This window comes from Pseudoxanthomonas sp. X-1, from assembly GCF_020042665.1.
Classification (GTDB): Bacteria; Pseudomonadota; Gammaproteobacteria; order Xanthomonadales; family Xanthomonadaceae; genus Pseudoxanthomonas_A; species Pseudoxanthomonas_A spadix_A.
Map to the genome: position 1 here is coordinate 395,041 of NZ_CP083376.1, position 55,412 is coordinate 450,452.

Annotated in this window: 52 protein-coding genes (2 of these 52 only partly in view); 23 read left to right on the forward strand and 29 right to left on the reverse strand. The window is 69.8% G+C overall.

What is annotated here, in order from left to right:
- A protein-coding gene (locus tag LAJ50_RS01715; protein WP_138652678.1) for a glutamate--cysteine ligase crosses the window boundary here: on the forward strand, positions 1-193 show its end. 1,172 nt of this gene lie to the left of the window's left edge; only the last 193 of its 1,365 coding nucleotides appear in the window; its start codon lies beyond the left edge, outside the window; the stop codon is at positions 191-193.
- A 69-nt stretch (positions 194-262) separates the two neighbouring features.
- Here the strand turns inward: LAJ50_RS01715 and LAJ50_RS01720 are convergent, their stop codons facing one another.
- The 4 genes from LAJ50_RS01720 to LAJ50_RS01735 all read right to left on the reverse strand — a co-directional run bounded on the left by LAJ50_RS01720 (position 263) and on the right by LAJ50_RS01735 (position 5,176).
- Positions 263-769, reverse strand: coding sequence for a hypothetical protein (locus LAJ50_RS01720; RefSeq protein WP_171044578.1), 507 nt, complete (start codon positions 767-769; stop codon positions 263-265).
- Between the two features lie 108 nt (positions 770-877).
- On the reverse strand, positions 878-2,587 hold the full coding sequence (locus LAJ50_RS01725; RefSeq protein ID WP_138652674.1) for a hypothetical protein: 1,710 nt from the start codon (positions 2,585-2,587) through the stop codon (positions 878-880).
- 343 nt (positions 2,588-2,930) lie between these two features.
- Positions 2,931-4,466: an ATP-binding protein gene (locus LAJ50_RS01730; protein WP_138652672.1), complete on the reverse strand. Its 1,536-nt coding sequence runs from the start codon at positions 4,464-4,466 to the stop codon at positions 2,931-2,933.
- Positions 4,463-5,176: a response regulator gene (locus tag LAJ50_RS01735; protein WP_130521739.1), complete on the reverse strand. Its 714-nt coding sequence runs from the start codon at positions 5,174-5,176 to the stop codon at positions 4,463-4,465. Before LAJ50_RS01735 ends, LAJ50_RS01730 begins: the two co-directional genes overlap by 4 nt.
- 293 nt (positions 5,177-5,469) lie before the next feature.
- On the opposite strand from LAJ50_RS01735, the gene LAJ50_RS01740 reads away from it, so the two are divergent.
- The 3 genes from LAJ50_RS01740 to fghA are packed head-to-tail and all read left to right on the forward strand — an operon-like array spanning position 5,470 to position 7,753.
- On the forward strand, positions 5,470-5,745 hold the full coding sequence (locus LAJ50_RS01740) for a metal/formaldehyde-sensitive transcriptional repressor (RefSeq protein ID WP_138652670.1): 276 nt from the start codon (positions 5,470-5,472) through the stop codon (positions 5,743-5,745).
- Positions 5,746-5,799: 54 nt separating this feature from the next.
- Positions 5,800-6,909 carry an S-(hydroxymethyl)glutathione dehydrogenase/class III alcohol dehydrogenase gene (locus LAJ50_RS01745; protein WP_138652668.1) on the forward strand — a complete coding sequence of 370 codons (1,110 nt, stop codon included), beginning with the start codon at positions 5,800-5,802 and terminating at the stop codon, positions 6,907-6,909.
- Between the two features lie 10 nt (positions 6,910-6,919).
- The gene (fghA, locus tag LAJ50_RS01750; RefSeq protein WP_138652666.1) at positions 6,920-7,753 is read left to right on the forward strand and encodes an S-formylglutathione hydrolase; all 834 of its coding nucleotides are present in this window, start codon (positions 6,920-6,922) and stop codon (positions 7,751-7,753) included.
- Between the two features lie 22 nt (positions 7,754-7,775).
- On the opposite strand, the gene LAJ50_RS01755 is transcribed toward fghA, so the two are convergent.
- From LAJ50_RS01755 to LAJ50_RS01765, 3 genes are all read right to left on the reverse strand, one after another.
- Positions 7,776-8,951, reverse strand: coding sequence for an arabinose transporter (locus tag LAJ50_RS01755; protein ID WP_138652664.1), 1,176 nt, complete (start codon positions 8,949-8,951; stop codon positions 7,776-7,778).
- 189 nt (positions 8,952-9,140) lie between these two features.
- Entirely contained in the window at positions 9,141-10,286 is a 1,146-nt protein-coding gene (gene cfa, locus LAJ50_RS01760; protein ID WP_138652662.1) for a cyclopropane fatty acyl phospholipid synthase, read from the reverse strand.
- A 346-nt stretch (positions 10,287-10,632) separates the two neighbouring features.
- Complete coding sequence (locus LAJ50_RS01765; RefSeq protein WP_130551110.1) at positions 10,633-12,048, reverse strand: PLP-dependent aminotransferase family protein; 1,416 nt, start codon at positions 12,046-12,048, stop codon at positions 10,633-10,635.
- Between the two features lie 102 nt (positions 12,049-12,150).
- Here LAJ50_RS01765 and LAJ50_RS01770 point away from each other — a divergent pair, with 102 nt between their 5' ends.
- Positions 12,151-13,068 carry a DMT family transporter gene (locus LAJ50_RS01770; RefSeq protein WP_130551109.1) on the forward strand — a complete coding sequence of 306 codons (918 nt, stop codon included), beginning with the start codon at positions 12,151-12,153 and terminating at the stop codon, positions 13,066-13,068.
- 220 nt (positions 13,069-13,288) lie between these two features.
- On the opposite strand, the gene LAJ50_RS01775 is transcribed toward LAJ50_RS01770, so the two are convergent.
- Complete coding sequence (locus LAJ50_RS01775) at positions 13,289-13,624, reverse strand: hypothetical protein (RefSeq protein ID WP_130551108.1); 336 nt, start codon at positions 13,622-13,624, stop codon at positions 13,289-13,291.
- Positions 13,625-13,688: 64 nt separating this feature from the next.
- Complete coding sequence (locus LAJ50_RS01780) at positions 13,689-14,633, reverse strand: DegV family protein (protein WP_130551107.1); 945 nt, start codon at positions 14,631-14,633, stop codon at positions 13,689-13,691.
- Between the two features lie 329 nt (positions 14,634-14,962).
- On the opposite strand from LAJ50_RS01780, the gene LAJ50_RS01785 reads away from it, so the two are divergent.
- Positions 14,963-15,523, forward strand: a complete 561-nt coding sequence (locus LAJ50_RS01785; RefSeq protein WP_138652660.1) for a DUF924 family protein — start codon at positions 14,963-14,965, stop codon at positions 15,521-15,523.
- A 239-nt stretch (positions 15,524-15,762) separates the two neighbouring features.
- Here LAJ50_RS01785 and grxD read toward each other — a convergent pair whose 3' ends face one another.
- A complete protein-coding gene (gene grxD / locus LAJ50_RS01790) occupies positions 15,763-16,692 on the reverse strand; it encodes a Grx4 family monothiol glutaredoxin (protein WP_130551105.1) in 930 nt (309 codons plus the stop codon).
- 65 nt (positions 16,693-16,757) lie between these two features.
- Between grxD and LAJ50_RS01795 the strand changes: the two genes are divergently transcribed.
- Complete coding sequence (locus LAJ50_RS01795) at positions 16,758-17,531, forward strand: polysaccharide deacetylase family protein (RefSeq protein WP_138652658.1); 774 nt, start codon at positions 16,758-16,760, stop codon at positions 17,529-17,531.
- 1 nt (position 17,532) lies between these two features.
- Here the strand turns inward: LAJ50_RS01795 and LAJ50_RS01800 are convergent, their stop codons facing one another.
- Genes LAJ50_RS01800 through LAJ50_RS01815 form a run of 4 tightly spaced genes read right to left on the reverse strand, consistent with a single transcriptional unit; the run spans position 17,533 to position 20,599 of the window.
- The gene (locus LAJ50_RS01800) at positions 17,533-17,946 is read right to left on the reverse strand and encodes a hypothetical protein (protein WP_138652656.1); all 414 of its coding nucleotides are present in this window, start codon (positions 17,944-17,946) and stop codon (positions 17,533-17,535) included.
- Positions 17,943-18,614, reverse strand: a complete 672-nt coding sequence (locus LAJ50_RS01805) for a class I SAM-dependent methyltransferase (RefSeq protein ID WP_130551102.1) — start codon at positions 18,612-18,614, stop codon at positions 17,943-17,945. The genes LAJ50_RS01800 and LAJ50_RS01805 overlap by 4 nt, the downstream gene beginning before the upstream one ends.
- Positions 18,615-18,665: 51 nt before the next feature.
- Positions 18,666-19,313 (reverse strand): SGNH/GDSL hydrolase family protein, encoded by a 648-nt coding sequence (locus tag LAJ50_RS01810; RefSeq protein ID WP_138652654.1) that lies wholly within the window; start codon positions 19,311-19,313, stop codon positions 18,666-18,668.
- A 5-nt stretch (positions 19,314-19,318) separates the two neighbouring features.
- Positions 19,319-20,599, reverse strand: coding sequence for a pyridoxal phosphate-dependent aminotransferase (locus LAJ50_RS01815; protein WP_130551100.1), 1,281 nt, complete (start codon positions 20,597-20,599; stop codon positions 19,319-19,321).
- A gap of 140 nt (positions 20,600-20,739) precedes the next feature.
- On the opposite strand from LAJ50_RS01815, the gene rsgA reads away from it, so the two are divergent.
- Complete coding sequence (gene rsgA, locus LAJ50_RS01820; RefSeq protein WP_130551099.1) at positions 20,740-21,828, forward strand: ribosome small subunit-dependent GTPase A; 1,089 nt, start codon at positions 20,740-20,742, stop codon at positions 21,826-21,828.
- On the opposite strand, the gene LAJ50_RS01825 is transcribed toward rsgA, so the two are convergent.
- The gene (locus LAJ50_RS01825; RefSeq protein WP_130532317.1) at positions 21,825-22,217 is read right to left on the reverse strand and encodes a MerR family transcriptional regulator; all 393 of its coding nucleotides are present in this window, start codon (positions 22,215-22,217) and stop codon (positions 21,825-21,827) included. The two genes, rsgA and LAJ50_RS01825, sit on opposite strands and share 4 nt — an antisense overlap.
- An 89-nt stretch (positions 22,218-22,306) precedes the next feature.
- Between LAJ50_RS01825 and LAJ50_RS01830 the strand changes: the two genes are divergently transcribed.
- Positions 22,307-23,230 (forward strand): alpha/beta hydrolase, encoded by a 924-nt coding sequence (locus LAJ50_RS01830; protein WP_130551098.1) that lies wholly within the window; start codon positions 22,307-22,309, stop codon positions 23,228-23,230.
- Positions 23,231-23,335: 105 nt separating this feature from the next.
- Positions 23,336-24,160: a hypothetical protein gene (locus LAJ50_RS01835; protein ID WP_138652652.1), complete on the forward strand. Its 825-nt coding sequence runs from the start codon at positions 23,336-23,338 to the stop codon at positions 24,158-24,160.
- Here LAJ50_RS01835 and LAJ50_RS01840 read toward each other — a convergent pair.
- Positions 24,090-25,052: a LysR family transcriptional regulator gene (locus LAJ50_RS01840; RefSeq protein WP_130521732.1), complete on the reverse strand. Its 963-nt coding sequence runs from the start codon at positions 25,050-25,052 to the stop codon at positions 24,090-24,092. The two genes, LAJ50_RS01835 and LAJ50_RS01840, sit on opposite strands and share 71 nt — an antisense overlap.
- Positions 25,053-25,168: 116 nt before the next feature.
- Between LAJ50_RS01840 and aceB the strand changes: the two genes are divergently transcribed.
- The 4 genes from aceB (at position 25,169) to LAJ50_RS01860 (ending at position 30,053) form a co-directional block, all read left to right on the forward strand.
- Positions 25,169-26,803, forward strand: a complete 1,635-nt coding sequence (aceB, locus tag LAJ50_RS01845; RefSeq protein WP_138652650.1) for a malate synthase A — start codon at positions 25,169-25,171, stop codon at positions 26,801-26,803.
- Between the two features lie 102 nt (positions 26,804-26,905).
- Positions 26,906-28,237: an isocitrate lyase gene (gene aceA / locus LAJ50_RS01850; RefSeq protein WP_138652648.1), complete on the forward strand. Its 1,332-nt coding sequence runs from the start codon at positions 26,906-26,908 to the stop codon at positions 28,235-28,237.
- Positions 28,238-28,490: 253 nt separating this feature from the next.
- Entirely contained in the window at positions 28,491-28,862 is a 372-nt protein-coding gene (locus LAJ50_RS01855) for a hypothetical protein (protein WP_130551094.1), read from the forward strand.
- Positions 28,863-29,078: 216 nt separating this feature from the next.
- Positions 29,079-30,053: a DUF2884 family protein gene (locus LAJ50_RS01860; protein ID WP_224096434.1), complete on the forward strand. Its 975-nt coding sequence runs from the start codon at positions 29,079-29,081 to the stop codon at positions 30,051-30,053.
- A gap of 169 nt (positions 30,054-30,222) precedes the next feature.
- On the opposite strand, the gene LAJ50_RS01865 is transcribed toward LAJ50_RS01860, so the two are convergent.
- The 4 genes from LAJ50_RS01865 to LAJ50_RS01880 all read right to left on the reverse strand — a co-directional run bounded on the left by LAJ50_RS01865 (position 30,223) and on the right by LAJ50_RS01880 (position 34,259).
- Positions 30,223-31,737, reverse strand: coding sequence for a YifB family Mg chelatase-like AAA ATPase (locus LAJ50_RS01865; RefSeq protein ID WP_130551093.1), 1,515 nt, complete (start codon positions 31,735-31,737; stop codon positions 30,223-30,225).
- A 35-nt stretch (positions 31,738-31,772) separates the two neighbouring features.
- The gene (locus LAJ50_RS01870) at positions 31,773-32,027 is read right to left on the reverse strand and encodes an accessory factor UbiK family protein (RefSeq protein WP_130535466.1); all 255 of its coding nucleotides are present in this window, start codon (positions 32,025-32,027) and stop codon (positions 31,773-31,775) included.
- Positions 32,028-32,372: 345 nt separating this feature from the next.
- Positions 32,373-33,089 (reverse strand): DUF998 domain-containing protein, encoded by a 717-nt coding sequence (locus LAJ50_RS01875; protein ID WP_205961524.1) that lies wholly within the window; start codon positions 33,087-33,089, stop codon positions 32,373-32,375.
- Positions 33,090-33,182: 93 nt separating this feature from the next.
- Positions 33,183-34,259 carry an AraC family transcriptional regulator gene (locus LAJ50_RS01880; RefSeq protein ID WP_171044577.1) on the reverse strand — a complete coding sequence of 359 codons (1,077 nt, stop codon included), beginning with the start codon at positions 34,257-34,259 and terminating at the stop codon, positions 33,183-33,185.
- Between the two features lie 96 nt (positions 34,260-34,355).
- Between LAJ50_RS01880 and LAJ50_RS01885 the strand changes: the two genes are divergently transcribed.
- Together LAJ50_RS01885 and LAJ50_RS01890 are read left to right on the forward strand one after the other, a co-directional pair.
- Positions 34,356-35,837 carry an NAD(P)/FAD-dependent oxidoreductase gene (locus LAJ50_RS01885; RefSeq protein ID WP_138652644.1) on the forward strand — a complete coding sequence of 494 codons (1,482 nt, stop codon included), beginning with the start codon at positions 34,356-34,358 and terminating at the stop codon, positions 35,835-35,837.
- An 11-nt stretch (positions 35,838-35,848) separates the two neighbouring features.
- Entirely contained in the window at positions 35,849-36,607 is a 759-nt protein-coding gene (locus tag LAJ50_RS01890) for an alpha/beta fold hydrolase (RefSeq protein ID WP_171044576.1), read from the forward strand.
- Positions 36,608-36,652: 45 nt separating this feature from the next.
- Here the strand turns inward: LAJ50_RS01890 and LAJ50_RS01895 are convergent, their stop codons facing one another.
- The 4 genes from LAJ50_RS01895 to speE form a co-directional block, all read right to left on the reverse strand.
- Positions 36,653-37,312: a kinase gene (locus LAJ50_RS01895; RefSeq protein WP_138652640.1), complete on the reverse strand. Its 660-nt coding sequence runs from the start codon at positions 37,310-37,312 to the stop codon at positions 36,653-36,655.
- 377 nt (positions 37,313-37,689) lie between these two features.
- A complete protein-coding gene (locus LAJ50_RS01900) occupies positions 37,690-39,984 on the reverse strand; it encodes a TonB-dependent receptor (protein WP_138652638.1) in 2,295 nt (764 codons plus the stop codon).
- A gap of 156 nt (positions 39,985-40,140) precedes the next feature.
- A complete protein-coding gene (locus tag LAJ50_RS01905) occupies positions 40,141-41,256 on the reverse strand; it encodes a glycerophosphodiester phosphodiesterase (protein ID WP_138652636.1) in 1,116 nt (371 codons plus the stop codon).
- Between the two features lie 565 nt (positions 41,257-41,821).
- Positions 41,822-42,682 (reverse strand): polyamine aminopropyltransferase, encoded by an 861-nt coding sequence (gene speE / locus LAJ50_RS01910; RefSeq protein ID WP_130551088.1) that lies wholly within the window; start codon positions 42,680-42,682, stop codon positions 41,822-41,824.
- Positions 42,683-42,796: 114 nt separating this feature from the next.
- On the opposite strand from speE, the gene LAJ50_RS01915 reads away from it, so the two are divergent.
- Both LAJ50_RS01915 and speA read left to right on the forward strand, forming a co-directional pair.
- Entirely contained in the window at positions 42,797-44,650 is a 1,854-nt protein-coding gene (locus LAJ50_RS01915; RefSeq protein WP_138652634.1) for a M48 family metallopeptidase, read from the forward strand.
- A 61-nt stretch (positions 44,651-44,711) separates the two neighbouring features.
- Entirely contained in the window at positions 44,712-46,601 is a 1,890-nt protein-coding gene (speA, locus tag LAJ50_RS01920; RefSeq protein ID WP_138652632.1) for an arginine decarboxylase, read from the forward strand.
- Positions 46,602-46,895: 294 nt separating this feature from the next.
- On the opposite strand, the gene LAJ50_RS01925 is transcribed toward speA, so the two are convergent.
- Complete coding sequence (locus tag LAJ50_RS01925) at positions 46,896-47,906, reverse strand: pyridoxamine 5'-phosphate oxidase family protein (RefSeq protein ID WP_138652630.1); 1,011 nt, start codon at positions 47,904-47,906, stop codon at positions 46,896-46,898.
- 236 nt (positions 47,907-48,142) lie between these two features.
- Between LAJ50_RS01925 and LAJ50_RS01930 the strand changes: the two genes are divergently transcribed.
- The 5 genes from LAJ50_RS01930 to LAJ50_RS01950 all read left to right on the forward strand — a co-directional run bounded on the left by LAJ50_RS01930 (position 48,143) and on the right by LAJ50_RS01950 (position 52,591).
- Complete coding sequence (locus LAJ50_RS01930) at positions 48,143-48,745, forward strand: aspartate/glutamate racemase family protein (RefSeq protein WP_224096435.1); 603 nt, start codon at positions 48,143-48,145, stop codon at positions 48,743-48,745.
- A 224-nt stretch (positions 48,746-48,969) separates the two neighbouring features.
- On the forward strand, positions 48,970-49,527 hold the full coding sequence (locus LAJ50_RS01935) for a nuclear transport factor 2 family protein (protein WP_224096436.1): 558 nt from the start codon (positions 48,970-48,972) through the stop codon (positions 49,525-49,527).
- A gap of 10 nt (positions 49,528-49,537) precedes the next feature.
- Positions 49,538-50,608, forward strand: coding sequence for a histidine kinase (locus LAJ50_RS01940; RefSeq protein ID WP_138652628.1), 1,071 nt, complete (start codon positions 49,538-49,540; stop codon positions 50,606-50,608).
- Entirely contained in the window at positions 50,605-51,351 is a 747-nt protein-coding gene (locus tag LAJ50_RS01945) for a LytTR family DNA-binding domain-containing protein (protein ID WP_138652626.1), read from the forward strand. Before LAJ50_RS01940 ends, LAJ50_RS01945 begins: the two co-directional genes overlap by 4 nt.
- Before the next feature lie 103 nt (positions 51,352-51,454).
- Positions 51,455-52,591, forward strand: a complete 1,137-nt coding sequence (locus LAJ50_RS01950) for an acyltransferase (RefSeq protein WP_138652624.1) — start codon at positions 51,455-51,457, stop codon at positions 52,589-52,591.
- Here the strand turns inward: LAJ50_RS01950 and LAJ50_RS01955 are convergent.
- The 4 genes from LAJ50_RS01955 to LAJ50_RS01970 form a co-directional block, all read right to left on the reverse strand.
- Entirely contained in the window at positions 52,548-53,099 is a 552-nt protein-coding gene (locus tag LAJ50_RS01955) for a nuclear transport factor 2 family protein (protein ID WP_171044575.1), read from the reverse strand. The two genes, LAJ50_RS01950 and LAJ50_RS01955, sit on opposite strands and share 44 nt — an antisense overlap.
- Before the next feature lie 99 nt (positions 53,100-53,198).
- Positions 53,199-53,948, reverse strand: coding sequence for an SDR family NAD(P)-dependent oxidoreductase (locus tag LAJ50_RS01960; protein ID WP_130551080.1), 750 nt, complete (start codon positions 53,946-53,948; stop codon positions 53,199-53,201).
- An 87-nt stretch (positions 53,949-54,035) separates the two neighbouring features.
- On the reverse strand, positions 54,036-55,238 hold the full coding sequence (locus LAJ50_RS01965) for a dienelactone hydrolase (protein WP_138652620.1): 1,203 nt from the start codon (positions 55,236-55,238) through the stop codon (positions 54,036-54,038).
- Positions 55,235-55,412, reverse strand: the end of a protein-coding gene (locus tag LAJ50_RS01970; RefSeq protein ID WP_130551078.1) for a hypothetical protein. The gene runs 272 nt beyond the window's last position; only the last 178 of its 450 coding nucleotides appear in the window; its start codon lies beyond the right edge, outside the window; its stop codon occupies positions 55,235-55,237. The genes LAJ50_RS01965 and LAJ50_RS01970 overlap by 4 nt, the downstream gene beginning before the upstream one ends.

Genomic DNA, 55,412 nt, shown 5'->3' on the forward strand with positions numbered 1-55,412 from the left:
GCTGGAGATCGCCCACGCCGGCCTGGCCCGGCGCGCCCGCCTGCACCAAGGTCGCGACGAGACCGGCTTCCTCGATCCGCTGCACGCCATCGTCGATTCGGGCGTGAGCGCGGCCGACGCCAAGCTGGCGTTGTACGAGGGCGCATGGGGCCGCAGCGTGGACCCGGTCTTCGGCGAATTCGCCTACCGCTGAGCGCTTCGCGCGCCGGGCCGCAAGCCTGCGCGCTGGCTTGCGAACCCCTGATGGCTGCGTGGGCGTGCTTCAGCGCGGGAGCCTGTCGGTCAGCGCCTTCAACAGTCGCTTGGCCTTGTCGACCTTCTGCTCGGGTGCGGGCGGGGTGTCGGCGTCACGCGCGGGCTCGACCGCCGCGGCCGGCTGCGCCCGGGCGGCACGCGCTTCCTCCTCCAGCCGGGCCCGCTCGGCCCTGCCGGCCTCCAGGTCCGCGCGGCTGGGCTGCCAGGGCACCATGACGGTCGGCCCGGTGTTGCCACCCTCCATCGTATTGTTGCGGTCGTCGTTGCCCTTGCCGCATTCGACGTTGCCGCCCATGACCCATTTGACACGGCCAGGCTGTGCTGCCACCCGGTCCAGGTGAGCCTGGTAGGCCATCTCGATTTCCTGGGTCGACATGCCAGCGGTGTCCTTGAAGTGCGCAACGAGGCGCGTGTTGTCTATCTTCTTGCCCAGGCACCAGCCTTCGGCGTGGGCGGCGGCGGGCAGGCCGGCGGCGAGCGGCAATAGGACCAGCATCAGGTGTCGAGGTCGCATGGGCATTTCTCCGATGGTGTTGAAGCTCGAGTGAGCGGCGGGTCCGGCCGCTGCGGGTGAAGTCGGCGTGGCGAGGCCGCGTGCCGGGCAAGCGTGGGCACGGCCTGTTCAACCGCTCGAAGCGGCGGCGCATTGCGGTTCGCGCACCATCGGGATGCCGGGGCTGGCGCCGCCACAGGCCTTGCCGCCCGGGCCGGTGGCGCAGCCGGCGGCCTGGGTCTGGATCACCGCGGTATCGCCTTCGGTTTCGATGGTGTAGCTGCCGCCGTAGTCGGCCTTGATCGGGCCGATGGTCGTCAGCCAGCGATAGCGGCCGTGGCGGTCGTCGGTGGGCGTGAACTGCATCGAGACATTCGCCCGGCTGCAGTCGCCACCGGTGCCACGGATCGCGAACGGCTTGGTCAGGTCGCAGACCCGCGCATCGCCCTGGATGGCGGGGCAGCCCGGCAGCATGGTGATCCGCCAGCCGCCCTGCAGGGTGTCGAAGTTCAGCGTGGCCTTGCCCACGCCGCGCTTGCTGCGGGCCTCGAAGACGATGCTGGCGCGCTGGTCGCGCTGGTCCGGGTTGGCATAGTCGAACTGCGCATCGGCCTTGACCTTGCCGGTGGGGTTGAGCGTGCTGCCACCGCTCAGCGTGGCGGCGACGGTGCCGCGCGCGGGTGCGCCGTCGGCCTTGGCGCGTGGCATGGCCCTGAGGGTGTAGGCGGTGTTGGGTCGCGCGCCGGTGCGCTTGGCCGGGTCGCTGGTGACCTCGAGTTTCACACAGCGCCCGGACTCCCACGGCGCGCTGCGCAACGCCATCTCAGACATCAGGTGCATGAAGAGCTGTGCGCCCTGCAGCAGATCCTGTGCCCGTGCGACCTCTTCCGGATGGAAGAGGCTGAAGCCCTGCTCACCATGGTTGGCGAAGGTTTCCTTTCCGTCGCGTCCCAGGCCCAGACTGACGTCGGCCGACTGGGTGGCGCCGTGCTCGCTGCCGCTCATGCGGATGTCCAGATGCGTGGCGCCGCCGTCCTGGGCGTCGATCAGGTGGGCATCGTCGTCCAGCCAGCGTTCCAGGATGAAGTGCGCGGTGACGGCGCCGCCGATGTCCGGCTTGCCGGTGAGCGCCATCTTCGAGTCCACGTCCATGGTCATGCTCACCCTGCCCTCGCGGTCCGGACAGGTGTCCATGCGCGTGCGCACTTTCAGCGCGCCGCTGACGCCGTGTTCGTTCACGGCGTACTCGATGGTCTGTTCGACGGCCGTGTCGGTCACGGTCACCCCCATGCCGCCCTGGTCGTTCCTGCCCAGCTCGATGGGGCCCGCCTTGACCAGTTCGGCCAGGCGCTCGTCGGAGGTCCCACTGACCAGTTCGGCGGACATGCTGCTGACCAGGCTGCCGCCGAACACGCCCATGCCCAATCCCACGAAGCCGGAGGACATGCCTTCTCCGGTGAAGGCGACCGGCTGCAGCCCCGGTGGATGCGCGGCCAGCGCTTCGGCGCGCTGCTGGTAGGCGTGGCCCAGCGCCTGCAGGGCTTCCAGCGCCTGCGGCTGCCCGCCCAGCGCATCGACCATGCCGGTGGCCTGCATCAGCCGGTAGTGCAGCACGTAGTCGATCGGTGCCACCCGGCGCGCGTTGGCCACCGGTCCCTCGGCCTTGAGGCGATCCAGCTGCGCCTGGTCGATCCTGGCGGCAGGCTTGGGCTGCGCTCCATCCTGCCTGCCGTCCGCCGGCGCGCGGCCGCACCCCAGCGGGAGCAGGAGCAGCGCCAGCAGGCCGAGCGCATGCAGCGCTTGCCGGAGCGGTCGGTGCGGCGGGGCAGCGAAGGACATGGCGCTGTCGCAGATCGGGACGGTTCCCTGGCAATGCGCAGGATCCGCCCGGGACAGGACATCGGGGCGTCTTCCCACCCCTGGCGTCGGACGACGGGAAGGTGCCTCGTTTCCGCCAACGGGATCCGTCGTTCCCGCGGGCGCGGGAATCCCTGGACGTTGGAACCGATGGCGAAAGCCCCTGGGTTCCCGCTTCCGCAGGAACGACGATGGGCTCAGGGGCGCATCAGCGCGCTGGCGCCCGGGCGCGACGCGTCAGGCTGTATCGGCGCTGCCCGCCGCTTCGACATCCAGGCCGGCACGATGGGCGCGGCCCCGCACGCCCGCCGCGTCCCTCGTCACGCTACGCGTCGTCGCGCGCACGCGGCAGCGTCACCCAGGCCTGCAGGCCGCCCTGGTCCAGGTTGGCCAGGCCGATCTCGCCGCCATGGCGCAGCACGATCGCGCGGGCGGCGGCCAGGCCCAGGCCGATGCCGCCGGTTTCCTTGTTGCGCGAGTTCTCGCCGCGGAAGAAGGGCATGAACAGCTTGTCGCCCAGCTCCATGTCGATCCCGGGCCCGTCGTCCTCGATCTCCAACAGGGCGTGGCCGTCGATGGCGCGGACCTTGACCCGCGCGCGCGTGCCGTACTTGACTGCGTTGCCGATCAGGTTGCCGACCACCCGCCGCAGCGCCAGCGGATCGGCATCGATCATCACGCTCTGGCTGTCGGGCGTCAGGGACACGTCCTGGCCGATGTCGGCCGCGTCGTCGACCACGCTCTCGACCAGGTCGCGGAAGTCCAGCCGTTCGCGCGGCCCGCGGAAGGACTGGTCGCGCAGGAACTCCAGCGCGACGGTGATCATGTGCTTCATCTCGTCGATGTCGGCCGCGGCGCGTTCGCGCAGCGGCGAGTCGATGTCGTCCAGGCGGAAGGCCAGGCGCGCCAGCGGCGTGCGCAGGTCGTGCGCGATCGCGCCGACCATGTGCGTGCGCTCGGCGACCATGCGGTTCAGGCGCGCCTGCATGGCGTTGAACGAATCGGTGGCCTGCAGGATCTCGGCCGGGCCGCGCCGCTCCAGCGGGGGCGCGTCCGGATCGCGGCCCAGGCGGTCGGCCGCGGCGGCGAAGTCGCGGATCGGCTTGGACAACGCGCGCGAGAACCACCACGCCAGCGGCAGCATGAGCAGCAGTCCCAGCGAGAACAGCGCCAGCAGCTGCAGCTTGAAGGCGGTGGACAGGGTGCGCCCGGCATAGCGCACCACGCGCCAGTGGCCGTCGTCCTGCTGGGCCGCGGCGATGAAGCCGTTCTCCAGCCCGGCGCCGAAGCGCAGCACCAGCGGCCCTTCGCGCTCGCGCGTCAGGCCCGTGCTCTGGGTGGGCTGGCCGGACGCCGGCGCGATGTCGTCCTGGGAGACGGCCTCCGGCGGCAGCGAGGCGACGAACGGTCCGGCGGTCATGCCCGGGATCGTGGCCACGCCGCGCCGGCGCATCCACGCCGGCTCCTGGCCCATCGACAGCGGCACCATGCCGTCGTTCAAGCGCTCCTGTTCGCCGCGGGCCACGTCGTGGTGCGGGCGATAGACGCGGATCTGGCCCAGGTCCTGGCGCAGCCAGCCCGCCAGCACGCGGCGCATGAAGGGGTCTTCGCGGTTCATGCCGGCCGAAGGCGCCGGCGCCTCGCGCTCGTCGGTGACCGAGACGTTGGGACTGCTGGCCGGCATGCGCGTGGACAGCAGCGCGACCAGCTCGGGCAGCTGCACCGGCGGGTTGTAGACGGGGGTGCGCAGGAACAGCACCGCCAGGCCGATGCACTGGGCCAGCACCAGCGCTGCCGCAAGCAGCAGGAAGGTCCGGGAAAAGATCGAGCGGCCGGAGCGGCCTCCGGCCGCTGACCTCACAGGCGCGTGACCGCCGGCAGCAGCATGTAGCCTTCGTTGCGCACCGTGCGGATCAGCTCGGCGTGGCCGCGGCCGTTGATCTTGCGACGCAGGCGGCTGACCTGGCTGTCGATGGCGCGGTCGAACACCTCGGTGCCGCGGCCGCGCGCCATGTCCAGCAGCTGGTCGCGGCTGAGCACGCGCTGGGGATGTTCGACGAAGGTGCGCAGCAGCGAGAACTCGCCGTCGGACAGGGTGATGTAGGTGCCGCTGGGATCGCGCAGGTCGCGGCGCACCGCGTCCAGGCGCCAGCCGCCGAACTCGTACTGACTGCCGCGCGTTTCCGGTGCCGAGCCGAAGGCCTTCTGCCGGCGCAGCAGGGCGCGGACGCGGGCCAGCAGTTCGCGCGGGTTGCAGGGCTTGGCCAGGTAGTCGTCGGCGCCGACCTCCAGCCCGACGATGCGGTCGGTGTCGTTGCCCAGCGCGCTGAGCATCAGCACCGCCGGGCCGTTGCCGGTGTTGAGCCGGCGCGCCACGCTCAGGCCATCCTCGCCGGGCATCATCACGTCCAGGATGATCAGGTCGGGGCGCCCGGATTCCAGCGTCTCCCACATCTCCTTGGCGCTGTCGGCCTCGTCCACCAGATAACCGTGGCCGATCAGGAAATCGACAGTGAGACGGCGCAGGTCCGGATCGTCGTCGACAACCAGGATGCGGAATTCGGGGTCCATATCGGCAAGGATGGCGTTCATGAGCGCTTGAATACTGCGCCAGTTTAGGTCGCGTTTGTCAGTCGTGCCATCCGCCGCCACGTCCCAGGTTGCGTTCAGCCGGCGGTGGCGCAGCGCCCGCTGTCCGGGCTTTCGGGTGGGTTTTTCGGCCTGCCGCGATCCTTGAAAGCCCGCCCTCCCGCGCTGTCATCACCCGGCATGTGTCGCGCACATGGCGGGTCGTGCGCGAGCTCGGGCTTGCAGCATCGGGCGCGGGTCTGGATACTATCCCCCAGTATCCGCGAGAGGCTGCCATGCCGCATTCGGTGACGGAAAAGAAGCGTGTGCTCAGCCGCCTGCGCCGCATCCGCGGCCAGACCGAGGCGCTGGAGCGCGCGCTGGAAGCCGGCGCCGACTGCGGCCCGGTGCTGCAGCAGATCGCGGCCATCCGCGGCGCGGTCAACGGCCTGATGTCCGAGGTCATGGAGGCCCACATCCGCGAGACCTTCGGCCAGCCGGCCGGTGACGACACCCAGCGCGAGGCGCGCGTGGCCGAGATGACCGGCCTGGTGCGCTCGTACCTCAAGTAAACCGGGTGCGCCACGCTCCGCTTTTTTTTCTTAGTGCTTAAGGAGACTTCCGCCATGAAATCCCGTGCCGCCGTCGCATTCGGTCCCGGCCAGCCGCTGAAGATCGTCGAGATCGACGTCGCCCCGCCCAAGGCCGGCGAGGTGCTGGTGAAGATCACCCACACCGGCGTGTGCCACACCGATGCCTTCACCCTGAGCGGCGATGACCCGGAAGGCCTGTTCCCGGCGGTGCTGGGCCACGAGGGTGCCGGCATCGTGGTCGAGGTCGGCGAGGGCGTGACCAGCGTGGCGCCGGGCGACCACGTGATCCCGCTGTACACCGCCGAGTGCGGCCAGTGCCTGTTCTGCAAGAGCGGCAAGACCAACCTGTGCGTGTCCGTGCGCGCCACCCAGGGCAAGGGCGTGATGCCCGACGGCACCAGCCGCTTCAGCTACGAGGGGCAGCCGATCTATCACTACATGGGTTGCTCGACCTTCAGCGAGTACACCGTGGTGGCCGAGGTCTCGCTGGCCAAGGTCAACCCCGAGGCCAACCCGGAGCATGTGTGCCTGCTCGGCTGCGGTGTCACCACCGGCATCGGCGCCGTGCACAACACGGCCAAGGTGGCCGAGGGCGATTCGGTCGCGGTGTTCGGGCTGGGCGGCATCGGCCTGGCGGTCATCCAGGGCGCGCGCCAGGCCAAGGCCGGTCGCATCATCGCGGTGGACACCAACCCGTCCAAGTTCGAACTGGCGCGCGAGTTCGGCGCCACCGACTGCGTCAACCCGAAGGACTACGACAAGCCGATCCAGCAGGTGATCGTGGAGATGACCGGCTGGGGCGTGGACCATTCCTTCGAGTGCATCGGCAACGTCAACGTGATGCGCGCGGCGCTGGAATGCGCGCACCGCGGCTGGGGCCAGAGCGTGATCATCGGCGTGGCCGGCGCGGGCCAGGAGATCAGCACGCGGCCGTTCCAGCTGGTCACCGGACGCAAGTGGCTGGGCACCGCCTTCGGCGGGGTCAAGGGCCGCACGCAGCTGCCGGGCATGGTCGAGGATGCGATGAAGGGCGAGATCCAGCTGGCCCCGTTCGTGACCCACACCATGCCGCTGGAGGACATCAACGAGGCCTTCCACCTGATGCACGAAGGCAAGTCGATCCGCTCGGTCATCCATTACTGAAGCCGCCGCCATGGAACGCATCGAACACCGCGCCTGCTTCGGCGGCTGGCAGGACGTCTACCGGCACAGTTCGCAGGTGCTGGGTTGCCAGATGAACTTCGCCGTCTACCTGCCGCCGCGGGCGCAGGCCGGCGCGAAGCTGCCGGTGCTGTACTGGCTCTCGGGCCTGACCTGCACCGAACAGAACTTCATCACCAAGGCCGGCGCGCAGCGCTACGCGGCCGAACATGGGGTGATCGTCGTCGCGCCGGACACCAGTCCGCGCGGCGACGAGGTGGCCGATGCCGAGGGCTACGACCTGGGCAAGGGCGCGGGCTTCTACGTCAACGCCACCCAGCAGCCGTGGGCGACGCATTACCGCATGGACGACTACATCGTGGAGGAGTTGCCGGCGCTGATCGAGGCGAACTTCCCCGTGAGCGACGCGCGTTCGATCTTCGGGCATTCGATGGGCGGCCACGGCGCGCTGGCGATCGCCCTGCGCAATCCGCAGCGCTATCGCAGCGTGTCGGCGTTCTCGCCGATCGTCGCGCCGACGCAGGTGCCATGGGGGCAGAAGGCCTTCGCCGCCTACCTGGGCGATGACCGCGAGGCTTGGAAGGCCTACGACGCCACCGAGCTGGTGAAGAGCTCGGCGCCGCGGTTGCCGCTGCTGATCGACCAGGGTGATGCCGACGAGTTCCTGGAGGGCCAGCTCAAGCCGCAGCTGTTCGCACAGGCCGCGGCCGAGGTCGGCTACCCGATCACGCTGCGGATGCAGCCCGGCTACGACCACAGCTACTACTTCATGGCCAGCTTCATCGGCGAGCACATCGCCTTCCACGCCGCCGCGCTGCGCGCCTGAGGCCGCACGAGCACGCGCGGCCTCAGGTCTGCGCCCTCCGCGTGCGGAGGGCCAGGCCGATCGCCACGCCCGCGCCGCACGCCGCAGACAATGTGGCCAGCGCGAAGATCGCCGCATAGCCCAGGTACGTGGCCACGATGCCGGCCAGCGGCCCGGTGATCGCATAGGCGATGTCCTGGAACGCCGCATAGCCGCCCAGCGCGGTGGCGCGCATCTGCGCCGGCACGCGCTGCACCACCACCACGCCCAGCGCCGGGAACACCAGCGAACAGCCCATGCCGGCGACGAAGGCGCCCGCCAAGGCGAGCGCAGGCGAGGTCGCCAGCGCAAGCAGTGCCAGTCCGACGCCCTCGCCAATCATCGAGACCGCCGCCACGCGCGCGCCGCCGAAGCGGTCGATGCTGCGCGCCAGGACCAGCCGCGACAGGACGAATCCGCCGCCGAAGGCGCTCAACGCCCACGCGGCCCCGCGCCAGTGCTGGTCATTGAAGTACAGCACGGCGAAGGTGCTGATGGAGGCGAAGCCCACGCCCTGCAGCGCCAGTCCCACCGCCGGCAATGCGATGCGGCCCAGCACGTCGCGCAGCGGCAGGCGCGCGCCGGCGACCGGCTGCGGCGCGGGCACCCTGGCGGTCATCGCCCACGCCAGCAGCGGCACCAGCAGGCAGGCGCTGGCCACGGCGGTGAAACCCCACGATTGCGCCATCGCCACGCCGATCGGCGCGCCGACGGCCAGCGAGGCGAAGATCGCCAGCCCGACCCAGGTCATGACCCGTCCGGCGCGCGGCTGGCCGACCGTGCCGATGCCCCAGGCCAGCATGCCGGTGACCAGCAGGCTCTCGCCCATGCCGGTCGCCAGCCTGCCGAGGATCAGCAGGGACAAGGCGGCGCCGGGTAGCGCGGCGGCCAGCAGGTAGGTAGCGCCCGACGCGGCCAGCAGCACGCAACCGCGGCGCATGGCCCGGGCCGGGCCGCGGGTGTCGGCGATGCGGCCGGCGAGGCCGCGCGTCAGCACGGTGGCGACGAACTGCACACCGATCACGCAGCCGACCACCAGGTTGGACTGCTGCAGCGTGTCGCGGACGAACACCGGCAGCACCGGCAGCGGGACGGCGATGCTCAGATAGGCGATGAAGGTCGCCAGGCACAGGCGTGTCAGGCGCCAGGTGGCCGTGCGGTCGGAAGGAAGTGCATTCATGGACAGGTCTCGGGATGTAAGCCGGTGGCCGGTCGTGCCCGAGAACGAACCCGCGCGCGACCTGCGTCCGGAGAGAAGGACGGGGTGCGCGTTGGTTGACGTGAACGCTTACGCGGCAGGCGTCAGCCTGTCGAAAATCGCGCGCTAGCCTAGCGCAGCCCGTCTGGCTTGGGCAACGCACAAGGCTGCCTACGGCCGCCGGTAGCCGCCCTCCAGGCCGCGCGCGGACAGCACCAGCTGCCACAGCTGCAGGTCGCGCGCGCGGAAGGCGCCGGCGCAGGACAGCAGGTAGTAGCGCCACATGCGACCGAAGCGCTCGCCCAGCGCCTCGGCGAACCGCGGCCAGGCGCGGGCGAAGTTGGCGTGCCAGGCCATCAGCGTGCGGTCGTAATCGGCGCCGAAGTTGTGCACGTCCTCGATCACGAACCGCCCCTCGCAGGCGGTGCCGATCTGCTGCAGCGTCGGGATCTCGCCGTTGGGGAAGATGTAGCGATGCGTCCACGGATCGGTCGCGCCGGCCACGGTCTTGCCGATGGTGTGCAGCAGGAACAGGCCATCGGGCGCCAGGCAGCGCGCCGCCACGTCCATGAAGGTGGCGTAGTTGCGGTGGCCGACATGCTCGAACATGCCGATGCTGGCGATACGGTCGAAGCGTCCGTCCAGGTCGCGATAGTCCTGCAGCCGCACTTCGATCGGCAGGTCCGGATAGCGCTGCTGGACCCAGGCCGCCTGCTCGCGCGAGATGGTCACCCCGACGCATTCCACGCCGTAATGCCGCGCGGCATAGGCCATGAAGCTGCCCCAGCCGCAGCCGATGTCGAGCACGCGCATGCCCGGCTGCAGGCCCAGCTTGCGGCAGACCAGATCCAGCTTGGCTTCTTGCGCCTCATCCAGCGTCTGCGCGTGCTCCCAGTAGCCGCAGGTGTAGGTCATGCGCGCATCGAGCATGGCCGCGTAGAAGTCGTTGCCCAGGTCGTAGTGCGCCTCGCCGACGTGCCAGGCGCGACGCGCGGTCTGCAGGTTGATCAGACGGGCACGCAGGTGATGGCCCAGCAGCTGCAGCGGCCGGACCTGGCGGGGCAGGTCGGCGCGCAGCACGCGGTGGAAGAGTTCGTCCAGCCGGTCGCATTCCCAGTGCCCGTCCATGTAGGCCTCGCCCAGGCCCAGGTTGCCCTGGGCGAATACGCGCGCCGGCACGTCGGGATGCAGCAGGCGCAGGTCCCAGGGGCGATGGCCATCCAGCCTGACGTCCGCCGCTTGCAGCAGCGCGGCCAGCTTGTCGTAGAGCGCGTCGTGGCGCTGGACGGGGGCCTGACCGCTATCGAAGGTGAGCATGCACGCATCTCCACGGAAACTTCGGGTTCGCGCGTGGCAGGCGTGGACGTCGGGCCGCGGGGCCCTGGCGATCCCGCGTCGTCAGGACACGGACCGAATGGCGCGGTGGCGGGCGCAGGCGCCGGCAGCGCCGGCGCCCGGCGCGCGCGTCGCGTCAGGAACGCCTAGCTTGCGCCTGACGGCGTGGTCATGTCGTGGACAGTTCGGCGCGGCCGGTTCAACGCTGCGTTCCGGGGGGCGGGCTGCCGTCGGGTGTGTGCGAGGACCCAGCGTTCGGGGTCCCGCGTGGCTCCATGCGTTCGCGTTGCGACCGATCTGGGGGAGGAACGCCTTGCGGCCCCCTGTTTCAACGCGCCGATCCGCTCTGCCTGGCCGCCAGCTTGCCGAGCTGGCGCATCGCCTGATCCAGGCGCGCATCCCATGGCATGCCGCAGCTCAGGCGCACGCAGTCGCCGTAGTCGCCGCGGCTGGAGAACAGCACGCCCGGTGAGACGCCGATGCCCGCAGCCAATGCAGCATCGAACAGCGCCAGGCCGTCGCCGCCGGCGGGCAGCTGCAGCCACAGCGACAGCCCGCCGGCCGGCGCGCTGCAGCGCGTGCCGGCGGGCCAGTGGCGGGCCACGGCATCGCGCATGCGCTGGCCGTTATCGGCCACGGCGCGCCGCAGGCGCCGCAGGTGGCGTTCCAGCCCGTGGCGCGCCAGGTAGTCGGCCACCGCCAGCTGCGGCAGGCTGGCATTGCTGGAGCTGGAAAAGTACTTGGCCCGGCCCAGCGCCTCGGTCCAGGCGGCGCCGGCCAGCCAGCCCACGCGCAGCCCCGGCGCCAGCGTCTTGGAGAACGAGCCGCAGGTGATGACGTTGCCGCCCGTGTCCCAGTGGCGCAGCGGCAGCGGGCGCTGGCCCGACCACGCCAGCTCGCCGTACACGTCGTCCTCGATCACCACGGTGCCGTGCCGCGCGCAGCTGGCCAGCAGCGCCTGCTTGTCGGCATCGCAGGTCAGGCTGCCGCTGGGGTTGCTGAAGTTGGGCACCAGGATCGCCGCGCGCACCGCGGTCTGCTGCAACAGGCGGTCCAGCCGCGCCACATCGATGCCCTGGCCGAGCCGGTTGGGTACTTCCAGCACCTTCAGTCCCAGTGCGGCAACCGTCTGCAGGATGCCGTAGTAGGTCGGCGTCTCGACCAGGACCACGTCGCCGGGCGAGGTGGCCACGCGCAGGGCCAGGCTGAGCGCCTCGGTCGCCCCGGCGGTCACCACGACCTCATCGGCCTGCATCGGCGTGCCGGTCTGCTCATAGCGCAGCGCGATCTGCCGGCGCAGCGCCGGGTCACCCTGGGGCGGGGCGTACTCCAGCGCCGCCGCGGGCCGCCGCCGCGTGGTGCGGGCGAGGGCGGCGCTCAGGGCCGCCTGCGGCAGCAGGGAAGGGTCGGCCACCGCCGCGTGCAAGGGGAACAGTCCAGGGCGCTGCGGGAGTTCCAGCAGCCGCTGGAGCGCCGGGTTCGCCACCTCGCCCGGCGCGCGCCGGCGCGGCGTCGGCAGCGCGGGAAGGACGGAGGGCGCGGCATGGACGAAATAGCCCGAACGCGGGCGCGCCTGCACCAGGCCTTCGCGCTCCAGCTGCAGGCAGGCCTGGACGGCAGTGGCCGCGCTGATCTGGTGCGCCTGGGCGAGCTGCCGCACCGACGGCAGGCGTTCCCCCGCGCGCAGCGTGCCCTGGGCGATCTGCCGGCGCAGGCCGTCGGCGATGGTTTCGTAGAGCAGCATGGGCGGCATCTGTACTGGTCAACTTCGAGGTTATCTGAATCTGTATTGCCGTGCGCGGCCGGCCTAGCCTGTCCCTTCTCCTCCTGCCGCGAAGCCGCCGTCATGTCGCCTGCCTCTCCTCCCGCCGCATCGCGTACCGCGCTGTGGCAGCTGCTGATCGCCGAGGTGCTGATCGGCTCGGTCGGCGTGTTCGTGCACGAGAGCGGGCAGGACCCGGTGACGGCCGTGTTCTACCGCTGTCTGTTCGGCGCGCTGTTCCTGCTGGCCTGGGGCCTGGCGCGCGGTCACCTGCGCGGCGTGCTGCGCGACCGCGCGCTGCTGCGCGGCGCGGTGGTCTCCGGGGTGCTGCTGGTGCTCAACTGGGTGGCGCTGTTCGCCGGCATGGCGCGCTCGTCGATCGGCGTGGCCACGCTGGTCTATCACTTCTTCCCGTTCGTGATGCTGATCCTGGCTGCCCTGTTGCTGGGCGAACGCACGCGGCCGGCGGACTGGGGCTGGACCGCATTGGCGTTCGTCGGCGTGGTCTGCTCGGCCGATCCACTGCGGCTGTTGCAGCATGTCGATGCCGGATACCTGACCGGCATCGGGCTGACCCTGTTGGGCGCGGTGCTGTGCGGCGCGTCGCTGCTGATGTCACGCAGCGTCGGGCGCCAGCGGCCGTTCGCGGTGGTCACCGTGCAGTGCTGCGTCGGCTCGGTGATGCTGGCCGGCTTCTCCTCCGGCACCGTACTGCACTTCGGCACGCACTGGGCCTGGCTGGTCGGCCTCGGCGTGATCCACAGCGGCATCGTCTACGTGCTGTTCTATTCGGCCTACCGGCACCTGTCGGTGGCGACCATCGCGGTGATCGCCTTCGTCTATCCGCTGGTGACGCTGGTGCTGGACTACGCGCTCTACGGGCATCGCCTGGATGCCGTGCAGCTGCTCGGCGTGGCGCTGATCATCCTCGGCACGCTGGGCGTCAACCTGAAGTGGCGGCTGCCGTCGCGGCGCGCGGCGCCTCTGGATGCGGTCCACTAAACACCGTCCGAAATGCTTCGACCGTCGTTCCCGCGGACGCGGGAAGTGCTTTTCGGCAGACGCATGACGGACGCTCCAGCGCCTTCCGCCTGAAGCTTCAAAGGCACTGGGTTCCCGCGTTCGCGGGAACGACGGCTTCTCGTTGGCGGTGCCAGTGGCGCCCGCCTCACAAAGAAAGGCCGCGCATGGCGCGGCCTTTCGCAGCCCTGGCGTTGCGCCGTCAGCGCACGTCGTGCAGGCGCCAGCCGCTGCCGGCCAGCAGGCCCAGGCGGTGCTTGAGGACTTCGCTGGGCAGGCTGGTGTCCACCACCAGATCGATATGCAGATCGTCGATCTTGCCGCGCACGTGCGCGGCCGGATCGACCGCACCCAGCGAGGGCGGCACCTGGTCCGGCTCGTCCTGCGCGTTGCGCCAGCGGGCGAACAGGACGTCGGTGCGCAGCGCATCCTGCAGCTGCTGCGCATAGCCTTCGGCGCTGCTGGAGGTGAAGCTGAAATCCGGCTCGGGCCCGCGTGCCTTGTCGGGGTCTGGCAGGGCGATGTAGTAGGTCGTCATGGGTGGTCCCTCCACGGTGGCGTTGAGGCGCAAGCCTAGGCGGGCGCGCGTCAGCGCCCCGTGTTCAGGCCGCGAAGGTGTGCGGCGGCGCGGCGAAGCCCACGCCCAGCGCGCCCTTGCCCACATTGACCATGCCGGTCAGGCTCATCACCGATTCGTACAGCTGGACGCCGTGTTCCGCGCAGGTCTCGCGCAGCCGCGCGTAGCCGGGCAGGGCGTGCAGTTCGGCCAGCTCGCCGCCGTAGCCCAGGTTGACCACCGGTGTCAGCAGGCCCTCGCGCACCTTCTGCCCGGTGAACTCGAACAGCTTCTGCGCCGAGGGTTCGAAGCCCTTGAGCTTGGCCACCGGCTCGGTCACGCCACGATAGGCGCGCAGCACCGGCTTGATGTCCAGCGCGCTGCCCAGCGCCGCGCTGAGCAGGCCCACGCTGCGGTCGCCCTTGGTGCGGGCGCGGGCGCGCAGGTAGTAGAGGTCGCGCGGGATCATGTAGCCGTAGGTGTTCTCGGCCAGCGCCTCCAGCGTGGTGCGGATCCTGGCGACCCCTTCGCCCGCCTCGCGCAGGCGCACGGCCTCGATCGCGGCGACGCCCTGGCCGGCGAACACGTTGAGCGTGTCGATCACGCGCAGCGCGAAGGGCGAGGTATGCCCGGCCGCGTGGCGGATGGCCTTGTAGTCGTTGAGGATCGCGAAGCTCGCCTGCATCGCGTTGTCGTGGATCTGGCTGCGCTGGCGCGAGATGGTCAGGCAGAACACGTGGTCGTAGTCGATCACCAGCTGCTGCAGGAACAGGTCGCGGATCTGCGCCACCGAGAACGGCGTGGTCTCCGCTTCGTGGCCACGCTCGGCCACGTGCGCACGCAGGAACGCCAGCGTGGCCTCCTCGTCACGATGGTCGGCCAGCACGGCGTCGCCGATGCGCACGGTGATCGGCAGGACGATGAGGTTGTGCTGGCGAATGAAGTCGGCAGGCAGGTCGCACGCCGAGTCCACCACGATCCCGATCCGCATGGGTCTTTCCCCTTCCAGATGATGGCGCGGGCCTGGTCGGCCCGTCTCGTCTTGATGTTGCGGCGCGTCATGGCCGATGCCTGACGACGCCCTCTCCCGGGGCGCATTGTGGACGATTCGGTCACGGCGAAAATGCTGAGGATTTCGCAGTTGTCGCACGCGATCGCCGCCCCGCGCCGCATGACCGCCTTGTCATCCGCCAGCGCGCCCGCACCCGCTTGCACGCCTCGTTCATTCCATCTGCTTATGCTCGCCGGTCCATCCACCCCAGGGGCAGGCGGCATGTCCAGGCGCAACCAGGCAGGCGGCGTAGGCGCGAGGCGCATGGCATGGCGGTAAAGCGCAAGCCCAAGCCGAGCCGGCAGCAGGAGGTGGTCGAGTTCTGGCGCCAGGCGGGGCCGGAGCGCTGGTTCGCGAAGAACGAATCGTTCGACGCCAACTTCCGCACCCAGTTCCTCGCCGACCACCATGCCGCCGCCCGCGGCGAGCACCAGGACTGGCTGCACAGCGCCGAAGGCGCGTTGGCGCTGCTGGTCCTGCTGGACCAGTTCCCGCGCAACGCCTGGCGCGACAGCGGCCACGCCTTTGCCACCGATGGCCTGGCGCTGGCCTACGCCGCGCGTGCCCTGGACGCCGGCCATGATCAGGCCACCGAGCCGGCGCTGCGGCCGTTCTTCTATCTGCCCTTCAACCATGCCGAGGATGCCGCGCTGCAAGCGCGCGCGGTGGCGCTGTTCGAGTCGCTGGGCGATGGCCAGCACCTGGCGTTCGCGCGGCAGCATCAGGCCGTGATCGCGCGCTTCGGCCGGTTCCCGCATCGCAATGCCGCGCTGGGCCGCACCAGCACCCCCGAGGAGCAGGCCTGGCTGGACGCGGGCGGCGGCTTCTAGCTGTCCGGTGGCAAGGCGCGGTGGGAGCCGCCGGGCGGCGATGGCGCTGTCCCGATGGCTGTTCAAGCCCTAGCCGTCCAAGCCAAGAATCTCTGATGAAGCAGTGCAGGGAAAGCCTCATCGCCGCCATGGCGGCTCCACACGCAGGGATGGCCAGAAAGGCCGCTTATCCAACTTCAATCACCCAAAGGACAACACGCCCCAGGCGGGGCGTGTTGTGTGGACGATGTGCGTTCGGATCAGTAGCGCGGCACGCTCGGATCGACTTCGTTGGACCAGGCCTCGATGCCGCCGGCCACGTTGTGCACGTTGGAGAACCCGAGCACGCGGAACTGCTCGGCAGCCTGGTGGCTGCGTCCGCCGGCATGGCACAGGAACGCGATCTGCGTGTCCTTGGGCAGGGCCTCCAGCTCGGCGCGGCCGTTGCCGTCGAAGGTCTTGAACGGCACGTTGACCGAGGCGATGGCGCGCTCGTCGGCCGGCCGCACATCCACCAGCAGCAGCTCGCCGGCGGCGACCTTGGCGGCCGCCTCGGTCACCGACAACTGATTGACTGGGCGCGGTGCGTTCGGGTTGTCGATGGCCAGGCCCTTGCCGCGGATGTCGTCGACCCAGTCGATGGTGATGCCCTCGGCGCGGCGCGCGCTGGCCAGGTCGAACTGGATGCGCACGCCGTTGGACTCGGCAGCGATGGCGTTGGCGTCGAACGGCCCCAGCTGGAAGTTGGGCTGGAACTGCGCATCGATGGCCAGCACCAGCGCGGCGCTGCCGCCGGCGTCGGCCACGGCATTGGCCAGCATCTCGGCCGCGGCCGGGGTCACGGTGATCGACGGCGGCGTGCGGTCGGGCGCGGCCACGCCCAGCAGCGCGGCCAGTTCGCCGGAGTTGGTCATCTGCTCGATGATGTCGCTGCCGCCGACCAGTTCGCCATCGACGTACAGCTGCGGGATCGTCGGCCAGTCGCCGTAGACCTTGATGCCCTCGCGGATCTCCTGGTCGGCCAGCACATTGACGTGGGCGTAGTCCACGCCCAGCGTGGACAGCGCGCCGACCGCCTTGGCCGAGAAACCGCACTGCGGCATGGTCGGCTGGCCCTTCATGAACAGCACCACGCGGTTGGACTGCAGCAGGGAATCGATGCGCGAACGCAGGGCGGGATCGAGGGACATGGCGGCTACCGGCGGCTGACGACGAGAAAGAGGGGGAATTTTACCCGCGTGGCATGATGCGCGGGATGGAGCCCGAAGCAACGCAGCATCGCGCCACGACCAGGCCCTACTTCAGGTTGGGGCTGCTGGCGCTGTCACAAGTGGCCGCGCTGGCGCTGTGGTGGCTGGTCGGCTGGCCGCTGGGCCTGGCCGTGCTGCTGTTCACCCATGGCGCCGTGCTGTGGTCCACCTTCCACCCGCGCTCGCAGCTGTTCTGCACGGCGCTGGTGCGCCTGCCAGGCGCGCAGCCCAGGGTCTGGCTGACCATCGACGACGGCCCCTCCGACGACACGCGGCCGATGCTGGACCTGCTCGATGCCCACGGCGCCAAGGCCACCTTCTTCGTGGTCGGCGAGCGCGCCCGCGCGCGACCGGAGCTGGTGCGCGAGATCGTCCGCCGCGGTCACGGTCTGGGCAACCACAGCGACAGCCATCCGCAGGCCGCGTTCTGGCGGCTGGGGCCGGTCACGCTCGAGCGCGAGATCGCCGCCAACCAGCGCAGCCTGGCCGAACTGGCCGGCGCACCACCGCGCTGGTTCCGCTCGGTGGTCGGCCACACCAATCCCTTCATCGCGCCGGTGCTCGCCCGCCACGGCCTGACCCGCGTGGCCTGGAGCGCGCGCGGCTTCGACGGCGTGCGCTGCACGCCAGACCAGGTGCTGGCGCGCATCGTCCCCGACCTCAAGCCCGGCGCCATCGTCCTGCTGCACGAGGGCGCCGCGCATGGCCACAACGTGGAGATCCTGCGGCGTGTGCTGACCGGGCTGGAAGCGCGCGGCCTGAGCGCGACGTTACCCTGATCTACGGCTGTTCAGCGCCGCCTGGCCGGTCGGCGGCGCTGGCTTTCCCCTGTGCTGATGCGATCGTCCTGGTTTCTTCGACCAGCGCATCGACATCTTCCACGGAGAACTTCGCAAGTTCCTCCGCCGCGCGTGAGGTCGCCTGCTTGTCGCCGTTTCCTTCGCCGTAGAGGCGCAGGCCCTGCGCGTCGCGAAAGAACATGAAGTGGAAAGGCGCGGCGGGCGAGCCTGCCACGGAATAGAAAATGACGGTCCTGCTGTCGGTGCAGCTGTAGATTCCCCACTCGCTGCCGCCATACGACTTCTTCAACGGTCCGACATCGCATGCCAAGGGTGCGGGCTGCGTCTGCGCCGCCGCGTTGGCGATGCAAGCCAGGATGAGCGCCGTTGCGAAGATCGTCCTGGCCAGGCTCACGCGCGCTGGGCCACGATCAGCCAGTTGTTGAACGGCGTGTTGCCGTACAGGGGGGCGAAGGTGGCGGTCAGGCCGGCGTTGGCGAGGTGGTGTTCGAGGCTCTCACGGGTGGGATAGCGCTTGGGCACTTCCTGCATCCAACCGGTGAAGTGCGCCATCAGGTCGGTGACCCTGGAGGTGCGGCCGCGGCCGCTGTCATCGCCCAGCGCGCTGCGGATCACCAGCTTGCTGTCCGGCGCGAGCATGCGCGCGGCATGCTCCAGCATGCCGCCCTGCACGTGCGCGGGCAGGTACTGCAGCATGTCCAGGATGCAGACGTTGCCGCGATGCTCGGGCCAGCGCGCGGCCAGGTCGACCACTTCGAAGCGGGTGTCGTGCAGCCCGTTGCGGCGCGCGATCAGGCCGGCGCGCGCGATCTTGTCCGCGTCGATGTCCACGCCGTGGTAGCGGCGCGGCTGGCCATCGGCGCGCAGCGCGTGCGCCAGCAGCCCCAGGCCGCAGCCCAGATCGAGCACCGGGCCGGGCGCATCGCGCAGCGCGGCCAGCACGCCGGGATAGAGCGGGTCGGTGCGCAGCTTGATGCGCGTGTAGTAGTAGTCGTGCCGGTTGCCCCAGGGCCGGCGCGGCAGAAAGGCGCGGGCGATGGCCAGCGCTTGCTGGGGGGGCATGGGACGGGTGGCTTCGCTCACGTCGGTCCTTCGGCGCTTGGGCGGGGCGCGTTAGGCTAGCGCATCGCGGGCTGCGGGAAACGCGCGCTGCATCCACAGCCGATACATGGCGCCGGAGGGATGCAGGCCGTCGGCCACCAGCATCGCAGCTTCGGCCCCGTGCTGGCGACTGACGGTGGTGACATCCACGAACGCCACCTGCAGGCGCTGGCAGGCGATGCGCGCCTCGCGGTTGAACGCGTCGATCTCCGTCGCGATCCGCGCCGTATCGCGTCCGGAAGCGGCCGCGAACGGGGTCACGCCCCAGTCCGGAATCGACAGCACCACCACGCGCCGCGCGCGCCCGCCGGCCAGCGCGATGGCGTGCTCCAGCAGGCTCTGGAACTGCTGCAGGTACTCCTCCAGCGGCCGGCCGCGGTACTGGTTGTTGACCCCGATCAGCAGCGTGACCAGGTCGAAGCCGGGCGCTGGCGCGGCCTGGTCGATCGCGGCCTGCAGTTCGTCGGTCGTCCAGCCGGTGGTGGCGATGATCCGCGGATCGTCCACGCCCAGCCCGTCGGCGCGCAGCGCATGGGCGAGCTGCACCGGCCAGCGTTCGCTGGCAGCCACGCCTTCGCCGATGGTGTAGGAATCGCCCAGCGCCAGATAGCGCAGGCCGTGCGGGGCGATGGTGCCCGCCGCCGGGTGCACGCCGGCCATGACGGTCAGGCCGCGGCCGGGCGCGACCTGGGCTTGAGCGGCACCACCTTGTTGGCCGCCTCCGCGCGCTTGGCCAGCGCACGGTCGATGCGTGTGAACACCTCGCGCATGGCCACCGCATCGGGCAGCAGGGTGACGCGGAAATGGTTGCGGTAGGGCACGTTGAAGCTCGAACCCGGCACCACCAGCACGCCCTCGTCCTCCATCAGTTCCAGCGCGAAGGCGTAGTCGTCGAAGCCCTTGGCCGCATCGCCCACCACCGCGGGGAACGCATACAGCGCGCCGGCCGGCGCGCACAGCTTGAGGTGCTCGCTGGCCGTGCAGGCCTCGACCACCGCGCGGCGGGTCTCGTACAGGCGGCCGCCCGGCGCGGTGAGCGCGCTGATGGTGTCCGGACCGTTGATGGCCGCTTCCACCGCGTACTGGCCCGGCACGTTGGCGCACAGGCGCAGCGCACCCAGCAGGTCCATGGCGTGCTGCAGCGGGGTGATGCGCTGCGCGTCGCCGGACAGCAGCGCCCAGCCCACGCGCCAGCCGCAGGCACGGTGCACCTTGGACAGGCCGGAGAAGGTGATGCACGGCACCTCGCCGGCCAGCGGCGCCAGCGGTTCGAACGTCGCCCCGTCGTAGAGGATCTGGTCGTAGATCTCGTCGACCATCAGCAGCAGCTGGTGCTTGGCGGCGATGGCGACGATGCGCTTGAGCAGCTCGCGCGGATAGGTGGCGCCGGTGGGATTGTTGGGGTTGATCAGCACGATGGCGCGGGTGCGGCTGGACACCAGCGTCTCGATCTCCGACGGATCGGGCAGGAAGCCGTTGGCCGCATCGCACTGGTAGTACACCGGGCGGCCGTCGTTGAGGATGGTGGCGGCCGACCACAGCGGGTAGTCGGGCGAGGGCACCAGCACTTCGTCGCCCGGGTTGAGCAGCGCGCGCAGCGACAGGTCGATCAGCTCGGACACGCCGTTGCCGATGAACACCCGGTCAGGATGCGCGTCGGGCGTGTTGCGGCGCGCGTAGTAGGCGGCCACCGCCTCGCGCGCTGCCGGCAGGCCCTGCTGGTGGGTGTAGGGGTCGGTGCGGCCCATGTCGTCGGCGATCGCGTGCTGCAGATGCTCGGGCGCGCGGAAACCGAACGCGCCGGGGTTGCCGATGTTGAGCTTGATCAGCTTGCGACCCTGGGCCTCCAGCTCGCGGGCTCGCCGGGCCAGCTCGCCACGGATCTCGTAGCGGACTTCGGACAGGCGTTCACGGATGGCGAGGGGCTTGAGGGGAGCGGAGGACATGGCACGGGCGCGTGGAGGTGAAAAAACGGCCAAAGCATACGCCTGATGGCCCGTGCTGCGGGCGTTTCAGCGGAAACCATGGGTCGCGGGCCATGCCGCCCGCCTGCGGCGCCGACGGGCCAGCCCGTAGAATCGCCGCCATGACCGATGCTGTCTTCGACGATGCCGACCTGCGGCGGATTGGCTGGCCCTGGCCCGGCGCGCCCGAGGACCCGGCGTGGCAGGCGCTGACCCGGGCCCATCCCGGCGCCCGCCCGGCGCGGGTGATCGAGCAGCATCGCTCGGGCTACGTGGTCGCCGGCGGGCCGCGGGCCGAGCAGACGCTGCGGCCCGAGTCCCTGCCGGACTGGCAGCGACCGCGCTTTCCCGCGCACGAGCGCCCCGCCGTGGGCGACTGGGTCCTGGTGGAGGAAGACAAGCGCATCGTCGCCCTGCTGCCGCGGCGCACGGCGATCAAGCGTGCCGCCGCCGGCGAGCACTACCACCAGCAGGTGATCGCGGCCAACATCGATGTGGTCTTCATCGTCTGCGGGCTGGACGCCGACTTCAATCCGCGCCGGATCGAGCGCTATCTGATGCTGGTCGGCGGCGGTGGCGTGCAGCCGGTGGTGGTGCTGACCAAGGCCGACCGCACCGAGTACGCCGACGACGCGCTCGAGGTGCTCGCCGATCTGGCCGCGCAGGAGGTGCCGCTGCGCACGGTCAACGCCAAGGATCCCGCCAGCGTCGCGCAGCTGCATGGCTGGCTGGGGCCCGGCCGCACGGCGGTGCTGGTGGGCTCTTCCGGCGCGGGCAAGTCCACGCTCACCAACACGCTGCTGGGCGTGGAGAAGATGAAGACCAGCGCGGTGCGCGAGACCGATTCGCGCGGCCGCCACACCACCACGCATCGCGCGTTGATCCCGCTGCCTTCCGGCGCCTGCCTGATCGACACCCCCGGCATGCGCGAGCTCAAGCCCACCGGCGAGGAAGACCTGGCCGAAAGCGGCTTCGCCGACATCGAGGCGCTGGCCGCGCAGTGCCGGTTCCGCAACTGCGCCCATCAGGGCGAACCGGGCTGCGCGGTGCAGGCGGCGATCGAGGCCGGCGAGCTCGATCCCGGCCGGCTGGCCAATTACCTGAAGCTGCAGGAAGAGGTGACCACCGCCGCGGCCAAGCTGGCCAAGCGCGTGGCCGAGCAGCAGGGCAAGACAGGGCGGCGCCCCACCGGGAAGCCGCCCCGCCGCTAGACCGGGTCGCGATCCGCCTGCTGTCCCTTTTCCAGCATCTGGCGCAGCCGGCTGCGTCGCTGTTCGAGTTCGGCGATCTGCCGCTCGATCGAGGCCAGCCGCCGGCGCTGCACTTCGGTCGTCTCGGAGCAGGCTGCCGCGCCTTCGATCATCCGCATGCAATCGGGAAACTCGCGGATCTCGGCCAGGCTGAAGCCTGCGCCGATCAGCCGCTGGATCTGCCTGACCTGGGTCACGGCCAGGGCGGAGAACACGCGATAGCCGTTCTCGGCACGGACCGACGACAGCAGCCGATGGGCGTCGTAGTGCCGGATCGAACGCAGGCTGGCGCCCGTTTCGCGGGCCAGTTCGCCGATGGACAGGGCAGCTTGGGGACGAGCCTTGGGCATGGGCGAACGCTAGCACAGGCGGTGCTTGACTCTCACATCAGTGTGAGGCTCGAGACTGCGCGCATCCCAGGCATCGATGAGGATTCGCCATGCTTTCGTCCAGGCTTCACCGCGCGCTCGGCGCGCTGATCGTCGGGCTCGCGCTGCTGACTGGCGCGCCGGCCGCGCTCGCCGTCACCAGGCAGTACACCGTCTCCGCGCCGGATGGCGTCGCGTTGGCCGTGCAGGAGTCGGGCGATCCCGACGGCGCCCCGGTCATCCTCATCCACGGCCTGCTGGGCAGCCGGCTGAACTGGGACAAGCAACTGCTCGATCCCCAACTGCAGCACCATCGACTGATCACCTACGACCTGCGGGGACACGGCCTGTCCGGCAAGCCCAACGACGCCGCGGCCTACACGGACGGGCGCCGGTGGGCCGACGACCTGGCGGCGGTCATCGCGTCCACGCAGGCGCGCAGGCCGGTGCTCGTCGGCTGGTCGCTGGGCGGTGCCGTGATCTCGAACTACCTCGCCGCCTACGGCGACGGCGCCATCGCCGGCGCGGTCTATGTCGATGGCGTGATCGAGCTCAAGCCCGAGCAGCTCGTGGCGCATCCGGAGGTCTATCGCGACATGGTCGCCCCGGACCTGAAGACCCATCTGCAGGGCGAACGCGCCTTCCTGCGGCTGTGCTTCCACCGCCAGCCGGATGCGGACACCTTCTCGCTGCTGCTCGCCAATGCGGCGCTGGCGTCGTGGGAGATGCAAGCGGCCGTGCCGTCGATGACCGTCGACGCGGCCACCGGATTGAGCCGGGCCAAGATCCCGGTGCTGCTGCTCTACGGCGCGCGCGACGCGCTGGTGAAGGCCGAGCCGAGCATCGCGCGCGCCAAAGGGCTCAATCCGCGGATCCGCAGCGTGCTTTACGCCGAGTCCGGCCATGCGCCTTTCCTGGAAGAGCCGGACCGCTTCAATCGTGACCTGCTCGCGTTCATCCGCTCGGCCGCGTCCGCCTCGGCCGGTCGAGACTGAGGAGGGGTTGAGCTCGGCGACCGCTGGCCCACGGCGTGAGGTGCGACCGAAATCCGACAGCGCGGCTGCGACCGTGTCGGCCCTACTCGAGGCCGAGGGCTGGACATGTCGGAACACGGCACGCCGCCGGCGGTCGCCAACAAGGTCGCCGCGGTCACCCTGGGCTTCTGGATCCTCAAGATCCTGGCGACGACGCTGGGCGAGACCGGCGGCGACTGGCTCACCATGACGCTCGGGCTGGGCTACGGGCCCGGGGCCTTGCTGCTGCTTGGCCTGTTCGCGCTGACCCTGCTGGCGCAGCTGCGGGCGCGCGGCTTCCATCGCGGGCTGTACTGGTCGGTGATCCTGTCCACCAGTACCGCGGGCACGGCGATGTCGGACTTCCTGGATCGCACGCTGGGGCTGGGCTATCTGCGCGGCGCGCTGCTGCTGGTGGCGCTGCTGGGCGGGGTGCTGGCCGCCTGGTACCACAGCGAGGGGCATCTGTCGGTGCAGCGCATCGCCAGCCGCCGGGCCGAGGGCTTCTACTGGATGGCGATCCTGGTCAGCAACACGCTGGGTACGGCGCTGGGCGATTTCCTGGCCGATTCCTCCGGCCTGGGCTTCGCCGCCAGCGCCGGGCTGATCGCGGCGGTGATCGCCGCCACAGCGCTGGCCTACCGCTTCACGTCCGCCGGCCGGGTGCTGCTGTTCTGGATCGCGTTCGTGATGACCCGGCCGTTCGGCGCGACCTTCGGCGACCTGCTGACCAACCCGGCCGCGCATGGCGGCCTGGAGCTGGGCACCGGCGGCGCCTCGCTGGTGCTGGCGGTGCTGCTGATCGCAGGGCTGCTGGTGCAGGGGCGTGGCCGCCGGACGCTCAGCGCTCCGAATGCCCGCTCTCGTCGTGGTCGCGCGGGTGGAACAGGTCCGGCCGGATCAGCGCGATGAAGGCCCGCGCCTGCGGCGAGAGGTACTTGCCCTTGCGCACCACCACGCCATAGCTGCGCGAGGGGAAGTACGCGCTCAGCGAGCGCGCGGTGATGCGGCCGCGGTCGGCCTCGCCCAGGCAGATCGAGCTGACGATCGACAGGCCCATGCCCATGGCCACGTACTGCTTGATGACCTCCCAGCCGCCCACCTCCAGTGCCACGGTGTACGGCACGCGCGCCTGCTGGAAGGTCAGGTCCACCAGCCGGTAGGTGATCTGCCGGCGCGGCGGCAGGATCAGGCCGTAGGGCGAGATGTCCTCCAGGGTCACCTTGTCCTTCTTCGCCAGCGGGTGGTCGTGCGGGGTGATCAGCATCGGCTCAAAGCGGTAGACCGGCTCGTAGCTGAGGTCGGCCGCGACGTCGACCATCGAGCCCACCGCCAGGTCCACCGCGTCCTGGCGCAGCAGGTCGGTGCCGTCGGCGCTGATGGCGTTGTGCAGGGTCAGGCGCACCTCGGGGTGCTCGCGGCGGAAGGCGTCCACGATCCGCGGCAGCAGGTAGAGGATGGTCGAGCTGTTGGCGGCGATGTTCAGCTCGCCCGCGTCCAGCCCGCTGACCTTGTGGCGGAAATCCGAGGCCAGCGAATCCACCCCTTCGACCAGCGGCTGGGCCATCTCGTACAGCAGCTGGCCCTCGCGGGTGGGGGTCAGGCGCCGTCCGCTGCGCTCGAACAGCCGCGTCCCGTACTCCCGTTCCAATGCCTGCAGCTGCAGCGAAATGGCCGGCTGGCTGACGAACAAGGCCTCCGCCGCCCGCGAAACCGAGCCCAATCGCACCACCTGGCAGAACGCGCGCAGCGGTTTGAGCCGATCGGATTTGTAGGAAAAACGAGGGGTTACGTTCGCTGGCATGGGTCTGAATCCGCTCTCATGAGCAGAACTTATGAATTGAATTGATAAAACTAAGTTGTCAAATACTAACCCCCGGAGCACGGTGGCGGCCCAGCTGAAAGACCAGGAGCACCGCCATGTCCGCCACCGCCTTCGCCCTGTCGCCCACTGCCCGCGCCGCCACCCCCGGCCTGGCGCTGACCGCCCAGGCGCCCGGCCAGGACGCGCTGCTGCCGGCCGGCCTGCTGGGCCTGCTGACCTCGCTGCACCGGGCGATCGAGCCCGAGCGCCAGGCCCGCCTGGCCGCCCGTGTCGCCCGCCAGGCCGCGTTCGACGGCGGCGCCTTGCCGGACTTCCGCGCCGACACCGCGCAGATCCGCGAGGGCGACTGGACCGTGGCGCCGATCCCCGCCGCACTGGCCGACCGCCGCGTGGAGATCACCGGCCCGACCGACCCGAAGATGGTCATCAACGCGCTGAACTCCGGCGCCAGGGTGTTCATGGCCGACTTCGAGGATTCGACCTCGCCGACCTGGGCCAACCTGCTGACCGGCCAGCGCGCGCTGATCGGCGCGGTCGACGGCGATCTGACCTTCCAGGCGCCGGCGGCCGGCGACAAGCCGGGCAAGCGCTACACGCTCAAGCCCGCCGACGAACAGGCGGTGCTGATCGTGCGTCCGCGCGGCTGGCACCTGGACGAGAAGCACGTGCTGGTCGACGGCGCGCCGATCGCCGGTGGCCTGTTCGACGTGGCCACCTTCGCCTTCCACAACGCCCGCGCGCTGCAGGCCAGGGACCGCGGCCCGTATTTCTACCTGCCCAAGCTGCAGTCGATGGAGGAGGCGGCGCTGTGGGAGACCGCGCTGTCGCACATCGAGGCGACCCTGGGCCTGCCGCAGGGGCAGATGAAGGTCACCGTGCTGATCGAGACGCTGCCGGCGGCCTTCGAGATGCACGAGATCCTGTACGCGCTGCGCGGCCGCATCGTCGGCCTGAACTGCGGCCGCTGGGACTACATCTTTTCCTACATCAAGACCTTCCGCGCCCACCCCGACCGCGTGCTGCCCGAGCGCGGCCAAGTCACCATGACCCAGCCGTTCCTGAAGGCCTATTCCGAGCTGCTGATCCAGACCTGCCACCGGCGCGGCGCGCATGCGATGGGCGGCATGGCCGCGCAGATCCCGATCAACAACGACCCGGCGGCCAACGAGCAGGCCATGGCCCGCGTGCGCGCCGACAAGCTGCGCGAGGTCACCGCCGGCCACGACGGCACCTGGGTCGCGCACCCGGCGCTGATCCCGGTGGCGATGGAAATCTTCGATGCGCACATGCCCGGCGCCAACCAGCACGGCGTGGCCCGCGCCGACGTGCACGTCGGCCGCGACGACCTGATCCGCCCGTCCACCGGCACCATCACCCGCGCCGGGTTCGAGGGCAACGTCGAGGTCTGCGTGCGCTACCTGGCCGCCTGGCTGGATGGCAACGGCTGCGTGCCGATCCACTGGCTGATGGAGGACGCGGCCACCGCCGAGATCTCGCGCACCCAGATCTGGCAGTGGCTGCACACCGACGGCCTGCACCTGGACGATGGCACCGCCATCGACCTGGCGCTGCTGGAGACCACGCTCAAGCGCCTGCCCACCCGCCTGGGCGATGCCGCGCTGCCCGGCGCGGCCAAGGTGCCGCAGGCCATCGCCCTGCTGGATCAGCTCTCGCGCAGCGACACGCTGGCCGAGTTCCTGACCCTGCCGGCCTACGCGCAGATCGATTGAAGCCGGGTTCGGGCTTCGGATCGAAGAAGCCTGCCCAGCCCTTCCCCGTATCCCGCTTGTACCCCCATTCGACGGGCATCCGTCAACGACCGGAGAAGCACCATGAGCACTCGCCAGGAACAGATCGACGCCCTGCAGAAGGACTGGAGCACCAACCCGCGCTGGAGCGGCGTCAAGCGCAACTACAGCGCCGCCGACGTCGTGCGCCTGCGCGGCAGCGTGCAGCCCGAGCATACCCTGGCCAAGCGCGGCGCCGAGAAGCTGTGGAAGCTGGTCAACGGCGAGGCCAGGAAGGGCTACGTCAACGCCTTCGGCGCCATCAGCGCCGGCCAGGCGATGCAGCAGGCCAAGGCCGGCCTGGAGGCGGTCTACCTGTCCGGCTGGCAGGTGGCCGCCGACGGCAACACCTCCGAGACCATGTATCCGGACCAGTCGCTGTACGCCTACGACTCGGTGCCGACCATGGTCCGCCGCATCAACAACACCTTCCAGCGCGCCGACGAGATCCAGTGGAAGAACCTCTGCGACGGCAAGCTGGAGGAGAAGGACGCGATCGACTTCTTCCTGCCCATCGTCGCCGACGGCGAGGCTGGCTTCGGCGGCGTGCTCAACGCCTACGAGCTGATGAAGAACATGATCATCGCCGGCGCGGCGGGCGTGCACTTCGAGGACCAGCTGGCGGCGGTGAAGAAGTGCGGCCACATGGGCGGCAAGGTGCTGGTGCCCACCCAGGAGGCCATCCAGAAGCTGCAGGCCGCGCGCCTGGCCGCCGACGTGCTGGGCGTGCCGACCATCGTGCTGGCCCGCACCGATGCCGAGGCCGCCAACTTGCTGACCTCCGACTTCGATCCCAACGACAAGCCCTTCGTCAACGGCGAGCGCACCAGCGAGGGCTTCTACCGCGTCAGGAACGGCCTGGAACAGGCCATCAGCCGCGGCGTGGCCTATGCGCCGCATGCCGACCTGGTGTGGTGCGAGACCGGTACCCCGGACCTGGGCTTCGCCCGCGAGTTCGCCCAGGCCGTGCATGCGGCCAGCCCGGGCAAGCTGCTGAGCTACAACTGCTCGCCCTCGTTCAACTGGAAGAAGAACCTGGACGACGCCACCATCGCCCGCTTCCAGGACGAACTGTCGGCGCTGGGCTACAAGTACCAGTTCATCACCCTGGCCGGCATCCACATCAACTGGTTCAACACCTTCAAGTTCGCCCACGACTACGCGCGCGGCCAGGGCATGAAGCACTACGTCGAGCAGGTGCAGCAGCCGGAATTCGAGGCCCGCGAGCAGGGCTACACCTTCGTCAGCCACCAGCAGGAAGTCGGCGCCGGCTACTTCGACGACGTCACCACCGTCATCCAGGGCGGCAGCTCCAGCGTGACCGCGCTGACCGGCTCGACCGAGGAGGAGCAGTTCTACGAACACAAGGCGGCCTGAGCCTCGGCGCCTTGATCCAGGCAGGACGTCCGGCCCCGGAGCGTGTGCTGGACCTTGAGAGGAGCGCCGTTGCGCAGGCGACCAACGCGGGCAGCGGCGCTCGCCTTGGCTCGACGCGGGCTGGGAGGCTCGCGCTCCACTCAACGGGGCATCGCACGCTCCGGCGCCGGACGCTTCGGCAGCACCCCGCAGCACCGCTTCACACGATCAAAAAAACCCACCAGCGTCGTTCACCCACTGAGAAAGGTGCGCCATGCTTCGAGCCCGTCACGACAACCGCTACCGCGGCCAGGATGCGTTGATGTTCCGGGGCGATCGCCCCGGCATCGCCATGCTGGCCTCCATGCTGGATCACCTGGCCTCCAGTCCGCGCCCCGACGCGGTCGGCCGCCGACATGCCATCCCTGGCGTGCCCAACGTCAGCCTGGAGGTGACCGATTCGGTCTCCCGGCTGATGCTGGACAGCGCCTGTCCCACGCCGTTCGTGTGGCAGCTCAAGTGGACCGACTTGGCCGACTGCGGCGCCAGGCTTGGCGCCCTGGCCGGCGAGGCCCGTGGCCAGCTGCGCATCCAGGGCGAGCGCGACGACCTGCAGCTGGTCTTGGCGATGGGCGAAGACGCCTGACCTGAGGCACAGCCTGGGGCGACAGGATCCGGGTGGGAGCCGCCACGGCGGCGATGGGGCGTTCCCAATGAAGCCCCTCGCCGCCATGGCGGCTCCCACCCCGCACGGCCCACCCCCAGTACGCCGGCCATCGGTCCTCGTGACTTCAGGCACGCGCCCGCATCCGGCGGTCGCGCGGAAGCTGCCTGCCGGTTGGCAGACAGGACGTTCACGAAGATGCGCAAGCGATGGCAGGTGGTGATGCTGGCATGCCTGGCGCCTGCTGCCTGGGCGCAGCAGGCGAATGCGCCCGCCGACCAGGCGCCTCAGGCCCAGGCGGCGACCGACAAGCCGCAGCCTGACGCTTCGCAGGAAGGCCGGCACGACCGCCGGCCGCACGTGTCCTCGCGCCAGTGCGGTCTGGGGACCGACTTCAACGTGCTGGCCGACAGCGGCGGCATCTGGCTGTACCGCGACAGCGGCTCGCCGCGTGAGATCTTCTTCCACGGCGGCGAGCTGAGCGTGGACCGCAAGCTGCGCCCGGTCAGCGCCGCCGATGCGCAGCGGCTGTGGCAGATGGAAAGCCAGGCCCGCGCCCTGATGCCGAAGGTCGCCGGGCTCGCCAACGAGGTGGCCGACCTGAGCTACGACGCACTGGGCGGGGTGATCGAGATCATGACGGGCAGCTGGCTCAATGCACGCAAGATCGAGCGCATGCGCAAACAGGCCCATGACTATGTCGATGGCACCTTGGGCAAAGGCCGCTGGGAACAGGATGCCTTCGGCGGCAATTTCGAGCGCTATGTCGAGGACCAGGCCGAGGCGTTCAAGGGCAGCATCGCCAGGCACCTGCTGTTCCAGATCTTCACCGGGCGCAGCGAGGCCATCGACGAACGCGCCGAGCGCATGGGCGATGAACTGGATGCCAAACTCGAAGCGCGCAGCGAGGCGATCGAGGCCCAGGCCGAGGCGATGTGCGACCAGGTCGACCAGCTGCGCGCGCTGCAGGACGCGCTCGAGTTCCGCTACGAGGGCAAGCCCCTCGAACTGCTGGAACCGATCGAGGACCACGCCGCCGCCGATGCGGCGGAAGATGCCGAGAAGGGCGACGCGCCGGACCGCGAGGGCGCCAGTTCAAGGAAGACCTCCGCCGCAACCGAAGATGCGCCGCGCGACACCACGATCAAGCCTCAAAGCCTTCCTCGCCGTTGACCGCGCACTCGGGGAGCCGCCCTTGCGGGTTTGGCCAACGACGGCGATGGGGCCTGCTGAGGGCGCTCGCTCCTTGATGTGACCGTACTTCAGCGGCACAGGCTGCCCGCACACTGCGGGTTGGTCATTTCGCTCATCACGTCGTTGCACGGGGCCGATGCCTGCTCGCTCACGCCGCATGGGCCTGCGGCGCGGTCGCCTGCTGCCGATAGCTCAGGGCCTCGGTCAGGTGCGCGGTGGCGATGGGTTCGCTTCCTGCCAGATCGGCGATCGTGCGGGCCACGCGCAGGGTGCGCTGCATGGCGCGCGCGGACAGCTGCAGCTGGTCGATTGCGCGCTCCAGCAGGCCTTGGTCGGGCGGCGTGAGCCGGCAATGGGCGAGGGTCTGGGCCTGGTCCAGGCGCGCATTGAGCACCCCGGCGCGTCGCAGCTGCCGCGCCCGCGCGGCGGCGACGCGGGCGCGCACGGTCGTGCTGTCCTCGCCGGCCGGTGCATCCGGGCGCAGCGCCTGCGGGGGCAGGCGCGCGACATCGACCTGCAGATCGATCCGGTCCAGCAGCGGGCCGGAGATGCGGCCGCGGTAGCGGGCGATGCGCTCGGTGGTGCACTGACAGCGACCGCTGGCATCGCCGGCCCAGCCGCACGGACAGGGATTCATCGCCGCCACCAGCTGGAAGCGCGCGGGAAACTCGGCGCTGCGCGCCGCGCGCGCGACGGTGACCGTGCCCGACTCCAGCGGCTCGCGCAGCACCTCCAACGCGCGCCGGTCCCATTCGGTCAGCTCATCGAGGAACAGCACGCCGTGGTGCGCCAGCGACACCTCGCCGGGCCGCGGCAGCGCACCGCCGCCGACCAGCGCCACCGCGCTGGCGGTGTGGTGCGGACTGCGGAACGGACGCTGGCGCCAGCGCGTCGGATCCAGGCCGCGGCCGCTGACCGAGGCGATGACGGCGCTCTCCAGCGCTTCGTCCTCGCTGGCCTCGGGCAGCAGGCCGGGCAGGCGCGAGGCCAGCAAGGTTTTGCCGCAGCCGGGCGAACCGACGAACAGCAGGTGGTGGCCACCGGCCGCGGCGACTTCCAGCGCGCGCCGGGCGTGCAGCTGGCCGCGCACGTCGCGCAGGTCCGGCATCGGCCAGGGCGTGACCGGTTCGGCGACGGCCGCTGTCGGCGCGCGTGCACCGCGCAGCATGGCGCAGACCTCCAGCAGGGTGCGCGCGGTGCAGGCCTGGCCGGTGGCCACCAGCGCGGCCTCGGCGCCATTGCCCGCCGGCACGATCAGGCGCCGGCCCGCGTCGCGCGCGGCCAGCACCGCCGGCAGCACGCCATCGATGCTGCGCAGCTCGCCGGTCAGGCCCAGTTCGCCGACGAACTCCCAGTCGGCCAGGGCCTGGCGGTCGATCTGGCCGCTGGCCGCCAGCAGGCCCAGTGCGATCGGCAGGTCGAAGCGACCGCCGTCCTTGGGTAGGTCGGCCGGGGCCAGGTTGACGGTGATGCGGCGTGCGGGGAACTCGAACTGCGCGCACAGCAGCGCCGCGCGCACCCGGTCGCGGCTCTCGCGCACGGCCGCCTCGGGCAGGCCGACGATGTGCGTGGACGGCAGGCCGCCGGAGAGGTGGACTTCGACCTGCACGCCGGGCGCTTGCACGCCGCAGCGCGCCCGGCTGTGGACCAGGGCCAGACTCATGGGGACGCTCCGTGTCCGCCGGAAGGAGGGAACCGTCAGCTGCGCGGGGTGACGCGCGCCTCCAGCGCGGCCAGCTCGCGCTCCAACGCGTCGAGCTTCTCGCGGGTGCGCAGCAGCACCGCGCGCTGCACCTCGAACTCCTCGCGCGTGACCAGGTCCAGCTTGGCCAGGCCTGACTGCAGGGCGCTCTTGAAGGTGCGCTGCAGGTCCTCGCGCGATTCGCGCAGGCCCGGCGGCACCAGCTCGCTCAGGCGGCGGGCGAGGTCATCGAGGGGATTGAGATCGATCATGGCAGGCTCCGTGGGCTCATGGCCAAGGTCGCATGCGCCCTGCGCGCGCCACCATCGGCCGGGCGCGCGCCGGCGGGTCGGAAAAGTCCGATGCCGCGCGCGCCGGTTCGCGCACATTATCGTGGAAGCGACGTGTCCTTCGCCGTCATGCGTCAGTGTCGACGATTCCGAGACGGGCCCGCGCAGCGGGCTTCGTCTCACCGGTGGGAGCTTGTCGATGCAAGGTCGAACGCGACCCGCGAGAGGCGCCCCCGCCGGGGTCGCTGGTGAGCGCGCAGATCTTGTGGGCTCGAGGCCTGGCCCGCTCGCCTCGCCATTGCGACCAGCGCCTATCGTCGCGAATCGTCAATCGGGCCGGTCGTGTTGGCCGAAGGCGACCAGCGATATGCCAGCGACGAGCTCCCACAGGATGATGGTGTAGACGCTCCCACGCTCCCAGAGGCCGTCCGCCACGGCCGCGATCCCGAGCGCGTTGTGCGCAAACAGCCCGACCAGCGAGAGAAGACCGAACACGGCGATGGCGATGCTGAAGCCGCGGAAGCCGCGCCCGCCGATCGCGAAGCCTCCGGCCGCCGCGGCCAGGTTTCCGCAGATGATCGCGAATGCGGCGCCGATGCCGTGGAAGATGGCCATGCCGGATTGGATGGCCTGCTCGCTGCCCGGCACGGCGGCCACGAGAATGATGCCGGCGGCGTGCAGCGCCGACAGCGCTACCCATCCCGTCGTCTTCCGGGACCCGCGCGTCAGCGCACGGGCGGCCACGAGAGCCGCGATCAGGAAGCAGACGCCCTGCAGGACGAAGCCGGTGTTCATCACCCAGCTCAGCGGCGAATCGAGATGCCGGCCGTCCACGGCACCCACGTCGGGCACGCCGAGGTCGCTGATGTAGTTCGTCGCATAGCTGTAGCCGGGAAACGCGGTGGACGCCACGTACTCCGCGGCCACGTAGATCACGCCGGCGGCGATCCACAGCGCGCCGGCGAGGCGCCGAGCGGCGTTGGACGGGGCCACACGCGCTTCGCCGTCCATCGCATCCACGAGATGTTCCTGCCTTTGATTCATCGAGATGGGCTCCAAAATCGGCGATGCCGGCATCATGTCAGGCGCGCAGCGGCGGCCGCGTAGTCTGCTCCTGTGCAACGTAGGTCGCAGTCTTCAGCGTTCTGATCCTGCAGGCGTCCGCGCTCGCCTTGATGGTGCAGCGCCCGGATCCGCTGCAGAAGCGGTCACGCCGTTGAGCCGGATGGATCTGGGGGAGTGGCCGAACCAGCGCAGGCAGCTGCGGCTCAGGACCGACTGGTCTGCCAGGCCGAGAATGTCTGCGACGTGCGCCAGCGGCACATCGGTCTCGGTCAGCCAGTACCGGGCAAGCCTGCGGCGGACCTGCTCAAGAATGTCCGAGAAGGAGACGCCTTCGGCTTCCAGCCGTCTTTGCATGGTGCGCGGCGTCAGGCCCAGCAGCTTGGCGACGATGTCGCGGCGACCGCGTGTGCTTGAGAGCGCGTGGCCCAGGATGTCCTCGACCCGTCCGCCGACCGAGTTCTCCCGACCTTCGAAGGCCAGCCGCAGATACTCGACGCCCAGCCGATGCAGCGCCTCGACGGCGCCGGATAGGCTGCGTTTGAGGAAGGACGCGGGAATCGCCAGCTCGATCTGTGTGCCCTGAAAGCGCACGGTTGGACCGAACGTGCGGACATAACGCTCCAGCGGCGCCTGCGGCACGCCCGGCAGCGTCATCTGGATCGTCGGGATATCGGTCTGCGCCAGAAACGTTACGAAGTGGTGGAGGTCGGCGGCGCAGAGATCGGTGAGCTGCCGCCGCGGCAGCCAGTTGGGCGTCAACACGATCAGGCGCAGCGTGGCCTGTCCCGGGCCAGGTGCGCCATCGATGAGCGTCAGCCGCATCCCGGTGCTGTGGGCATGCAGGAAGCGGCTCCCGACCAGCATGGCCTCGCGCATCGTCGAGGCGTTCTGCATCGCGATCGCCAGCGGGCCCAGCACGCTGATGTCCTGCAGATCGGCGATCCGCAAGCCCAGGTCGGGCTGACCTGTACGCTGCGCGCCCTGTTCGAGCAGCGCCGCATAGGCCGGCAGCGAGATGCGCTGTTCCTCATCGGTCAGGGCGGCCCGCGGAATGCCGACCTGATCGAGCATTGGTTCGATCGCGATCTTCCGCTCGCGCAGCATCGCGGCCAGCCCCCGCATGCCAGCGGCGCGCACCAGTGTGGACATGGCTCGAATTGCAAAAAAATTGGCTCCAAATGTCAAGAGCCAGGACGGGGCGACGCGCATCGTGCTTCCCGGGCGGAGGGCCCGGGAGGCGACGCAATGAACGAGACGATTGACGTGTTGATCATCGGTGCCGGGGTGTCCGGCATCAATATGGCCTGTCGGTTGAAGGCGGAGCAGCCGCATCGGCGGTTCCTCGTCCTCGAGCGCCGTGAGCGCATCGGCGGGACCTGGGATCTGTTCCGCTATCCCGGCGTGCGCTCGGATTCGGACATGTTCACTTATGGCTTTCAGTTCAAGCCCTGGCGGGACTACCGGACCTTGGCCGATGGCGAAAGCATCAGGAGATATCTGCGCGACACCGCGCGCGACACGGGCGTGCTGGACCAGATCGAGTACGGGATCCACTGCACCAGCGCCGAGTGGGACAGCCGCGAGCAGCGTTGGACGGTCACCGCAGTCCAGGCGCCGGGCGGGGAGGTCGTGCATTACAAGGCGCGCTTCATCGTCAGCTGCCAGGGCTACTTCAGCCACGATCAGGGCTATCAGCCGCAGTTCGAGGGCCAGGCGCGTTTCCAGGGCCAGCTGATCCATCCGCAGCAGTGGCCGGAGAACCTGGACTACACCGGCAAGAAGGTCGTGGTCATCGGCAGTGGGGCCACGGCGGTGACCCTGGTCCCGGCGCTGGCCGAGAAAGCGGCCGCGGTGACCATGCTGCAGCGCTCGCCGACGTACATCTTTTCTCTGCCTGGCTGGGACCGGATAACCCAGGTGCTGTCCAAGATCCTTCCGTTCGGCTGGAGCTTCGCACTGGCGCGCAAGCGCAACCTGCATCTCTGGCAGACCACCTATCGGCTATGCAAGCGTTATCCGAAGGCCGCGCGGAAGTTCTTCGTGGGCCAGGCGCGGCGTCACCTGGGCGAGCGCTTCACGCAAAAGGATTTCAATCCTCGCTACGAGCCCTGGGACCAGCGTCTTTGCGCGGTGCCCGATGCCAACCTCTTCACGGCCATCCGTTCGGGCAAGGCCAGCGTGGTGACCGACGGCATCGCAGGCTTCACTGCCGACGGCATCCGCCTCGTCTCGGGCAAGGAGCTCAAGGCCGACATCGTGGTCACCGCCACCGGGCTGGCCCTGCAGCTGTTTGGCGGAATGCGTATCAGCGTGGATGGCGCACCCTATGACGCGTCCCGGAAGATGATCTACAAGAGCGTCCTGCTGCAGGATCTTCCGAACTTCGGCTGGGTCTTCGGCTACATCAACCTGTCCTGGACCATGAAGGCGGACATGTCCAGCCTGTACCTGTGCAGGCTCCTGGACTACCTGGATCAGACAGGCGCCAGCGTGGTGATTCCGCGCGATCGCCAGGGCATGGCGCTGGAGAGCAGCGTCATGGAGCAACTCAGTGCTGGCTACGTGCAGCGCGACAAGCACCTGTTGCCGCGGCAGGGGCGGGCGCAGCCATGGATGGTCCGAAATCACTATCACCAGGACCGGAAGATGATGCTCGAGATGCCCATCGCCGATCCACAGCACCCAGAAACCATAGCGCCCCTGCAGAAATTCGCGCATGCGGCTTGAGGCAGGACGACATGCGCGCGCATGTTCTGCTGGTGCATGGCGCCTGGCATGGGGCCTGGTGCTGGGAAGAGAAGCTGGCGCCCTGGCTGCGTGCGCAAGGACATCGCGTCCAGGCGCTGGATCTGCCGGGGCATGGCCGTTCCGGTCCGGCGCGCCTGCCGGCGATTCCGATCCGTGCCTACGTGGACAAGGTGGCCGAGTGCGTAAGCGCCAGTCGCGTCCCGGTCATCGTCGCGGGTCATTCCATGGGTGGCTTCGTGGTGCAGAAGCTCATGGAGCGGCGGCCCGCACGGCTGGCCGGTGTCGCGCTGTTCGCCAGCGTGCCGCCGTCCGGAGTGATCGGTGTTGTCCTGAGGCTGCTTCGCCATCGGCCGCTGGACCTGGCGCGCGCGGTGGTCGGCATGGACTTGTACCGGCTCGTGCGCGCGCCGCAACTGGCCCAGGCCATGTTCTATGCGGGTCTCACTGATGCGGCGCTGGGGGAGCGCTACTGGGGACGGCTACAGAACGAGTCCTTTCGCGCCTTCCTGGACATGCTGGTGCTGGATCTGCCGCGGCCGTCGCGGGTCGATCCGGCGTTGCCGAAATGGGTGATCGGTGGCCAGTTCGACGCGGTTTTTCCGCCTCGAGAGATCGTCCGTACCGCAAAGACCTATGGTGTAGCGCCGGTCTTCTATCCCTGCGGCCACAACCTGATGCTGGATGCGGACTGGGAAGCGGTGGCGCGTGACTTTTCCGCGTGGATAGACTCGCTTATCGAGCGGGCCTGAACTTCCGAGGACGAGCCCCGCCGCGCAGGGCGGCGGGCGCTGGGCTCAGGCCTTGCTCCAGGCGTAGAAGCGCTTCCAGCCGTTGCGCACGCCGCTCACCCACGGGCGCTGAGCGACCACGCGCGCGCGCATGCCGGTGATCTCGCGTCCGGTCAGGCGGCGCTGGATCTTCAGTGCGTTGGCCAGGTCCGAGCGGCGCAGTTCGCGCAGCAGGGGCAGGCGCATCATCCAGCGCGGCAGGCGCATGGCCGAGGCGTAGTCCAGCAGGACCAGCGTGCCGCCGCTGACCATCAGGTTGGAGGTGTGCAGGTCGTTGTGGGTGATGCCGGCGGCGTGCAGCTGGGCGATCATCGCGCGCAGCTGGCGGAACAGCGTCTTGCCGGCGTCCATCGCCTCGCTGCCCAGCACCGTGCCGGAGACGAACTCCATGCCCAGCAGCAGGCCGCCGGCGGTGCCCAGCAGCATCGGCGCGTGGCGCCAGCCGGCCAGATGCCGGAGCATGCGTGCCTCACGCCAGACCAGCAGCCGCGCCAGCAGCGCCATCGGGGTGCCGGCATAGCGGCGGTAGTCCTTGACCACCACCGGACGGCCCTCGTAGGGCGTGACGTAGACGTCCGGCTCGAGGACACGCTCGCCGCGCTTGAGCAGCTTGGCGGTGGCCGGCAGCCGGGCGCCGGGATGGAAGGGAAGCAGGGCGGTGTTCATGATCGTTTGCCTCGCGCTTGGTGTCGGTGGGGGGGTACGGGGGGACCGACAGCGCCGGGAATTACTGAACTTTTTGGTTCGGCAAACAATTCTAACGTCTTTCCGACATCGGGGTGTAACGAAATTCCGACAGAGACTGTTCCGCGGAAGGGCGTGATCGGACGTCCCGAGTGCCAATGGCCAGCCCCGGGGCGCGGAGGCTCGGTGGGAGCCGCCATGGCGGCGAGGGCTTTCCCAGGGCGGCTCAGGCGCCGGAAATCAGCCCCTCGCCGCTCCGAACGCCCTCGTCCGTTCCGCCCTGGGCCCCAAAAAACGCAAGCGGGGCGCGGACTTGCGTCCGCGCCCCGCCCGGGGTCACACCCATCTGGCCTAGGCGATCAGAAGTCCGCGCCGAAGGTCAGGAAGTACTGGCGCGGCGCATCGGCATGGATGGCGTAGCGCGTCCCGGCCGGGTCGGTCGGGGCGAACGAGCTCAGCTGGCCGGCGTAGCGCTTGTCGGTCAGGTTGGCCACGTTGAAGGACACCCGCACGTTGCGCAGGCCCAGGCCGGGTCCGAAGTCGTAGCCGGTGCCGAAGTCGAAGGTGGTCACGCCCGGCACCGACTGATCGTTGGTGTAGGTGTAGTAGCGCTTGCCGGTGTACTTGCCGCGCAGGCTGACGTTCCAGCCGTCGCCGCGCCAGCTCAGTTCGCTGGAGGCCATGCGCTGGGGCGTGTCGACGGTGATCTTGTCGGCCACCGGCACCACCTGGCCGCCGGAGACGTAGTCGTCCTCGTAGGTGCTCTTGTTCCAGGACAGCGCGTTGTACCACTCGAAGCCCGCGCCGGGCTTGAGAATGAAGGTCAGCTCGGCGCCGTTGCTCTTGACCGAGCCGACGTTGACGAACTTGGTGACGCACTCCGGGCGCGTGCCGACCTCGATGCTCGAACACGGGTTGAGCGAGAGCAGGCGGTTGTCGAAGATCACGTGGTAGGCCGCCAGCGAGGCCTGGTAGCGCTCGCCGAAGGTGCGCCAGCCGGCTTCCAGCGTGCGCGACTTCTCCGGCTCCAGGCCCTTGGCCGCGGCGAAGGACTGCGGGGTGACCTGGAGCGGGCCGCCGCTGCCGCCGCCGACGAAGGCGGCGATGTTCTGCGCGTAGGAGGCGAACAGCTCGTTGTCCTGGTTCAGCCTGAAGCCCAGGCCGACCTGCGGCAGGGCGCTCTTCTTGGCCACCAGGGTGCCGCTGGCCACCAGCGTTTCCACGCCGGGCTTGGCCTTGGCGGTCATCTCGGTGCGCGGACTCTTGATGCCCACGTCCACGGTCAGGCGGTCGTCGAGGAAGCGCATCCGGTCCTGCACGTAGAACTGGCGGGTGCGGATGGTGTAGTCCTGGTCGAACAGGCGGCGATTGGGCCGGTTGAGGTAGAAGTCGTCCAGGAACGGGCCGCTGACGTAGTAGAAATTGCGCTCGACGTTGTGGTCGTTGTACTCGTACCACAGGCCCGCCTCCAGTTCGTGCAGGCCCCAGCGCCAGTTCAGCGCCGCGGTGCCGCCGGTGCGGTTGATGGTGTAGTTGGTCGAGCGGATCGAGATCGGAAGCGCCTGCGGCGTGTTGGGATAGGAGGGCTGGCCCGGCGCCCACCAGTGGCCCTGGCCGCGGTTCTCGTGGTGGTAGGCCAGCAGTTTCAGATGGGCCTCGCCGCCCAGGGCGATGTCGCCATCGAGTGCGTAGAGGTTGTCGTCGCGCAGCGCGCGGCTCTGGTAGTAGGCGTCGTCGATGCTGTTGACCCCGCCGCTGAAGCGGCAGCGCGCGGCGTTGTAGGTCGCCGGTGCGCAGTAGGCCGCGGCCACGGCGCGGTCCCAGTCCGGGGCGTAGATGTTCCAGTCCCAGCCCAGGCCGCGGGCGAGCATGCTCTTGGACAGGTAGGAATAATTGGGCTGGTTGACGCGCGAGGTGGCGATGAACGCGCCGAAACGGTTGTCGCCCACGTTCCACACCGCCTTGGCGTTGAACTGCCTGGTCTTCTGCGCCTGGTGCGGCGGCGCCCACGTGTCGGCGTCCTGGCGCACGGCGGAGACGTAGGCCGAGAAGCCGTGCAGGTCGCCGGTGTCGGCGCGCAGGTAGGTGCGGTTCTGGTGGTCGCTGCCGATGGTCTGCTGCAGGCGGCCGCCGGCCTCGGTGTCCGGATCCTGCGAGTAGTACTGCAGGGTGCCGCCCAGGTTGCTGGTGGAGGCCACGCCGAGCGAGCCGATGCCCTGCGACAATTCGACGCCGGCGAGGTTCTCGGGGATCAGCGCGCGCGAGATGCTCAGACCGTTGTAGTTGCCGTAGCTGTTGTCGCCCAGCGGGATGCCATCGAGCGTATAGCCCAGGCGGCTCTTGTCGAAGCCGCGCAGGGTGATGGACTGCGATTCCTCGTTGGCGCCGAAGGCGTCGTTGGACTGCACCGACACGCCCGGCAGCTTGTCCAGCAGCTTCTGCCCGCTGGTGCCCGGCGGCAGCACCTGCTTGTCGACCTGGGTGATGCGCTGCACCTGGCGGGTTTCGCCGCGGCCGATGACCGACACGCTGTCCAGCGTCTTGGCGGTGGTGTCGGCGTCGGCCGGCGCGGCGGGCGGGGTGTCGTCGGTGGCGTAGGCGTTCGCGGCGCACAAGGCGAGCGACACCGCGACCGTCAGGGAGCGGATGTGCATGTTCGAAGCGTCGTTGGTGAGGGGAGGCGCGCGTGGGCGCCCGGACACCTTGACCGACGAACATGAAAGCTTTCTTACGAAGTGGACGCGGCGTTGCACGCGCGCCGGGCGATGCACGCGTTGTGACGGGAGGGCCGCGCAGGCGCTCAGCATTCCTCAGGGTTTATGCCAGCCGTCTACCGCTTGTCTTCCGAGAGCCGGGTCGTCGGTGAAGAAGCCATCCACGCCGGCATCGAGGAAGGCGCGCATCTCGCGGATCGAACCGGCGTCGCTGCGCGTGGCGGGTTCGCGGCCCTGCTGCAGGTCCTTGGGCAGGAAGGCGTTCTCGGGGCGGAAGGTGTAGGGCACCACCTTCAGGCCGGCCGCGTGCGCGTCGGCGATGATCGCGGTGGGCTTGCCCAGGTTGCCCTGGGCATCCAGCGGCAGCAGCATGCGGTTGGCGGGCCCGAGCAGCTGCGCGTACCGCGCGATGTCCTTCAGTCCCTGCGGGGTGAGCATGTGCGCGTAGGTGGTGCCGCCGCCGGCGGCCAGCACGTCGCCGGGACGCTCCTTCGGGTCGCCGATCAGCTGGACCAGGCGGACGTTGGGGTGCGTGTCACCCAGCAGGCCATGCAGCTGCTTGAGGTTGGCGATCTCGAAGGACTGGATCACCACCGGCGCGCTGCGCGTATAGGCATGCACGCCCAGGGTGGTGACGACCTTGGCCTCCATCGGCAGTCCGCGCTGCTGGAAGTAGGTCGGATGCTTGATCTCCGGGATCAGTCCGATCACGCGTCCGCGCGCGGCCGATTCGGCGGCGGTGAAGTCGATGATCTCGTCCAGGGTGACCAGCTGGAACTGGCCGTCGAAGGCGGTGCCGCGCAGCTTGGGCAGGCGTTCGCGTGCACGCAGGGTCTTCAGTTCGGCCAGGGTGAAGTCTTCGGTGAACCAGCCGGTGACGGTCTGGCCATCGATGGTCTTGGTGGTCTGGCGGGCGGCGAACTCGGGGTGCGCGGCCACGTCGGTGGTGCTGCCGATCTCGTTCTCGTGGCGCGCCAGCAGGGCGCCGTCCTTGCTGGAGACCAGGTCGGGTTCGATGTAATCGGCGCCGTCGGCGATGGCCTTGGCGTAGGAGGCCAGGGTGTGTTCGGGGCGCAGGGCGCTGGCGCCGCGGTGTCCGATCACCAGGAGCCGGTCGCTCGGCACCGGTTTCATTGGCGCGTCCTGTGCGGCGGCGTGGAGGGGCAGCGTGGCGCCCATGCAGGCCATCAGGAACAGGGTCGATCGCATCATGCACTCCTTGGAAGCAGGCGCGCGTGGTCGCCCCTGCGTGACCATGCAGCCTCGCATGCGGGGATGGCGTGTGGGTGACATTGCGTTACGTGCTGGGCCGGAGTTCCTCCGGAGACAGGGATTCTTTTGCCGATCGCGGGATTGCGGGATCGCAGTGCGGCGCTTGCGTTTCCTGGCTTCGGAGGGGCAGCGGGCCGGCGGGCGGTGTCCGCTTTTCCCTCAATCAGGGCATCCTGCCCTGATTCGGGCGCTCGGCTTCCTGCCTCGCTCGTCGCGGCCCCCGCCCGCCGGCCCGCTGCCTCGCGCTTCAAGTCGGAGGGCTTCGGTCAAAAGGAGGATCTGGTCGAAAGAGATCCTGAGCCCCTCTCCCATCGGGAGAGCTCGAAGTCGCGGCTAGCGACAGAGGGGGGAGGGTGCGGGCGAAGCCCGCAACACCCAGACCACTGGGTCCGGATCCAGCCGTCGCGGAGCCTTGGCAACAGGGGCGTGCAACGAAAAACGCCGCGCGGGCTGCCCCGCGCGGCGTTGGGTTGCGTCGCGCGCCCGGTTCGGGCGCGGGCGGGGCTCAGCCTTCGCCCAGCGCCTGGGCCACGAACGGCGGCGGCACCAGCGTGCCGGTGTGCTGGTGGGCGGTGTAGTACAGGGTCTGGAACGGCTTGGCCTGCGCGTCCTGGACGCGGAATGCGAAGTCCGCGCCGGCGTCCTTGGAGGCGATGGTCACGCTCCACCAGCCGGTCGGGTAGCACGGCTGCGGGAAGGGCAGGGTCTTGAACGCCTTGAAGCCCGCCTTGCCCATCTCCGCGCGCATGTCGCGGATCAGGTCCAGCAGCGCCAGCGGCGATTCGGACTGCTGCACCAGCAGGCCGTCGGGCTTGAGCGCCTTGAAGCAGCTTTCGAAGAACGCCTGGTTGAACAGCCCCTCGGCCGGGCCGATCGGGTCGGTGGAGTCCACGATCACCACGTCCACGCTGCCCGCCGGGCAGTTGGCCATGTAGGCCACGCCATCGTCGAACAGCAGCTCGGCGCGGGCATCGCCGTTGGATTCGCACAGCTCGGGGAAGTACTTCTCGGCCATGCGCGTGACCTGCTCGTCGATGTCGCACTGGGTCGCGCTTTCCACGCCCGGGTGCTTGAGCACCTCGCGCAGGGTGCCGCAGTCGCCGCCGCCGATGATCACCACGCGCTTGGGGTTCGGGTGGGTGAACAGCACCGGGTGGCTGATCATCTCGTGGTAGAAGAAGTTGTCCTTGGTGGTGAGCATCATCGCCCCGTCGATCACCATCAACTTGCCCCAGTCGGTGCTGTCGTAGATCTCGATCTTCTGGAACGGGGACTGCACTTCGTCCAGCTTGCCCTTCAGGCGGAAGCCGATGGCCGAGCCGGTCGGCTGGAAGTGTTCGATGTACCAGGCGTCGTTGTCGCTCATCGGGGGGCGGTCCGGGCAAAAAAGGGGCGCAATTGTAGCCCACCGCCTGTTGCGTTCCCGGGTCCGTCGCTTAGCATCCGCCACCGGGACGTGTTCACGAACAGGGGATGCAGGATGCAGTCTGTCGAAGCCTATCGCGCGCTGGTGGAGCGCCTGCAGCGCCGCGCGGTGACCTCGCCGCTGCTGTATCGGCTGCAGTTGGCCGGGCTGGCGGGACTGGGATTCGCGGTGCTGGCCGGCTCGGTGGTCGGGGCGCTGGGCGTGTCGGTCGGACTGGTCGTGGTGCTGGCGGCGATCAAGCCCGGCCTGCTCGTCTACCTGTTCAAGCTGATCCTGATCCCGCTGATCTTCGGCTATTCGGTGCTGCGCGCGCTGTGGGTGCGGATCGAACCCCCGCAGGGGTATCGGATCGCGTCCGGCGAGGCGCCGGCGCTGGAGGCGGAGGTGGAGCGCCTGCGCAAGGCGGCGGGCGCGCCGGCGCTGGCGGGCATCATCGTGGACACCGATCTGAATGCGGCGGCGGCCAGCGTGCCGCGCGTGCTGGGGCTGTTGGGGCATCGGCACTTCCTGGTGCTGGGCCTGCCCCTGATGCAGGCGATGGACCGCGCGCAGCTGTCCGCGGTGATCGCCCACGAGTTCGGCCACCTGGGCGGCGGGCACGGCCGGTTCGGGGCGTGGATCTACCGGGTCCGGGTGAGCTGGTTCAGGTTGCTGCATGCGCTGGAGGCGCGCGAGGCCTGGGCGGCGGGGATGTTCCGCAAGTTCTTCGGCTGGTACGCGCCGTACTTCAACGCCTACAGCTTCGTGCTGGCGCGCGATAACGAGCTGGCGGCGGACCGTATCGCGGCAAGCGTGTCCGGCGGCGGCCAGACGATGGCCGACGCGCTGGTCAGGACCAGCGTGCTGAGCGGTCGCCTGCACCAGGGCTTCCTGCCCGCGGTGCATGAGACCGCGCGGGAAATGCCGCATCCGCCCGAGCTGCTGTATCGCGACATGGGCGTGGCGCTGCGGCGTGCCCACCCGGGCGACGCCCAGTGGCTGGAGCGCGCGCTGGCCCATGACGCGGGGCTGGACGACACGCACCCGCCGCTGCGCGTGCGCCTGTCCGCCCTGGGCGCGAATGAGATCGCCCTGGACGAACCGGCGCAGTCGGCGGCCGAGGCCTTGCTGGGCGACCTGCTGCCGCGCCTGGAACAGGCGTTCAGCCAGCGCTGGCGGGCCGACGTGCAGCGAGACTGGATGGCCGAGTACCACCGGCGCCAGGAAGAGGCCGCGCGCGTGGCCGAGCTGGCGCAGGCGCAGCGCTCGCCCGAGCAGGAGGTGGAGTACCTGCTGCTGGCCGGGCATTTCCAGCCGGGCGAGCAGGACCAGCTCGCGGCGCTGCAGGCGGCGGTCGCACGCGTGCCGACGCATCTGGAAGGCCAGCTCCGCCTTGGGGCGGTGCTGCTCGACCGGGGCGACGCAGCGGGCGTGGCGCATCTGCGGCAGGCGCTTGCGCTGGATGCCGGCTACACCGGGGCGGTCCTGCAGCGGCTGCATGCCTTCTACCAGGCAACGGGCGAGGTGGCGGCCGCCCAGGCCGTGGAGGAGGAATTCGATGTCTGGCAGCGGCGGCAGCGCGCCCTGGCCAAGCGCAGATTCACCCTGTCGGACGAGGACCGGTTCCTGCCGCACGGCCTCAAGGGCGAAGTCCTCGCAGGACTGCGGAATGCCCTGGCCAAAACCAACGTGGTGCGGCGTGCCTGGCTGGTGCGCAAGGCCCTGGCGGGTGGCGATGCCGGCGAGCACTTCCTGCTGCTGGTGCAGTGGCGGGGCCTGGTGTTCAGCCGTAGCGGGGCGCTGCAGCGGGTGCTGGATGCGGTGGAACTACCGGGTTCGGTGCAGGTGTTCGATGACGCCGATCGCCGTCGCTACGCACGGCGGTTGCGCAAGGCGGCCGGGGCGCCGGTCTGGCGCCGGGGGCGCTGACACGGCGGGGAAAGGAGGGGGACGATAGAATGCGCGCCCCTCACGTTCCCAGGCAGTACCCATGACGCAGTGGTCCACCGACCAGGCTCGCAAGACCTACTCGATCCCGCACTGGGCCGACGGGTACTTCGACGTGGACGCGGCCGGGCGCATCACCGTGGCCCCGCAGGGCCCGGGCGGCCCGGTGGTCGCGCTGCCGGAAGTGGTCGACGCCGCGCGTGCCGCGGGCGCCAAGCTGCCGCTGCTGGTGCGGTTTCCCGACATCCTGGGCCAGCGCCTGGGCAAGCTGCAGGCGGCCTTCGCCCAGGCCCAGGCGGACTGGAACTACGCCGGCGGCTACACCGCCGTCTATCCGATCAAGGTCAACCAGCACCGCGGCGTGGCCGGCACGCTGGCCGCGCACCACGGCGAGGGCTTCGGCCTGGAGGCCGGCAGCAAGCCCGAGCTGATGGCCGTGCTGGCGCTCTCGCGCCCCGGCGGCCTGATCGTGTGCAACGGCTACAAGGACCGCGAGTACATCCGCCTGGCGCTGATCGGCCGCAAGCTGGGCCTGGAGACCTTCATCGTCATCGAGAAGCCCTCCGAGCTGAAGCTGGTGCTGGAGGAAGCCAAGGCGCTGGACGTGATGCCCGGCCTGGGCGTGCGCATGCGCCTGGCCTCGCTGGGCGCGGGCAAGTGGCAGAACAGCGGCGGCGACAAGGCCAAGTTCGGCCTGTCCCCGCGCCAGGTGCTGGACCTGTGGAAGGCGCTGCGCGACACCGAATACGCCGCCTGCCTGAACCTGCTGCATTTCCACATGGGCAGCCAGATCTCCAACGTGCGCGACATCGCCAACGGCATGCGCGAGGCGGTGCGCTACTTCGTCGAACTCTCCGCGCTGGGCGCCCGGATCAGCCATGTCGACGTCGGCGGCGGGCTGGGCATCGACTACGAAGGCACGCGCTCGCGCAGCTACTACTCGATCAACTACGGGCTCGGCTCCTACGCCGGCAACATCGTCCAGCCGCTGGCCGAGGCCTGCGAGGAACACGGCCTGGCCCCGCCGCGCATCGTCACCGAATGCGGCCGCGCCATGACCGCCCACCACGCGGTGCTGATCGCCAACGTGTCCGAGGTCGAGCAGGCGCCGGAGGGCCGCGTGCCCGACGCGCATGACGACGAACCGGCCGCCGTGCGCCACCTGCGCGAGATCCACGACGAGCTGGACACACGCCCGGCGGTGGAGCTGTTCCAGGAAGCCCAGCACTTCCACGCCGAAGGCCTGGCCGCCTATGCGCTGGGCCAGATCGACCTGACCCACCGCGCGCGCATCGACGATCTGTTCTACGCCATCGCCCACGGCGTGCGCGCGCGCCTGAGCCACGAGGAAAAGAGCCACCGCCCGGTGCTGGACGAGCTCAACGACCGGCTGGTGGACAAGTACTTCGTCAATTTCAGCGTGTTCGAGTCGATCCCGGACGTGTGGGCCATCGACCAGGTGTTCCCGATCGTGCCGATCGAGCGCCTGGACGAGCGCCCGCAGCGTCGTGGCATCGTCTGCGACATGACCTGCGACTCGGACGGCATGGTCAAGACCTACGTCGAGAACGAGAGCCTGGACAGCTCGCTGCCGCTGCATGCGATGAAGCCGGGCGAGTCCTACCGCATCGGCTTCTTCCTGGTCGGCGCCTACCAGGAGATCCTGGGCGACATCCACAACCTGTTCGGCGACACCGACGCGGTGGAGGTCACCTGCCAGGACGGCACCACGCGCATCACCCAGCAGCGCCGCGGCGACACCACCGACGTGATGCTCGACTACGTGGGCTACTCCCTGGCCGAGCTGCGCAGCGCCTACGCCCAGCGCGTGGCCGCCGCCGACCTGTCGGCCGAACGCGCGCGGGAACTGTCTGCCGCTCTGGAGGCGGGTCTGACGGGGTATACCTATCTTTCGGACGAACCGCTGGCGTAGTGGGTGCTGAGCGTCTGTGCGATCTGAGGGAGAGGGTCTGGCTGGGGATTGGGGATTCGGGATTGGGGATTCGAAGCCGAAGCCGAGGCCGAGGCAAAGCCTTGCTCGTCATCCCCGCGAACGCGGGATCCATGGACGTGGGGGTGTACCCGGTGCGCAGTGACGCGCTGACCTGCGCTCGCCCAACCTTCGTTCCCGCGAACGCGGGAACCCGGCGTCTCGAGCGTCTACTGCAAAAGTCTCTGGATTCCCGCCTTCGCGGGGAATGACGGCTGAGCGTTCCGTCCTCAGAGGCTAGTACAGATTCTTCTTGTAATCCTGATCCAGCCCGCGCCGCACCAGCCCCGGCACCGCCGCCACGGCGCGCACCATCGCCGCCTGCACCCCGCCGCTGCGATTGAGCCGGACATGCGCCTTGAAGATGTCCGCCGGATCCAGATCGCCAGGCGGTTCGGCCGCCGGCCACAGCGCCGCGGCCGCCAGGGCCTTGCTGTCGCGCAGCGCCCACTGCGCCGGTGCGATGCGCGTCACCAGCCTGGGCGGCTTGTCGCCGACGGCCAGGCGCGCGCGCGCCGCCGCATCGGTGGTCAGCGTGGCCACGCCGCTGACATGCAGCAGGCGCGTCTGCCCGGGGACCAGCGCAGCCAGGGACAGCCGCGGCTGTTCGAGCAGGTTGCGGAAGCTGTCCACGCGACGGTTGCCCGGGCGGTCGGGCAGCCAGAGCGCCGTGTCGTCGGCCTGCAGCAAGGCGCCGGCCGGATCGCCCTTCGGACTGAGATCGGCCTGGCCGGCGGCGTTGACCGTGGCCAGCACCAGGAAGCGGCTTTGGGCGGCGGCCTGCGGAGGCGTGAGCGGATCGGCCGCCGGCGCGGGCCGGGCCTGCCAGAAGTCCGAGCGGATCAGCGCCTTGGCGCAATGCAGATAGCACTCGCGCACGCCGAGGCCGATCCTGCCGTCTTCGACCCGCGCGACCTGGCCGTTGATGCGCAAGGTCTCGCCCAGGCCCGGGAGCAGCCACAGCGAGCAGAAGCTCTGGCCCGGACGGGCCAGGCGCGGCTCGTCCAACCCGTCCTGCGGCAGATCCAGGGTGAGCGCGTCGGCGGGGTGCGCGAAACCGGCCGCGCCACCGCCCAAGGTGATGGCCATGCCCTGCGCGTCGCCGAAGCCGAAGAAGGCCAACGGTGACGCCTGCAGCCAGCGCATCGCATACGCATCGAGGTGGTCGATGACCTTCAGATCGCGTGGGCCCGGCAGCGCGCCGATACAGCGCTGCAAGGTCTCGGCATCGGTGATCCGGGCAGTCATGGCCGACGCCTCGACAGCTGGGGCGTGCGGGGGACAGGGCGGGTGCGCAGCATCGTCATTCCTCGATCGATCGGGCGAGAGGCTGGCGGGACGCTGGCGCGCCGACACTATAATCCCGGTCCCGCGGGCGCCGGTTGACCTCGCTGAAGTGCGCGCATCGCCGCCACGGCGCACGGATCCTCGATCTGCGCCGGGCCGCTCTAGACTGTCGTCCCGCTTCCAGCGTGCGCACCGCCATGGCCTTGCATCTCGGGATCGTTGCCTGCTCGGCCGAAGGCGCCGCGTTGTGCTATCGCACGCTGTGCGCCGAAGCGGCCGGAGCGATGGGACCGCATGCCCATCCGGAGGTCTCGCTGCACGGACTGTCGCTGGCGGACTATGTCGACTGCCTGGAGCGTGGCGACCTGCCTGGCGTGGCCGCCTTGATGCTGCGCTCGGCGGGGGCGCTGGCCGCGGCGGGCGCGGACCTGCTCCTCTGCCCGGACAACACCATCCACCAGGCCATGCCCTGGGTCCTGCCGGCGTCGCCGCTGCCGTGGCTGCACATCGCCGAGGCGGTGGCCAGGGAGGCGCGGCGATGCGGGTACCGGCGGATCGGCATCACCGGCACGCGCTGGCTGGTGGAAAGCGACGTCTACCCGCAGGCGTTGTCCGCGCAGGGCCTGCAATGGCGTCGGCCGCCGGCCGAGGATCGCCAGGCCATGGGGCGCATCATCATGGATGAGCTGGTACGCGGGGACTTCCGGCCCGCCTCGGTCGAGGCGTTCCAGCAGATCATCGGCCGCCTGCGGCAGGACGGCTGCGACGCGGTCGTCCTGGGCTGCACCGAGATTCCCTGATCATCGACGACGCCAACTCGCCGCTGCCGACGCTCGACTCCACCCGCCTGCTGGCGCGCGCCGCGTTGCGTCGCGCGCTGGAGCCGGCCTGAGCGTCCCGCCGGCCGGCGGGCGTGCCACAGAGGCGACGCCGCTGCGCACCACCGGCCGCCTGGCGCACCGTGGGCACGGCTCGGCGCATGCCTCCGCCGCATGTCTGGCGTCGCGAACCGCCGCGTGGGGTAATGGCGCTGTCTCCCCTGACCTCGCCCGACGCCATGACCATCAAGTTTCAGGCCGCGCTGCTGTCCGTGCTGCTCGCGCTGGCGGGCGGGCCGGCGATGGCGGCGCGGAACGACGACCGGGACGTGGCGGCGATCCGGCAGGTCGTCGAGGCCTTCCGCACGTCCATCCTCCAGAAGGACAAGACCAGGTTCACGGCGCTGTTCTTCTCCGACGATCCGCAACGGGTGACCTGGCAGTTCGTCAACGACGATGCGCGTCTGGCGCGGTTGCGCGGGGTCAAGCCCGACGCGAAGAAGGCCCGCTATCTTCCGCAGTCCAACTACCTGAGCTTCATCGACTCGATCGTGACCAGCGCGCAGGCCAGCGAGGAGGTCTTCTCCGACCTCAGGATCGACACCGATGGCGAGGTCGCCTCGGTCGGTTTCGACTATGCCTATCTGGAGGACGGCAGGCAGACCAACCGCGGCAGGGAACTGTGGCAGCTGGTGCGCACCGAGGATGGCTGGAAGATCATCTCAGTCGTCTGGACCATGCGCGATCCCGACCGGGCCTCCTGAAGACGGGCTGATGGCGTCCGACGCGTCGATCGTTTCGCCACCGCCATGGCGGGTGTCGCTGATGGCGGCGCTGCCGATCGGGCTGTGCCTGCTGGTGATGGCGGTGCCGGCGGTGGGACATGGTCACGCGCTGGCCTATCGCACGTTGTATCTGCTGGCCTACCTGGCGTGGACGCCGGCCCTGATCTGGCTGCAGCGCTGGCTCTGGCGCGCAGGATGGTCGCCCTGGAGGACGGTGCCGCTGCTGTTGTTGGTCACCTATCTGATGGCGGTGGTCAACAATGCGCTGGGATTCCTGCTGCCCCAGGCGATGGGATGGCCCGGGGCGCAACCGCCGCGCTGGGCGCGCGTGTTCTTCGGCGTGGACGACTGCTGGCTGGCGCTGATCGCCTACTGCGCGGCCCATGCCCTGGTCGGCCACTACCACGCGCTGAAGGAGGCGCAGGCGCGCCAGGCGCAGGCGCTGCTGGCCGCGCGCGATGCCGAGCTGCGCGCCCTGCGCTACCAGCTCAATCCGCATTTCCTGTTCAACACGCTCAACGGCGTGTCCTCGCTGGTGGCGCAGGCGCGCGGCGAAGAGGCGCGCACCATGCTCGCGCGGCTGGGCGGCTTCCTGCGCGCCACGCTGGACCGGCCCTCGCACGAGGTGTCGGTGGCGGAGGAACTGGCGATGACCGAGACCTATCTCGCGATCGAGCAGGTGCGGCTGGGCGAGCGCCTGCGCGTGGAATGGGACATCGGGCCGGGCGTCCTGGACGCCTGCCTGCCCTCGCTGCTGCTGCAGCCGCTGGTGGAGAACGCGATCCGTCACGGTATCGCCAGGCGCAGTGCGCCTGGCCGGCTGTCCATCGCGCTTCACGCGCGGGCAGGGCAGCTGCAGCTGCGCCTGGTCAACGACCTCGCCCCGGAGGATGCGTCCACCAGCGAGGGCAGGACCCTGGGTCATGACAATGTGCGCCAGCGCCTCGCCTGGCTGTACCCGCAGCGCCACGCCTTCGCCGCCGGTTGCGAGGGCGGCGCCTATGCGGTGGCCATCGATCTTCCGTTCGAGCGTTTCGATGCGCGAGGCGATGTCGCGTGATCCGGATCGCGGTGATCGACGACGAGCAACTGGCACGCAGCGGCGTGATCGCCTGCCTGGCGCGCCATGACGATGTCGAGGTCGTCGGCGAGTACGCCGACGGCGAGGCGGCGCTCGCCGGCATCCGGCATGCGTGCCCGGATGTGGTGGTGCTGGATATCCAGATGCCGGGCATGGACGGCCTGGCGCTGCTCCAGGCCGTGGAGGCGCCTGCACGGCCGCTGGCCATCCTGCTGACCGCGCACGCCGAGTTCGCCGTCCCGGCGTTCGCCCTGGAGGTATTGGACTATCTGCTCAAGCCGCTGGATGACGAGCGGCTGGCAGAAGCCATTGGCCGGGCACGTCGGCGCCTGCAGGCAGGCGCGGCCCTCCCCGGGGCGCCGGCCGACGCGCCGCGGCCGGAGTGGCTGAAGCGCTTCGAGGTCCGCGTGGGGCGCCGGGTCCTGTTCGTCCCGGTCGAGCAGGTCGAGCATCTCCAGGCCGACGGCGACTACGTCACCCTGCACGTCGGCTCCAGGCAATACCTGCTGCGCGATGCCCTTCAGCGCCTGCAGCTGCAGCTCGATCCGGCGCGGTTCGTGCGGATCCACCGCTCGACGATGGTCAGGCTGGATTGCGTGGCCGAACTGCAGCCGCTCTCCAACAAGGACGCGCTCCTGCGGCTGCACAACGGCGTGCCGCTGCGCGTCAGCCGCACCTATGTCGAAGCGCTGCGCGCCCGGCTGAGCGGAGCCACGGGCTGACGCGTCCTGCCGCAGTCGGGGCACGGCCTGGCGCAGGGGCGGCCAGTGGGCGTCCGTGCGGACCTAGACTCTCCCGCCTCGCCCGCCAGCATGGTTTCTCCCGATGATCAGCACCGAATCGCGTTACCCCGGTCTGGATCTGCTGCGCGCCATCGCCATCGTGTGGGTGATGTGCTTCCACGCCTGGGTGGTGGGTGGGCTGGCCCCGGAGTGGACCTGGCTGTCGCGCTACGGTTGGATGGGGGTGGACCTGTTCTTCGTGCTCAGCGGCTTCCTGATCGGCGGCCAGGTGCTGGCGCCGCTGTCGCGCGGACAGCCGCTGCGCTTCGGCGACTTCTACCTGCGCCGCGCGTTCCGCATCCTGCCGGCGTACTGGGTGGTGCTGGCGCTGTATGCGCTGGTGCCGGCGTGGCGCGAGCGGCTGGAGATGGAGCCGCTGTGGAAGTTCGTGCTGATGGTGATGAACCTGGGCAACGACTACAGCCGGCCCGCGTTCTCGCACGCCTGGTCGCTGTGCGTGGAGGAGCACTTCTATCTGCTGTTCCCGCTGTTGGCGGGCTGGTTGATGCGCAGGCCGGCCGCCTGGAAGGTAGCGACGCTGGCGGCGCTGGTGCTGGTCGGTGGCATCGCGCTGCGCGCCGGCATCTGGCTGCACGACACCGCGGCCGAAGTCGCAGGCGCATCGCAGCGCAACTGGTATGTCGAGGACCTCTACTACCCGACCTGGAACCGTCTGGACGGCCTGCTATGTGGTGTGTTGCTGGCCACGCTGAAGACCTTCCGCCCGACGCTTTGGGCGCGCGGGCAGCGCTACGCCGACGCGCTGCTGGCGGTCGGGCTGGCGCTGATGGCCGTGGCGCTGTGGCTGTTCCGCGACCGCGTCGGCCTGCCGGGCAATGCCGTGGGTTGGCCGGTGCTGTCGCTCGGACTGGCGCTGATCGTGTTCGCCGGTGCCGGCAGGTGCAGCCTGATCGGGCGGTGGTCGCTGCCGGGCATGGGGTGGCTGGCGGGGATCTCCTACAGCCTGTATCTGGTGCACAAGGCGGTGTTCGTGCAGGTGCAGGCCCACCTGGGCGAGGCGATCGCCGGCTGGGGCGTGGCGCAGGCGCTGGTCTATGGCGGCGCATCGCTGGTCGCGGCCGCGCTGTTGCATTACACGGTGGAGCGGCCGTTCCTGCGCCTGCGCGGGCGTGTGCTCAGGCCGCGCGCCTCCGCGCCCGCCATCGCCGATCCGGCCTGACGCCGTCCAGTGCGGCTTGGCGCCGTTGGCCAAGCTGTCGTTCCCGCGGACGCGGCACACCGGGATCCTTGGCCTTGCCGCGCGCTCCGGTGGGTTCGCGCCTGCGCGGGAACGACGAGGGAGGATGCGTTGGTGACCCCAAGTCGCTGGGTTCGTAGGGCGTGGCCTGATGGAAGCGCATGACCCAGCGATCGCCAAGCCGCGACCACAGCGAGCTGCGATGGGCGTGCCGCACGACGCCGTCGGCATCGCGCACCGCGCAGTCGTAGACCAGCTGCACATGCTCCAGCGAGAGCGGCCGCGCGTGCAGTCCGGTCAGGGTCGCATCGATCGGCGCGCCTTCCGGCAGGATGGTCTGCGCCCGCGTGTAGACCCAGCCCGAGCGTCCGAACTCCAGGAAATCCTGCGCGAAGCGCGTCTCCTGGAAGTCGGGGTCGTAGCGCGTGGCCGCGGCCCACATGGCGCGTTCCAGGGCGAACAGCGCATCACGCACGTCATCGGAAAGCATGGGCTGCACCTTGGGCCTGAGCATCTGCCGACGCGGGAAGATGGACGTCGCCGGCAGGTCGATGCGGCGCCAGGCTCCCCATCGGCGCGGGGAGGCGCGCTACTGGCGCGCCACCTGAAAGCCGGCAAAGGACTGGCTCACCGGCATGATCTCCAGCCGGTTGATGTTGAGGTGCGGCGGGAGCGTCGCGACGTAGAAGATCTGCTCGGCGATGTCCTCGCCCGTCATCGGCGTGGCGCCGCCGTAGAGCTTGTCCGAGGCGGCCTGGTCGCCGCCGGTGCGCACCAGGGTGAATTCGGTCTCGGCCATGCCCGGCTCGATGCTGGTCACGCGCACGCCGGTGCCATGCAGGTCGCTGCGCAGGCCCAGCGAGAACTGGCGCACGAAGGCCTTGGTGCCGCCGTAGACGTTGCCACCGGTGTAGGGATAGGTGGCCGCCACCGAGGAAATGTTGATGATCGCGCCCTTGCGCGCGATCAGCACCGGCAGCAGCTTGCGCGTGATGGTGACCAGCGCGGTCACGTTGGTGTCGATCATCTGCTGCCACTGCGCCAGGTCGGCCTCCTGCGCCGGCACCGTGCCCAGCGCCAGGCCGGCGTTGTTGACCAGCACGTCGATGTCGGCGAAGCCGGCGGGAAGCGCGGCGAGGGCGGCGTCCAGCGCGGCGGCGTCGCGGATGTCGAAGGCGGCGGCGTGCACCACCTCGCTGCCGTATCGCTCGACGAACGGCCTCAGCCGCTCGGCGCGGCGGCCGGTGGCGACCACCTTCCAGCCAGCGTCGGCGAAGCGGGTCACCGCGGCGGCGCCGAAGCCGGAGGTGGCGCCGGTGATCAGGACGGTCTTGGACATGTGATTACCTTGATACGCGGTTGGGCAATGGACAGTGGAGATGCTCGCGGGCGGGAGAAGAGCCGCGCGCAGCGCGCTCACATGGTGTCATGGCGAGGTGTTGCTGGGAGTCGCGCGAAAATCCACGGACATGAAGTGTCGAGGTACGCCGTTGCCAGCAGGCGTGTTCTCGAGAAATGCCTTGGCCGCGGCGTCCTGCTTGAGGAACGCGTCCAGGAACTGCAGCGTGTAGCGCGCCATCCAGGCGTAGCTGGTGTTGACATCGTCCCGATCGTAATCGGCTTTTTGGTTTTCGGCGAACTTCTGCGCAGTCTGGCGACGCTGGAACATCGAACTGAATCCGGGGTGCGGCATGCCGAACATGCGCACGATCATCCGGCTGCCGCCCCAGGCATTGAGCGCACTGGGGCCGGTGGCGTACGGATTTTGAGCATAGAAGTCCGGTAGCTCTTCCAGTGTGATCTCGCCCTCGGTGAAAAAAAGGAGCGGGATCCGCATCTGTTCCGGATGTACGTCCCCCGCGGCTTTTATCAACCCTGGGTAGTAGCGCATGCTGCCGTCGAGGGCAGTCAGCGCGTCGATGCGAGGATCGCGGGCGGCGGCCAGCAGGTTGGCCAGGCCGCCCCAGCTCCAGCCAACCACGGCCAGTTCGGACATGTCCGTATCCGGCAGCGTCCCGGCATAGTCAAGCAGGAACGTGATGTCGCTTGCCTGCGCATTGACATCGGCGAGGTTGTCTTCCGAATCGAACGTTGTCGCACCCATGCTGGGGCTGGCGATGACCACGTAGCCGTGGCTGGCCAGGTATTCGCACAGGTCTGCATTTTCCCAGGCCACCGATGACTGGCTTGGGGAATAGATCACGACGGGGAATCGACCGGTGGCCAGCGTGGCGTTGCGGACTGCCCAGAGCCGCACGTCGGCCGATTCGGACAGATGCGAGGCCGCCCAGCGGTTCTTCATATCCGGCATGTCGAAGTGGAACTGCGTGGCAGCCAACGCGACGTAATCACCGACGGTCATGGCGGCCCGGGTCGCGTCCTTGGCCGGATACCAGACCAGGGTCTGCAAGGGGCGGCCGCGGGAATCCCGCGCCGGCTTATCCGCGTCCAGGACAGGCATGACGCGCTTCCGATCGAATTGATCGACGACTTTCAGGCCGACGGAGTAAGGCCCACGCGATTGCTGGAACCGGAAACCGGAAGGCTCCGCCGACGTTGTCGCATGGCAGCAGCTGATGGCGCCGCATAACAGCGCCAGCAACGTGGCCAGCGACCGGATCGTCGTCATGTGGATTCCTGAGGAGAGGGAAACAAGGGGCGACGCGCGTGCAGCGCCGCGCCGGCCAGCGCACCCAGCGCGGCGGCCAGCAGTTGCAGGCCCGCGCCCAGCACGTTGCTGGCCAGGATGTCCTGGGTCGTCAGCCATAGCGGGCGCTGCGGCGCGTGTTGGTGGGCCAGCTGC

Coding starts and splice junctions, on each gene's coding strand:
- LAJ50_RS01720 (WP_171044578.1), bottom strand. CDS start 769: ATGCGACCTCGACACCTGATGCTGGTCCTATTGCCGCTCGCCGCCGGC.
- LAJ50_RS01725 (WP_138652674.1), bottom strand. CDS start 2,587: ATGTCCTTCGCTGCCCCGCCGCACCGACCGCTCCGGCAAGCGCTGCAT.
- LAJ50_RS01735 (WP_130521739.1), bottom strand. CDS start 5,176: ATGGACCCCGAATTCCGCATCCTGGTTGTCGACGACGATCCGGACCTG.
- LAJ50_RS01740 (WP_138652670.1), top strand. CDS start 5,470: ATGCCGCATTCGGTGACGGAAAAGAAGCGTGTGCTCAGCCGCCTGCGC.
- LAJ50_RS01745 (WP_138652668.1), top strand. CDS start 5,800: ATGAAATCCCGTGCCGCCGTCGCATTCGGTCCCGGCCAGCCGCTGAAG.
- fghA (WP_138652666.1), top strand. CDS start 6,920: ATGGAACGCATCGAACACCGCGCCTGCTTCGGCGGCTGGCAGGACGTC.
- LAJ50_RS01755 (WP_138652664.1), bottom strand. CDS start 8,951: ATGAATGCACTTCCTTCCGACCGCACGGCCACCTGGCGCCTGACACGC.
- cfa (WP_138652662.1), bottom strand. CDS start 10,286: ATGCTCACCTTCGATAGCGGTCAGGCCCCCGTCCAGCGCCACGACGCG.
- LAJ50_RS01765 (WP_130551110.1), bottom strand. CDS start 12,048: ATGCTGCTCTACGAAACCATCGCCGACGGCCTGCGCCGGCAGATCGCC.
- LAJ50_RS01770 (WP_130551109.1), top strand. CDS start 12,151: ATGTCGCCTGCCTCTCCTCCCGCCGCATCGCGTACCGCGCTGTGGCAG.
- LAJ50_RS01775 (WP_130551108.1), bottom strand. CDS start 13,624: ATGACGACCTACTACATCGCCCTGCCAGACCCCGACAAGGCACGCGGG.
- LAJ50_RS01780 (WP_130551107.1), bottom strand. CDS start 14,633: ATGCGGATCGGGATCGTGGTGGACTCGGCGTGCGACCTGCCTGCCGAC.
- LAJ50_RS01785 (WP_138652660.1), top strand. CDS start 14,963: ATGGCGGTAAAGCGCAAGCCCAAGCCGAGCCGGCAGCAGGAGGTGGTC.
- grxD (WP_130551105.1), bottom strand. CDS start 16,692: ATGTCCCTCGATCCCGCCCTGCGTTCGCGCATCGATTCCCTGCTGCAG.
- LAJ50_RS01795 (WP_138652658.1), top strand. CDS start 16,758: ATGGAGCCCGAAGCAACGCAGCATCGCGCCACGACCAGGCCCTACTTC.
- LAJ50_RS01805 (WP_130551102.1), bottom strand. CDS start 18,614: ATGCCCCCCCAGCAAGCGCTGGCCATCGCCCGCGCCTTTCTGCCGCGC.
- LAJ50_RS01810 (WP_138652654.1), bottom strand. CDS start 19,313: ATGGCCGGCGTGCACCCGGCGGCGGGCACCATCGCCCCGCACGGCCTG.
- LAJ50_RS01815 (WP_130551100.1), bottom strand. CDS start 20,599: ATGTCCTCCGCTCCCCTCAAGCCCCTCGCCATCCGTGAACGCCTGTCC.
- rsgA (WP_130551099.1), top strand. CDS start 20,740: ATGACCGATGCTGTCTTCGACGATGCCGACCTGCGGCGGATTGGCTGG.
- LAJ50_RS01825 (WP_130532317.1), bottom strand. CDS start 22,217: ATGCCCAAGGCTCGTCCCCAAGCTGCCCTGTCCATCGGCGAACTGGCC.
- LAJ50_RS01830 (WP_130551098.1), top strand. CDS start 22,307: ATGCTTTCGTCCAGGCTTCACCGCGCGCTCGGCGCGCTGATCGTCGGG.
- LAJ50_RS01835 (WP_138652652.1), top strand. CDS start 23,336: ATGTCGGAACACGGCACGCCGCCGGCGGTCGCCAACAAGGTCGCCGCG.
- LAJ50_RS01840 (WP_130521732.1), bottom strand. CDS start 25,052: ATGCCAGCGAACGTAACCCCTCGTTTTTCCTACAAATCCGATCGGCTC.
- aceB (WP_138652650.1), top strand. CDS start 25,169: ATGTCCGCCACCGCCTTCGCCCTGTCGCCCACTGCCCGCGCCGCCACC.
- aceA (WP_138652648.1), top strand. CDS start 26,906: ATGAGCACTCGCCAGGAACAGATCGACGCCCTGCAGAAGGACTGGAGC.
- LAJ50_RS01855 (WP_130551094.1), top strand. CDS start 28,491: ATGCTTCGAGCCCGTCACGACAACCGCTACCGCGGCCAGGATGCGTTG.
- LAJ50_RS01860 (WP_224096434.1), top strand. CDS start 29,079: ATGCGCAAGCGATGGCAGGTGGTGATGCTGGCATGCCTGGCGCCTGCT.
- LAJ50_RS01865 (WP_130551093.1), bottom strand. CDS start 31,737: ATGAGTCTGGCCCTGGTCCACAGCCGGGCGCGCTGCGGCGTGCAAGCG.
- LAJ50_RS01870 (WP_130535466.1), bottom strand. CDS start 32,027: ATGATCGATCTCAATCCCCTCGATGACCTCGCCCGCCGCCTGAGCGAG.
- LAJ50_RS01875 (WP_205961524.1), bottom strand. CDS start 33,089: ATGAATCAAAGGCAGGAACATCTCGTGGATGCGATGGACGGCGAAGCG.
- LAJ50_RS01880 (WP_171044577.1), bottom strand. CDS start 34,259: ATGTCCACACTGGTGCGCGCCGCTGGCATGCGGGGGCTGGCCGCGATG.
- LAJ50_RS01885 (WP_138652644.1), top strand. CDS start 34,356: ATGAACGAGACGATTGACGTGTTGATCATCGGTGCCGGGGTGTCCGGC.
- LAJ50_RS01890 (WP_171044576.1), top strand. CDS start 35,849: ATGCGCGCGCATGTTCTGCTGGTGCATGGCGCCTGGCATGGGGCCTGG.
- LAJ50_RS01895 (WP_138652640.1), bottom strand. CDS start 37,312: ATGAACACCGCCCTGCTTCCCTTCCATCCCGGCGCCCGGCTGCCGGCC.
- LAJ50_RS01900 (WP_138652638.1), bottom strand. CDS start 39,984: ATGCACATCCGCTCCCTGACGGTCGCGGTGTCGCTCGCCTTGTGCGCC.
- LAJ50_RS01905 (WP_138652636.1), bottom strand. CDS start 41,256: ATGATGCGATCGACCCTGTTCCTGATGGCCTGCATGGGCGCCACGCTG.
- speE (WP_130551088.1), bottom strand. CDS start 42,682: ATGAGCGACAACGACGCCTGGTACATCGAACACTTCCAGCCGACCGGC.
- LAJ50_RS01915 (WP_138652634.1), top strand. CDS start 42,797: ATGCAGTCTGTCGAAGCCTATCGCGCGCTGGTGGAGCGCCTGCAGCGC.
- speA (WP_138652632.1), top strand. CDS start 44,712: ATGACGCAGTGGTCCACCGACCAGGCTCGCAAGACCTACTCGATCCCG.
- LAJ50_RS01925 (WP_138652630.1), bottom strand. CDS start 47,906: ATGACTGCCCGGATCACCGATGCCGAGACCTTGCAGCGCTGTATCGGC.
- LAJ50_RS01930 (WP_224096435.1), top strand. CDS start 48,143: ATGGCCTTGCATCTCGGGATCGTTGCCTGCTCGGCCGAAGGCGCCGCG.
- LAJ50_RS01935 (WP_224096436.1), top strand. CDS start 48,970: ATGGCGCTGTCTCCCCTGACCTCGCCCGACGCCATGACCATCAAGTTT.
- LAJ50_RS01940 (WP_138652628.1), top strand. CDS start 49,538: ATGGCGTCCGACGCGTCGATCGTTTCGCCACCGCCATGGCGGGTGTCG.
- LAJ50_RS01950 (WP_138652624.1), top strand. CDS start 51,455: ATGATCAGCACCGAATCGCGTTACCCCGGTCTGGATCTGCTGCGCGCC.
- LAJ50_RS01955 (WP_171044575.1), bottom strand. CDS start 53,099: ATGCTTTCCGATGACGTGCGTGATGCGCTGTTCGCCCTGGAACGCGCC.
- LAJ50_RS01960 (WP_130551080.1), bottom strand. CDS start 53,948: ATGTCCAAGACCGTCCTGATCACCGGCGCCACCTCCGGCTTCGGCGCC.
- LAJ50_RS01965 (WP_138652620.1), bottom strand. CDS start 55,238: ATGACGACGATCCGGTCGCTGGCCACGTTGCTGGCGCTGTTATGCGGC.